At 72.7% G+C, this 55,137-nt stretch carries 54 protein-coding genes, 1 tRNA gene and 2 pseudogenes; 25 read left to right on the top strand and 32 right to left on the bottom strand.

The features are described from left to right. Positions 1-166: 166 nt before the first annotated feature. The 5 genes and pseudogenes from ACZ7MX_RS38595 (at position 167) to ACZ7MX_RS38575 (ending at position 2,813) form a co-directional block, all read left to right on the top strand. Positions 167-1,090: a TetR/AcrR family transcriptional regulator gene (locus tag ACZ7MX_RS38595; protein ID WP_472139243.1), complete on the top strand. Its 924-nt coding sequence runs from the start codon at positions 167-169 to the stop codon at positions 1,088-1,090. Beyond that, a pseudogene (locus ACZ7MX_RS38590) lies at positions 1,081-1,217 on the top strand (3-keto-5-aminohexanoate cleavage protein); the annotation flags it as partial. The gene ACZ7MX_RS38595 and the pseudogene ACZ7MX_RS38590, both read left to right, overlap by 10 nt. Positions 1,218-1,266: 49 nt before the next feature. Beyond that, entirely contained in the window at positions 1,267-1,734 is a 468-nt protein-coding gene (locus ACZ7MX_RS38585) for a thioesterase family protein (RefSeq protein WP_472139241.1), read from the top strand. Then, on the top strand, positions 1,731-2,063 hold the full coding sequence (locus ACZ7MX_RS38580; protein WP_472139239.1) for a DUF427 domain-containing protein: 333 nt from the start codon (positions 1,731-1,733) through the stop codon (positions 2,061-2,063). Before ACZ7MX_RS38585 ends, ACZ7MX_RS38580 begins: the two co-directional genes overlap by 4 nt. A 156-nt stretch (positions 2,064-2,219) precedes the next feature. Further along, positions 2,220-2,813, top strand: a complete 594-nt coding sequence (locus tag ACZ7MX_RS38575; protein WP_472139283.1) for a DUF309 domain-containing protein — start codon at positions 2,220-2,222, stop codon at positions 2,811-2,813. 11 nt (positions 2,814-2,824) lie between these two features. Here ACZ7MX_RS38575 and ACZ7MX_RS38570 read toward each other — a convergent pair whose 3' ends face one another. The 6 genes from ACZ7MX_RS38570 to ACZ7MX_RS38545 all read right to left on the bottom strand — a co-directional run bounded on the left by ACZ7MX_RS38570 (position 2,825) and on the right by ACZ7MX_RS38545 (position 8,380). After that, positions 2,825-4,006: a D-alanyl-D-alanine carboxypeptidase family protein gene (locus ACZ7MX_RS38570; RefSeq protein WP_472139238.1), complete on the bottom strand. Its 1,182-nt coding sequence runs from the start codon at positions 4,004-4,006 to the stop codon at positions 2,825-2,827. A gap of 214 nt (positions 4,007-4,220) precedes the next feature. Continuing rightward, a complete protein-coding gene (locus ACZ7MX_RS38565; RefSeq protein WP_472139236.1) occupies positions 4,221-5,450 on the bottom strand; it encodes a cytochrome P450 family protein in 1,230 nt (409 codons plus the stop codon). A 194-nt stretch (positions 5,451-5,644) separates the two neighbouring features. Then, the gene (locus ACZ7MX_RS38560) at positions 5,645-6,865 is read right to left on the bottom strand and encodes an MAB_1171c family putative transporter (RefSeq protein WP_472139234.1); all 1,221 of its coding nucleotides are present in this window, start codon (positions 6,863-6,865) and stop codon (positions 5,645-5,647) included. After that, positions 6,858-7,490 carry a hypothetical protein gene (locus tag ACZ7MX_RS38555; RefSeq protein ID WP_472139281.1) on the bottom strand — a complete coding sequence of 211 codons (633 nt, stop codon included), beginning with the start codon at positions 7,488-7,490 and terminating at the stop codon, positions 6,858-6,860. The genes ACZ7MX_RS38560 and ACZ7MX_RS38555 overlap by 8 nt, the downstream gene beginning before the upstream one ends. A gap of 79 nt (positions 7,491-7,569) precedes the next feature. After that, entirely contained in the window at positions 7,570-8,058 is a 489-nt protein-coding gene (locus ACZ7MX_RS38550) for a helix-turn-helix domain-containing protein (protein WP_472139232.1), read from the bottom strand. 245 nt (positions 8,059-8,303) lie between these two features. Beyond that, positions 8,304-8,380: transfer RNA gene (locus ACZ7MX_RS38545), tRNA-Pro, on the bottom strand. Positions 8,381-8,543: 163 nt separating this feature from the next. Between ACZ7MX_RS38545 and ACZ7MX_RS38540 the strand changes: the two genes are divergently transcribed. The 3 genes from ACZ7MX_RS38540 to ACZ7MX_RS38530 are packed head-to-tail and all read left to right on the top strand — an operon-like array spanning position 8,544 to position 10,568. Then, the gene (locus ACZ7MX_RS38540) at positions 8,544-8,837 is read left to right on the top strand and encodes a YiaA/YiaB family inner membrane protein (protein ID WP_467699057.1); all 294 of its coding nucleotides are present in this window, start codon (positions 8,544-8,546) and stop codon (positions 8,835-8,837) included. 44 nt (positions 8,838-8,881) lie between these two features. Further along, positions 8,882-9,607 (top strand): transketolase, encoded by a 726-nt coding sequence (locus tag ACZ7MX_RS38535; protein ID WP_472139230.1) that lies wholly within the window; start codon positions 8,882-8,884, stop codon positions 9,605-9,607. 52 nt (positions 9,608-9,659) lie between these two features. Beyond that, on the top strand, positions 9,660-10,568 hold the full coding sequence (locus ACZ7MX_RS38530) for a transketolase family protein (RefSeq protein ID WP_472139228.1): 909 nt from the start codon (positions 9,660-9,662) through the stop codon (positions 10,566-10,568). 9 nt (positions 10,569-10,577) lie between these two features. Here the strand turns inward: ACZ7MX_RS38530 and ACZ7MX_RS38525 are convergent, their stop codons facing one another. Beyond that, the gene (locus ACZ7MX_RS38525) at positions 10,578-11,492 is read right to left on the bottom strand and encodes an alpha/beta fold hydrolase (protein WP_472139226.1); all 915 of its coding nucleotides are present in this window, start codon (positions 11,490-11,492) and stop codon (positions 10,578-10,580) included. Positions 11,493-11,674: 182 nt separating this feature from the next. Here ACZ7MX_RS38525 and ACZ7MX_RS38520 point away from each other — a divergent pair, with 182 nt between their 5' ends. Both ACZ7MX_RS38520 and ACZ7MX_RS38515 read left to right on the top strand, forming a co-directional pair. Next, positions 11,675-14,902, top strand: coding sequence for an amidohydrolase family protein (locus tag ACZ7MX_RS38520; protein ID WP_472139224.1), 3,228 nt, complete (start codon positions 11,675-11,677; stop codon positions 14,900-14,902). Between the two features lie 299 nt (positions 14,903-15,201). Then, on the top strand, positions 15,202-16,533 hold the full coding sequence (locus ACZ7MX_RS38515) for an acyl-CoA dehydrogenase family protein (RefSeq protein ID WP_472139222.1): 1,332 nt from the start codon (positions 15,202-15,204) through the stop codon (positions 16,531-16,533). A gap of 202 nt (positions 16,534-16,735) precedes the next feature. On the opposite strand, the gene ACZ7MX_RS38510 is transcribed toward ACZ7MX_RS38515, so the two are convergent. From ACZ7MX_RS38510 to ACZ7MX_RS38490, 5 genes are read right to left on the bottom strand one after another with little or no spacing between them, the layout of a single operon-like run. Beyond that, on the bottom strand, positions 16,736-17,341 hold the full coding sequence (locus ACZ7MX_RS38510; protein WP_472139220.1) for a GAF domain-containing protein: 606 nt from the start codon (positions 17,339-17,341) through the stop codon (positions 16,736-16,738). Next, on the bottom strand, positions 17,338-17,958 hold the full coding sequence (locus ACZ7MX_RS38505) for a GTP-binding protein (RefSeq protein WP_472139219.1): 621 nt from the start codon (positions 17,956-17,958) through the stop codon (positions 17,338-17,340). Before ACZ7MX_RS38505 ends, ACZ7MX_RS38510 begins: the two co-directional genes overlap by 4 nt. Continuing rightward, positions 17,936-18,334, bottom strand: coding sequence for a DUF742 domain-containing protein (locus ACZ7MX_RS38500; RefSeq protein ID WP_472139217.1), 399 nt, complete (start codon positions 18,332-18,334; stop codon positions 17,936-17,938). The genes ACZ7MX_RS38505 and ACZ7MX_RS38500 overlap by 23 nt, the downstream gene beginning before the upstream one ends. Before the next feature lie 2 nt (positions 18,335-18,336). Then, the gene (locus ACZ7MX_RS38495; RefSeq protein ID WP_472139215.1) at positions 18,337-18,786 is read right to left on the bottom strand and encodes a roadblock/LC7 domain-containing protein; all 450 of its coding nucleotides are present in this window, start codon (positions 18,784-18,786) and stop codon (positions 18,337-18,339) included. After that, complete coding sequence (locus tag ACZ7MX_RS38490; RefSeq protein ID WP_472139213.1) at positions 18,776-20,785, bottom strand: sensor histidine kinase; 2,010 nt, start codon at positions 20,783-20,785, stop codon at positions 18,776-18,778. The genes ACZ7MX_RS38495 and ACZ7MX_RS38490 overlap by 11 nt, the downstream gene beginning before the upstream one ends. Positions 20,786-21,483: 698 nt before the next feature. On the opposite strand from ACZ7MX_RS38490, the gene ACZ7MX_RS38485 reads away from it, so the two are divergent. The 5 genes from ACZ7MX_RS38485 (at position 21,484) to ACZ7MX_RS38465 (ending at position 26,892) form a co-directional block, all read left to right on the top strand. Continuing rightward, on the top strand, positions 21,484-21,918 hold the full coding sequence (locus ACZ7MX_RS38485) for an Hsp20/alpha crystallin family protein (protein ID WP_472139212.1): 435 nt from the start codon (positions 21,484-21,486) through the stop codon (positions 21,916-21,918). A gap of 204 nt (positions 21,919-22,122) precedes the next feature. Further along, positions 22,123-22,524, top strand: a complete 402-nt coding sequence (locus ACZ7MX_RS38480) for a DUF2267 domain-containing protein (protein WP_472139210.1) — start codon at positions 22,123-22,125, stop codon at positions 22,522-22,524. A gap of 632 nt (positions 22,525-23,156) precedes the next feature. After that, positions 23,157-24,014, top strand: coding sequence for an RNA polymerase sigma factor SigF (locus tag ACZ7MX_RS38475; protein ID WP_472139208.1), 858 nt, complete (start codon positions 23,157-23,159; stop codon positions 24,012-24,014). A gap of 193 nt (positions 24,015-24,207) precedes the next feature. Beyond that, the gene (locus ACZ7MX_RS38470; RefSeq protein WP_472139206.1) at positions 24,208-24,684 is read left to right on the top strand and encodes an SRPBCC family protein; all 477 of its coding nucleotides are present in this window, start codon (positions 24,208-24,210) and stop codon (positions 24,682-24,684) included. Between the two features lie 270 nt (positions 24,685-24,954). Next, positions 24,955-26,892, top strand: a complete 1,938-nt coding sequence (locus ACZ7MX_RS38465) for a M28 family peptidase (RefSeq protein WP_472139279.1) — start codon at positions 24,955-24,957, stop codon at positions 26,890-26,892. A 90-nt stretch (positions 26,893-26,982) separates the two neighbouring features. Here ACZ7MX_RS38465 and ACZ7MX_RS38460 read toward each other — a convergent pair whose 3' ends face one another. Beyond that, entirely contained in the window at positions 26,983-27,987 is a 1,005-nt protein-coding gene (locus ACZ7MX_RS38460) for an Lrp/AsnC family transcriptional regulator (RefSeq protein WP_472139204.1), read from the bottom strand. An 85-nt stretch (positions 27,988-28,072) separates the two neighbouring features. On the opposite strand from ACZ7MX_RS38460, the gene ACZ7MX_RS38455 reads away from it, so the two are divergent. Beyond that, positions 28,073-28,588 carry a helix-turn-helix transcriptional regulator gene (locus tag ACZ7MX_RS38455; RefSeq protein ID WP_472139202.1) on the top strand — a complete coding sequence of 172 codons (516 nt, stop codon included), beginning with the start codon at positions 28,073-28,075 and terminating at the stop codon, positions 28,586-28,588. A gap of 199 nt (positions 28,589-28,787) precedes the next feature. After that, positions 28,788-29,162, top strand: a complete 375-nt coding sequence (locus ACZ7MX_RS38450) for an ArsR/SmtB family transcription factor (RefSeq protein WP_472139200.1) — start codon at positions 28,788-28,790, stop codon at positions 29,160-29,162. 339 nt (positions 29,163-29,501) lie between these two features. Here the strand turns inward: ACZ7MX_RS38450 and ACZ7MX_RS38445 are convergent, their stop codons facing one another. Continuing rightward, entirely contained in the window at positions 29,502-30,914 is a 1,413-nt protein-coding gene (locus ACZ7MX_RS38445) for an MFS transporter (protein WP_472139198.1), read from the bottom strand. A gap of 94 nt (positions 30,915-31,008) precedes the next feature. Between ACZ7MX_RS38445 and ACZ7MX_RS38440 the strand changes: the two genes are divergently transcribed. The 5 genes from ACZ7MX_RS38440 (at position 31,009) to ACZ7MX_RS38420 (ending at position 33,669) form a co-directional block, all read left to right on the top strand. Beyond that, positions 31,009-31,680, top strand: coding sequence for a TetR/AcrR family transcriptional regulator (locus ACZ7MX_RS38440; protein WP_472139197.1), 672 nt, complete (start codon positions 31,009-31,011; stop codon positions 31,678-31,680). 27 nt (positions 31,681-31,707) lie between these two features. Then, positions 31,708-31,851 carry a hypothetical protein gene (locus ACZ7MX_RS38435; RefSeq protein WP_472139195.1) on the top strand — a complete coding sequence of 48 codons (144 nt, stop codon included), beginning with the start codon at positions 31,708-31,710 and terminating at the stop codon, positions 31,849-31,851. An 80-nt stretch (positions 31,852-31,931) separates the two neighbouring features. After that, positions 31,932-32,273 (top strand): cupin domain-containing protein, encoded by a 342-nt coding sequence (locus ACZ7MX_RS38430; RefSeq protein ID WP_472139194.1) that lies wholly within the window; start codon positions 31,932-31,934, stop codon positions 32,271-32,273. A gap of 137 nt (positions 32,274-32,410) precedes the next feature. Further along, positions 32,411-32,950 carry a DUF4232 domain-containing protein gene (locus ACZ7MX_RS38425; RefSeq protein WP_472139192.1) on the top strand — a complete coding sequence of 180 codons (540 nt, stop codon included), beginning with the start codon at positions 32,411-32,413 and terminating at the stop codon, positions 32,948-32,950. Positions 32,951-33,024: 74 nt separating this feature from the next. Then, on the top strand, positions 33,025-33,669 hold the full coding sequence (locus tag ACZ7MX_RS38420; RefSeq protein WP_472139190.1) for a LysE family translocator: 645 nt from the start codon (positions 33,025-33,027) through the stop codon (positions 33,667-33,669). A 29-nt stretch (positions 33,670-33,698) separates the two neighbouring features. Here ACZ7MX_RS38420 and ACZ7MX_RS38415 read toward each other — a convergent pair whose 3' ends face one another. The 3 genes from ACZ7MX_RS38415 to ACZ7MX_RS38405 form a co-directional block, all read right to left on the bottom strand. Next, entirely contained in the window at positions 33,699-34,874 is a 1,176-nt protein-coding gene (locus ACZ7MX_RS38415) for an MBL fold metallo-hydrolase (protein WP_472139188.1), read from the bottom strand. Positions 34,875-34,982: 108 nt separating this feature from the next. Then, a complete protein-coding gene (locus ACZ7MX_RS38410; RefSeq protein ID WP_472139187.1) occupies positions 34,983-35,633 on the bottom strand; it encodes a GNAT family N-acetyltransferase in 651 nt (216 codons plus the stop codon). 63 nt (positions 35,634-35,696) lie between these two features. Next, on the bottom strand, positions 35,697-35,858 hold the full coding sequence (locus ACZ7MX_RS38405; RefSeq protein ID WP_472139185.1) for a hypothetical protein: 162 nt from the start codon (positions 35,856-35,858) through the stop codon (positions 35,697-35,699). 329 nt (positions 35,859-36,187) lie between these two features. On the opposite strand from ACZ7MX_RS38405, the gene ACZ7MX_RS38400 reads away from it, so the two are divergent. After that, complete coding sequence (locus ACZ7MX_RS38400; protein WP_472139183.1) at positions 36,188-37,165, top strand: carbohydrate kinase family protein; 978 nt, start codon at positions 36,188-36,190, stop codon at positions 37,163-37,165. Here the strand turns inward: ACZ7MX_RS38400 and ACZ7MX_RS38395 are convergent. The 3 genes from ACZ7MX_RS38395 to ACZ7MX_RS38385 are packed head-to-tail and all read right to left on the bottom strand — an operon-like array spanning position 37,138 to position 39,195. Continuing rightward, entirely contained in the window at positions 37,138-38,043 is a 906-nt protein-coding gene (locus ACZ7MX_RS38395) for an SAM-dependent methyltransferase (protein WP_472139181.1), read from the bottom strand. The genes ACZ7MX_RS38400 and ACZ7MX_RS38395 overlap by 28 nt on opposite strands. Further along, positions 38,040-38,321 carry a DUF397 domain-containing protein gene (locus ACZ7MX_RS38390; RefSeq protein ID WP_472139179.1) on the bottom strand — a complete coding sequence of 94 codons (282 nt, stop codon included), beginning with the start codon at positions 38,319-38,321 and terminating at the stop codon, positions 38,040-38,042. The genes ACZ7MX_RS38395 and ACZ7MX_RS38390 overlap by 4 nt, the downstream gene beginning before the upstream one ends. 7 nt (positions 38,322-38,328) lie before the next feature. Further along, on the bottom strand, positions 38,329-39,195 hold the full coding sequence (locus tag ACZ7MX_RS38385; RefSeq protein WP_030813598.1) for a helix-turn-helix domain-containing protein: 867 nt from the start codon (positions 39,193-39,195) through the stop codon (positions 38,329-38,331). Positions 39,196-39,331: 136 nt separating this feature from the next. Here ACZ7MX_RS38385 and ACZ7MX_RS38380 point away from each other — a divergent pair, with 136 nt between their 5' ends. Then, a complete protein-coding gene (locus tag ACZ7MX_RS38380; protein ID WP_472139177.1) occupies positions 39,332-39,796 on the top strand; it encodes an ATP-binding protein in 465 nt (154 codons plus the stop codon). Positions 39,797-39,835: 39 nt separating this feature from the next. Here the strand turns inward: ACZ7MX_RS38380 and ACZ7MX_RS38375 are convergent, their stop codons facing one another. Continuing rightward, complete coding sequence (locus tag ACZ7MX_RS38375) at positions 39,836-40,636, bottom strand: SGNH/GDSL hydrolase family protein (protein ID WP_472139175.1); 801 nt, start codon at positions 40,634-40,636, stop codon at positions 39,836-39,838. Between the two features lie 253 nt (positions 40,637-40,889). On the opposite strand from ACZ7MX_RS38375, the gene ACZ7MX_RS38370 reads away from it, so the two are divergent. Then, positions 40,890-41,699 (top strand): tyrosine-protein phosphatase, encoded by an 810-nt coding sequence (locus ACZ7MX_RS38370; RefSeq protein WP_472139174.1) that lies wholly within the window; start codon positions 40,890-40,892, stop codon positions 41,697-41,699. A 15-nt stretch (positions 41,700-41,714) separates the two neighbouring features. Here the strand turns inward: ACZ7MX_RS38370 and ACZ7MX_RS38365 are convergent, their stop codons facing one another. From ACZ7MX_RS38365 to ACZ7MX_RS38315, 11 genes and pseudogenes are all read right to left on the bottom strand, one after another. Further along, positions 41,715-42,881 carry a serpin family protein gene (locus tag ACZ7MX_RS38365; protein WP_472139172.1) on the bottom strand — a complete coding sequence of 389 codons (1,167 nt, stop codon included), beginning with the start codon at positions 42,879-42,881 and terminating at the stop codon, positions 41,715-41,717. An 18-nt stretch (positions 42,882-42,899) separates the two neighbouring features. Beyond that, on the bottom strand, positions 42,900-44,282 hold the full coding sequence (locus ACZ7MX_RS38360; protein ID WP_472139170.1) for an aspartate aminotransferase family protein: 1,383 nt from the start codon (positions 44,280-44,282) through the stop codon (positions 42,900-42,902). Continuing rightward, on the bottom strand, positions 44,279-46,159 hold the full coding sequence (gene dxs / locus ACZ7MX_RS38355; protein ID WP_472139168.1) for a 1-deoxy-D-xylulose-5-phosphate synthase: 1,881 nt from the start codon (positions 46,157-46,159) through the stop codon (positions 44,279-44,281). Before dxs ends, ACZ7MX_RS38360 begins: the two co-directional genes overlap by 4 nt. 77 nt (positions 46,160-46,236) lie before the next feature. Next, on the bottom strand, positions 46,237-47,262 hold the full coding sequence (gene hpnH, locus ACZ7MX_RS38350; protein ID WP_472139166.1) for an adenosyl-hopene transferase HpnH: 1,026 nt from the start codon (positions 47,260-47,262) through the stop codon (positions 46,237-46,239). Between the two features lie 5 nt (positions 47,263-47,267). Then, positions 47,268-47,936, bottom strand: a complete 669-nt coding sequence (locus ACZ7MX_RS38345; protein ID WP_472139164.1) for a phosphorylase family protein — start codon at positions 47,934-47,936, stop codon at positions 47,268-47,270. Next, entirely contained in the window at positions 47,936-49,957 is a 2,022-nt protein-coding gene (shc, locus tag ACZ7MX_RS38340; protein ID WP_472139162.1) for a squalene--hopene cyclase, read from the bottom strand. The genes ACZ7MX_RS38345 and shc overlap by 1 nt, the downstream gene beginning before the upstream one ends. Positions 49,958-50,125: 168 nt before the next feature. Continuing rightward, positions 50,126-51,190: a polyprenyl synthetase family protein gene (locus ACZ7MX_RS38335; RefSeq protein ID WP_472139160.1), complete on the bottom strand. Its 1,065-nt coding sequence runs from the start codon at positions 51,188-51,190 to the stop codon at positions 50,126-50,128. A 53-nt stretch (positions 51,191-51,243) separates the two neighbouring features. Further along, complete coding sequence (hpnE, locus tag ACZ7MX_RS38330) at positions 51,244-52,650, bottom strand: hydroxysqualene dehydroxylase HpnE (protein ID WP_472139158.1); 1,407 nt, start codon at positions 52,648-52,650, stop codon at positions 51,244-51,246. Between the two features lie 100 nt (positions 52,651-52,750). Then, positions 52,751-53,704: a presqualene diphosphate synthase HpnD gene (gene hpnD, locus ACZ7MX_RS38325; RefSeq protein ID WP_472139156.1), complete on the bottom strand. Its 954-nt coding sequence runs from the start codon at positions 53,702-53,704 to the stop codon at positions 52,751-52,753. Beyond that, on the bottom strand, positions 53,701-54,567 hold the full coding sequence (gene hpnC, locus ACZ7MX_RS38320; protein WP_472139154.1) for a squalene synthase HpnC: 867 nt from the start codon (positions 54,565-54,567) through the stop codon (positions 53,701-53,703). Before hpnC ends, hpnD begins: the two co-directional genes overlap by 4 nt. Before the next feature lie 450 nt (positions 54,568-55,017). After that, a pseudogene (locus tag ACZ7MX_RS38315) lies at positions 55,018-55,137 on the bottom strand (ABC transporter ATP-binding protein); the annotation flags it as partial.

Genomic DNA, 55,137 nt, shown 5'->3' with positions numbered 1-55,137 from the left:
AGCCCTTTTTCCCGTCCGCCGCCGGCACCCTCCGCCCCACCCTTGACTCCACCATCAGTTATCTCCTCACTCCCACCGCGACATGGGCTGCGGCCTGCGCATTTACGCTCCCCACCACCGCCTGGCCATTGAGATGTTCTCAACGCGCCTGTTACGGTCCCGGACCATGGATGACGCCCGTGGGGGCCCGGACCCCGAGGACGCCGCAGACCGGATCACCGACGCCGCCGGCCCGGTCACCGACCGTGTCCGGGAGGTGATCGGCCGGCTCGGTGTCAGCCACCGGGAATTCGCCCGCCGGATCGTGCTGGACCCGTCGAAGCTGTCCCGGTCGCTGGGCGGCACCCGGCGCTTCACGCTCGCCGAGATCGTGCGGATCGCCGACCTCGGCGGGGTCGACACCGGCTGGCTGCTCGGCGCGCCGGAGCGGCCCGCCCCGGCGGCGGAGCGGGCGCCGGCGGCCGTGCCCGAGGGCGGCCGGCCGCTGCAGATCGTCCGGGAGACCGTCCGGCTGATCGCCGAGCACGGCTTCCACGGCGTACGGGTCGCCGACATCGCCGCCGCCTGCGGCACCAGCCCGGCCGCCGTGCACTACCACTTCCCGGGCCGTGACGAACTGCTGGAGGCGGCCGTGCGGTGGTGCATGGACGAGGACACCGAGCGCCGGGCCGCGGGCCTGGCGGCGGCCCCGGACGCCCGCGCACAGCTGTTGCACCTGATCGCGCTGCAGACCCCGCGCACCGAGCAGCAGCGCCGCCAGTGGCTGGTCCGGCTCGACCTGTGGGCGCAGGCGGCCCGCTCCACCGCCGTGGGGCGGCTGCACGAGCACTCCTGCCGGCAGTGGCGCACCACCGTCGCCGACGTGCTGCGACGCGGTGTCACGCAGGGCGTCTTCCGTCCGGTCGATCCGGAGTTCACCGCGCTGCGGCTGACCGCGCTGATCGACGGCCTGGCCACCCAGGTGCTGGCCACCGCACCGGACCGCACCGGCCCGGACACCATGCACGCCGCTCTCCTGGCGTTCGTGGAGAGCGAACTGACCCTCCCGCAAGGCCCCGGCCGCCTTGGGCACCCGAAGGGATCCCCGTGACCCACGAGGTCGTCATCACTGTGCGCTGACCGGCACCGGTGACACCGTCCACCGCTCCCCGCACGTCCCCGTGACGCCCGAGCAGATCGCCGCCTCGGCCGTCGAGGCGGCCGCGGCGGGCGCCGCGGGGGAGGCGTACTACGTCCTGGTGCTCGGCTTCGCCACGGACGCCCCTGATGGACGCATCCGGTCTCGGCGCGGCCTGCCGGGAGCGCACCGGCTGCTCCCTGCACACGGTCGAGGCCCCTGTGCGCTACCTGCGGGAGGTCGCCCGCGGCAGTGAACTCACCGTCCGCCCGGCCGTGTTGGGCGTGGACGGCAGGAAACTGCGGCTGCTGCACGAGAGGTTCGCGGGCGGGCCGGCCGGTGCGCCGGTGGCGACGGAGGAGCTGTTCCTGCGGCACGTCGACAGGTCCGGCGGGCGGGCGGCACCGCTGCCCGGCGCGACCCGCGAGCGGCCGGCCGCACTCGTCGGGCCGGAGCCGGAGTGGGCGGGGCGCGGGATCCGGGAGGTGCAGCGGGCGCGCCCCCGGGGGCCGGCCGCGCGGCCCCGGTGCGATCCTGGACGGTACGGGAGCCCGCGCCCGTGCGGGCATGTCCGTACCACCTCCCGTGCAGGCCCTACGAAGGAGAGCCGGTCATGAGCGTTACCCGCGGCCACCGCATCGACGTCACCCAGGGCACCGACCACGTCCGCGTGGAGATCGCCGGCCGGCTGGTCGCCGAGAGCCACCGGCCCCTGCTGCTCTCCGAGACGGGCTGTCCGGTGCGGTACTACCTCCCGCCCGAGGACGTCCGGACGGACCTGCTCACCCCGTCCGCGACGCACACGGTCTGCCCCTTCAAGGGCACCGCCTCCTACTGGTCGCTGGCCGACGGCCCCGAGGACGTCGCCTGGGCCTACCCGGAGCCGCACGCCGAGGTGGCGCAGATCAAGGACCATCTGTGTTTCTACGCGGCCGAGGCGGTCTGAGGCCCGCGGGCCCCTACCCCGCCACGACGCGCCGGGCCCGCCCGGCGCACAATCTGAAGCATGAACCACACCCCTGACGAGGGCGGCGACCCGGCGTGCTGGCTGGACCGGGTGTGCGACGCCTGCGGCCGGATCCGCGAACGGCCCGGCAGTGACGTGTGCGAGCACTGCGGCGCCGTTGCCGACGGGCCCGAGGAGCACAGCCGGACGGATCCGCCTGCCGTCTCCGGGGCCGGTGCCCCGCGCCGGGACCGGGATGAGGAGGGCCGGGCCCGGAACGCCCGGCCGCGGGACGGTCTGGGCCGGCCGCTGCCGTACGGCGCGCCGGGCGTCGCGCGCCAGCCCGAGGGGGTCCCGCGGACGCCCGCGGAGACCCTGACCGAGGCGCAGCGGCTGCTGGACGCCGGGATGCCGTTCCACGCCCACGAGGTCCTGGAGGACGCGTGGAAGGCCGCGCCGGAGGCGGAACGCGAGCTGTGGCGCGGGCTCGCCCAGCTCGCGGTGGGCCTCACCCATGCGGCGCGCGGCAACGCCGTGGGCGGTACCGCCCTGCTCGACCGGGGAGCGGCCGCCCTCGCGCCGTACGCGGCGGCCGCCCCCTACGGGATCGACGTCGCGGGGCTGCTGGCCTGGGCGGCCGAGCTGACCGGCCGGCTGGCCGACGGGCCGGCCGCCGGGGACGGGGCGGCCGGTCCGGGGCCCGTGCCGGCGGCGGAGACCGCGCCCCGGCTGCGGGCCGGCGGAGGCTAGCCCGGGACCGGCTAGCCGGTCCCTCCGCCCGGCCGGCCGCGGCCGCCGCCGGGGACCGGCCTCCGCCGCCACCGGGCGAGCAGGGCGCCCGGTCCGGTCGTCGCGAGGCCGGCGGCGCCCGCCCCGAGGACGAGGGCGGCCGACGCGGGGGAAGCGTCGCGGCTTCCGGGGCCGGTGGCCCGGGCGGCCGCCGGGCGGAGCGGGACGGTGGTGTGGGAGGCGGCGCGGACGGCGTGCAGGGTGCCCACCGGGTGGCTGCCGTCCTCCGTGCGGAAGCCCCAGTCCAGCAGCGAACCGGCCTCCTTGTAGACGCCGTTGGCCACCTGGGCCTGCGGGTTGAGGACGGTGACCAGCAGGGTGCGGCCGTTCCGGCGGGCGGCGGCGATCAGGGTGTTGCCGGCCTTGCTGGTGTAGCCGTTCTTGACGCCGATGATGCCCGGGTAGCGGGCCACGCCGTGCGAGCCGGACAGCAGGCGGTTGGTGTTCTCGATCGGGATGGCACCGGCGGCGCCGGGGAACGTGGCGCGGGCGGTGCCGCAGTAGCGGGCGAAGTCGTCGTTGGCCAGTCCGGCGCGGGCGAAGACGGTCAGGTCGTACGCGGAGGACACCTGGCCGGGCGCGTCGTAGCCGTCGGGGGACTTGACGGTGGTGTCGTGCGCGCCGAGTTTCCGGGCGGTCTGCTGCATCTCGCGGGCGGTGGCCTGCCAGCCGCCGTTCATCGCGGCCAGGACGTGCACCGCGTCGTTGCCGGAGCGCAGGAAGACACCGCGCCACAGGTCGGCCACGGCGTAGCGGCGGCCCTGCTGGATGCCGACGACGCTGCTGCCGGCGCCGACGCCGGCGAGGTCGGCGGAGCTGACCCGGCGGACCGTGCTCGACCGGAACTTCGGCAGGACGGTGACCGCGAACAGCGTCTTGAGGGTGCTGGCCGGGGCGAGTTTGCGGTGCGGGTCCTTGGCGGCCAGTACGGCGCCGGTCTCCGCGTCGGCCACCATCCACGACAGCGCGGACAGCCCGTCGGGCAGCTGCGGTGTGCCGGGGTCGGTGACGGCCCGCACCCCGGTCGCGGCCCCGGCGGGCTGACGGTACGTCGGCCCCTTCGCCGTGGCCGGTATGCAGGTCAGCGCGACACCGGCGGCGGCGAGCAGGGCCAGTGCGGCTGCCTTCTTCGGTACATGTGCGTCACATGCCATGCCGTCACGCTACGGAGCGCGGCGGCGGTGCGCAGCGCAGTTGCGCCAGTCGGGCCATCGCGGCGTGGCGCGGGGAGGGGCGGGCCGGTCGCATCTGCAACAGCTGCAAAGGAAGGCCCGCCCGGTGCGACGGGGGATGCACACCGGGCGGGCTCAAGAACCTTTCTACCGCATCGGCGAATGGTTACGCCTCAAAAACGTGTTCGTTTCTCGATTACCAGGCGACGGGCAGCGAAATCAGGCCACGCGAACGCAGGGCCGGACGGTGCCGCAGATCCCCTCGCGGGACGGCGAGTCGCAGCTCGGGGAAGCGGGCGAGCAACGCCTCCAGTGCGGTGACGGTCTCCATCCGGGCGAGCGGCGCGCCGAGGCAGTAGTGGATGCCGTGGCCCAGCGCGAGGTGCCCGGAAAGCTCCCGGCCCCGGTCCAGCCGGTCCGGGTCGGGGAAGCGGGCCGGGTCGCGGTTCGCGGACGCGATCGCCAGCAGCACGCTCTGGCCCGCCGGGATCCGCACCCCGCCGATCTCCACGTCCTCCTTGGGGAACCGGCGGATCGCGAGCGGGGACGGTCCGTCGTACCGGAGGAACTCCTCCACGGCGGCCGGCAGTTCGGCCGGATTCCGCTGCAACTCCTGAAGCTGTTCGGGGTGGTCGAGGAGGGTGAGCACGGCGTTGCCGATGAGGTGGACGGTGTTCTCGTATCCGGCGAAGAGGATGAGGAAGGCGAGCGAGGTCAGCTCGTCCTCGGTGAGCCGGTCGCCGCCCCCGGCGCCGCCGTCCGTGTCGTCCCGGACCGCGACGAGGTCGGAGAGCAGATCGTCGCCCGGTTCGGCGCGCTTGGCGGCGATCAGCCCGGTGTAGAACTCCAGCATCGCGCCGATCGCCTGCCGCATCAGCTCCGGCCGGGTCGGGTCCGGGGTGATCAGCGCGTCGGACCAGGCCAGGAAGTCCCGGCGGTCCTGGTGGGGGACGCCGAGCAGATCGCAGATCACGGTGATGGGCAGCGGCCCCGCGTAGTCGGCGATCAGGTCCGCCGGGCCGCCGCGCCGCTCCATCGCGTCCAGCAGTTCCTCCGCGACCTGCCGTACGGGCGCCCGCAGCGCGTCCACCCGGCCGGGGGTGAACGCCTTGCCGACCAGGCGGCGGATGCGGGTGTGGTCCGGCGGGTCCATGTTGAGGAGGTTGGCGTCGAGGGCGGGCGGCAGGGCGAAGCCGCGGAAGCCGCCGGGCGCCGCGTGCCGCTTGTCCAGGGACAGCCGCGGGTCGGCGAGGGCCCGGCGGACGTCGTCGTAGCGGGTGACCAGCCAGGCGGGCTGCCCGTCGGCCCCGGTGATCCGGTGCACCGGTCCGGCCTCGCGCAGTGCGGCGTAGGCGGTGTGCGGGTCGTCGAGCAGGGGCGTGACGTCGATGGGCGCGTCGGGGGCGGTCTCGGCGGTGTTCTGCATGATCCGACTGTAGGGCGCTCGCGGCGGGCCACCTGCTGCTGTGCGCCATCGGGCGGCACCGGCGTGGGAAGGGACCTGCTACGCAGGCGAACGGGCAGCGGCACCGGTCCGCGCGGACCGGTGCCGCCTCCTTCGTGCCGGGCGGCCCGGACCCCCGTGCCGGGCCACCCCGTCTCTGTGCCGGCCGCGCCGCCTCAGCCGCGCGCCGCCGCGCTGCGCTGCCGGAGCTCGGTCAGCACGGTGTCGATCAGCGGTGAGTGGTAGACGTCCGCGACCAGCGCCAAGTGCTCGTATTCCGCGGTGAGTTCGGCCGGCTCGGTGCTGCTCGCGACCACCACGCTGTCGGCGCCGTGGACCGGGACGTGGCCCACCGCGCGGTTCTCCAGGCCCCGGCGGAGCGCGGCGGCCTCGGCGACGGCGGCCAGTTGCCGGTCGTCGAGGGCGACCGCGCGGGCGCGTTCCCGGGCGACGTCGACCGCGTCGGACTCCACATGGCGGCGGATCCCGCGCTGGACGTCCCGTATCTCCGCCATCTGCCGGTTGGCCCGCCACTCCAGATCGGCGAACGGCCAGCGTACGGACCACGTCGAGGTCTCCATCGTGACCTCGGGGGTCTGCGCGGTGACGGTCCGCCAGAGCGGGGACAGCCGGCGCAGCCGGCGCCAGGCGGCGACCCGGGGACCGGCGGCCGGCAGCGCGAACCCGGCCAGCACCAGGATCGCGGCGACCGAGGCGCTCAGCGGTGCCACCCCGTTGGAGAGCCAGAGCGCGGGGTGGCCCGCCCAGGACAGGACGAAGCCGACGACCTTGCAGGCGCAGTAGACCAGGCCGAGCCAGCAGCCGACGGCCAGTACCCGCAGGCCCCGGGCGAGATGCGTACCGCCGAGCCGGGCGGCGTAGCGGGGGCAGAGCGTCCCCAGGCCCGCCAGGCTCGATCCGAAGATGGCCAGATACAGCACCAGGAAGAGCATGACTCCGGGCGAGTCGGTGTAGGCGGTGCTGAAATCGCGGGGGTGCTCGACGGCGTCCGGCCGGCCGACCGCGAACCCGGCGATCGCCATCGCCCACAACACCGCGACTCCCCCGACCGCGATCCGCGCCCTGGCCCGGGCCCGCGCCCTGGCCGCCGCCCCCTCGCCGGCCGTCCAGCGCAGCAGCAGGACCAGCGCACCGGCCGCGAAGACCACCACGGAGGAGTAGAGGAAGACCATGGCGAGGTTGGCCACGCCGACCAGCCGGTCGAAGGCGCGGTAGAGGCTGGGCGCGGAGAACAGGAAGACCGTCGCCACCCCGCCGGTCATCAGACAGGCCAGCCCGAGGTCGGTGTTGCTGCGGTCGCGGAACCAGGCGACGGACTTGTAGCCGACGATCACCCAGGCGGCCAGCCCGAACGACAGGTAGATGACGTCAAACACGCGCGCCCCCGCCCTCGCCGCCGGCCCGCCCCGCACCGTCCCGGTCGTCGTCCCCGCCGGCCGCGCCGTCCTCGCCGGCCGCCCGGTCATGCGCCAGCCGTACGTGCTGCAGCGCGGGCCCGAGCGCCGCCGCGAGCTCGGCGGCCTGTCCCTCCAGCGGGAGTTCGCCGTCCGCGACAGAGGGCGCGACCCGTTCCATCAGCAGCGTGCCGAGCACCTCGGTCTCCCGCTCGGCGAGGTTGTCGTAGCCGTGGTGGCGGGCGAAGCCCATGGTCAGCCCCATCCGCCGCATGGCGGTGGCGACGTCGACCGAGGGGGTCCAGATCTTGAGCGCCTCCTCGGTGACGGCCGGGTCCTGACCGTGCCCCAGCAGGAGGTGACTCAGCTCGTGCAGCACGATGTGCGCCTGGTGCCAGGGCGAGGTGCGCAGCTCGTAGAAGACCCAGTAGCCGTCGTCGGTGACGGCCGTCATGCCCGAGACCACCCCGCCCAGGCTCATCGGCACCAGATGCACGGGCCGCTCGACCCGGGCCGCGACGACGTCGCACATCCCGCGCAGATCGGTGACGGCGGGCAGCGCGAGCTCCTTGATGAGCCGCTTGCACCGCCTGCGTATCTGCCCCACTCGCATGCTCGTCCCGTCCTCGTGTCCGGCCTGCCGCCAGGTGGCGAAGAGCTGGCCGCGTTCAACGGTGCCCACCGTGTCACTCACCGCGCCGATCACCGCCCTGCTCCGGCGGATCGGACGGCAGGTTCATCTGCTCCCGGAACTGCGAGATGATCGTGGTCAGGCTGTCCTGCACCTCCGGCGGCAGCCCGACGGAGCGCAGTGCGATGGCCCGCACCCGCTGGTCCCGCATCGCGGCGAGGAACCGGACCTCCTCCTCCACCCGCGCGACCTGCGGCTGGGAGAGGTCCCCGAGGAGGTAACCCACCGGCACCGCAAAGAACTTGGCCAGCGCGCGCAGCAGCTCCGGACTCGGATTCGTCCGCTTTCCGTTGCGCAGCATCGACAGGTACTGCTCGGTGACCCGGACCCCGCCGTACTCCTCCGCCCCCGCGCTGATCTCGTCGGCCACGTAGGCGTTGGTGTACGGGGCACCGGGCGGATGCATGTTGGCGAAGAGGTGGTTGAGCCGCTCCGCGAGCGTGGCGCCCGCCCCCTTGGACCGGCCTTCGCCCCCCATGGCCATGCCTACCGTCCCCCCATCGACAGCCCCGACGAACGTCCCAACGGTTGGTTAAGCCGCCGGGCTCGCAGTACTCATCCTGTCATGTGAAGAACGCGCCGCACCAGTCCCCTTACGGACAGTGAGGGCGCTCGGGCTTAACCGGGAGTTGAGTGACGACAGAACGACCCCCTTCGCGACCGCCTTCCGGGCAACGCAAAAGCCGCCTTCCCTTTCGAGAAGACGGCTTCCGACCTACGAGAAATCGCTGGTCGGGACGACAGGATTTGAACCTGCGACCCCTTGACCCCCAGTCAAGTGCGCTACCAAGCTGCGCCACGTCCCGGTGCCCGTTCCGGCCGGGAGGTCCCGGCTGGCCGTGCACGAGAACAATACCGCATGTCAGAGGGTCGGTGCTGCCACATTGCGGCGGAACGTCGCGGCGGCGGCCGGACCGGATGAGTACCCGTACTCATGCGCCGGCGTCACCGCGCCGCCACGCTACGCGCATGACTACTCCCTCGATTCAGCGGCCGACCACGACGGCCTTCTTCGTGCAGGCCGCGATCTCTTTCGGGCTGTCGCTGGCGGCGCTGGTGATCGGGATCCTCAAGCTGCCGGTGGGGCCCTGGGAGCGCGGGTTCCTCGCGCTGGGGCTGATCTTCGTGGTGTCCTCGGCGTTCACGCTGGCCAAGTGCGTGCGCGACCGGCAGGAGGTGGCCGAGGTGACGAACCGGGTGGACAAGGCCCGGATCGACAAGCTCCTCATCGAGCAGGACGTGTTCAAGCCGGGGCAGATCTGATCACACTTGACCTCAAGTGGGCTTGAGGTTGCACGCTCGGTGGCATGACGCAGACGACGCACACCGCCACCGCGGAGCCGAAGACGACACGGACCGAATTCGCCGAACTCCCCGGGCTGATGAGCCTGATGACGGGGGATGAGAAGCACGGTCCGGCCGCGACCTCGACGCTGGACGCCCTGTGGGTGCTCTACGACCGGGTGCTGCGGGTCTCCCCCGAGCGCGCCACCGACCCCGAGCGCGACCGCTTCCTGCTCTCCAAGGGTCACGGCCCGATGGCCTACTACGCGGTCCTGGCCGCCAAGGGCTTCTTCCCCGTCGACTGGCTGCCGGGCTTCGGCTCGTACGACTCGCCGCTGGGCCACCACCCGGACCGGTTGCTGGTGCCGGGTGCCGAGATCGGCAGCGGCTCGCTGGGGCACGGCCTGCCGCTGGCCGTCGGCACCGCGCTCGGGCTGCGGGCGCAGGGCCGCCCGGACCCCGCCGTATGGGTGCTGATCGGGGACGCCGAGCTGGACGAGGGCAGCAACCACGAGGCCCTGGCCTACGCGGGCGCCGCGGGGCTGGACCGGCTGCACACCCTGGTCATCGACAACTCCTCGGCCACGCACGGCTGGCGCGGCGGGATCGCCGCCCGGTTCGAGACCGCGGGCTGGTCCGTGGCCACCGTGGACGGCCGGGACCACCGGGCCCTGTACGAGGCGTTCACCGCACCGCACCCGGGCCGTCCGCATGCCGTGGTCGCCCGCGTCGAGCCCAAGAATGCCTGACCGCCCGGCCCGCACCTCACCACCCCCAAAGCTTCGAGAAAGGTCTTCCGTGATGGACACCATGCGTGAGCGCTTCGCCTCGGTCACCTCGCAACTGCTGGACGACGACCCCCGGCTGGCGGTCGTCCTCGCCGACATCGGTGTGGACGGTTTCGCCGCGGCGGCCGGGCGGCACCCGGACCGGGTGGTGAACGTCGGCATCCGGGAGCAGCTGCTGATCGGCGTGGGCAGCGGGCTGGCGCTCACCGGGCTGCGGCCGATCATGCACACCTTCGCCAGTTTCCTCGTGGAGCGCCCCTTCGAGCAGGTGAAGCTGGACTTCGGCCACCAGGGCGTGGGCGGGGTGCTGGTGAGTGCCGGCGGCTCGTACGACTGGCCGAGCGGGGGCTACACCCACATGTCGCCGGGTGACATCGCGCTGCTGGACACGCTCGACGGCTGGACCGTGCACGTCCCGGGGCACCCGGACGAGGCCGAGACGCTGCTGCGGCAGGCCGCGGCGGCCGGCGACGACAAGGTGTACGTACGGCTGTCGGTGCAGGTCAACCAGGCACCGCGGGTGGTGGACGGGGCCCGTTTCCAGCGGCTGCGGGAGGGCCGCCGGGGTGTGGTCGTGGCGGTCGGCCCGATGCTGGACAACGTGCTCGCCGCGACCGAGGGCCTGGACGTCGGCGTGCTCTACGCGACGACCGTGCGGCCCTTCGACGGCGCGGGGCTGCGGGCCGCGACCGGGGCCGCGGACGCCGCGGACGTGGTGATCGTGGAGCCGTATCTGGCGGGGACGTCGACCCGGTCCGCCAACGACGCGCTGGCCGACCGGCCGCACCGGGTGCTGGGGCTCGGCGTCGGCCGCCGGGAGCTGCGCCGGTACGGACAGCTCGACGAGCACCTGGCGGCGCACGGCCTGGACGCGCGGGGGCTGCGGGAGCGGATCGCCGGGTTCCTGCCGTCGGGCTCCTGATCCTCGCACTCAGACGTGCTTGTCGAGCCAGGCCAGCAGGTCGTCGTGGACCTCGTCGCGGTTGGTCTCGTTGAGGATCTCGTGCCGGGCGTCCGGGTAGGACTTCCAGGTCAGCTCGCGGGTACCGAGGTAGCGGAAGTCCTCCAGGAGTTCGTGCACCAGGGTCAGGCCCGCGTGGCAGGGGTCCTGGTCGCCGACGGCGAGGTGGACGGGCAGCCCGCGGGGGATCCGGGCCAGGTTCGCCGGGTCGTTGATCTTGCGGATGGCGCGCACCCAGTCGCGCGCGAGGCCGGCGCAGAACGGGAATCCGCAGTCCTCGTCGGCGACGTAGGCGTCCACCTCGGCCGGGTCGCGGGAGAGCCATTCGTAGCCGGTGCGGTGCGGGAAGGCGTCGTTGAACGAGCGGAAGGTGCGGGGGATGAAGGACGAGAGCGCGGTCCGGCCGTGCCGGGCGATCTCCTCGTCGAGTTCGGCGGTGGCGGCTTCGATGTCCAGGCCGGGGAGGGTGCGGAAGGTGCCGCTGAGGATGAGGCCGGCGAGGTCGGCGCCGTACTCCTGGGCGTAGTCGCGGGCCAGCATGGAGCCCAGGCTGTGGCCGAGCAGGACCAGCGGGATGCCGGGGTGGGCGGTGGCCGCGTGATCGCCGAGGGCCTTGAGGTCGGCGACGATCGCGCGCCAGGAGTCCTCGCCGACCACTCCGCGGCCGCCGGTGGACGGGGCGGTGGCGCCGTGGCCGCGGTGGTCGGAGGCGAGGACGCCGTAGCCGTGGCCGGCCAGGAAACGGGCGAAGCGGTCGTAGCGGCGGCCGTGTTCCGCGGCGCCGTGCGCGATCTGGACCAGGGCCCGGGGCCGGCCGGACTCCGGCAGCCAGGTGTAGGTGGCGATGCGGGCGCCGTCCGGGGCCTGGTGGAAGTCCTGCTGCATGGCGTCGTCTCCTGACTGCCGGGGCGGTGGCTGACGAGTCGTCGGCGTCCACTCTTGCGTCCCGGGCGGCGGAGCGCCACGGGGCGCGCGTGGCGGGGTTGGCCGGGCGGGTGCGGGCCGTGACACGATCAGCCGGTTCTTTCCCGGCGCCTGTGCCGCAACTCCCGTTCACAGGAGGATCGTTGGACACCACGGACGGTTTCGAGAACGCTTCCGACGCACCCGCCCCCTCGCCCCTTCGGGCCGCACCGCTCTCCCGCCGCAGGTTTCTGCAGGGCACGGCTTCGGCCGCGGCCACGGCGGGCCTGGCCCAGGTCGCCGCCGGCGCCCCGGCCGCCGCGGCCCAGGACGCCGGCGCGTCCGGCGGTGCGCTCTCCTTCACGGCCGCCACCAACGGCGCGGCCTCGCTCGCCCCCGCCGGCGACCGGCTGGTCGCCGAGGTGCAGAACGTCCTGTGGTCGCTGCCCCGGGCCGGCGGCGAGGCGGTGGCGCTGACCCCGCCCGACCTGGAGCCGACCCGTCCGGTGCACTCCCCCGACGGAAGCCGGATCGCGGTCTGCGCCTACCGGGGCGGCAACTTCCACCTGTGGACGCTGGCCCCCGACGGCTCGGACCTCCGGCAGCTCACCGACGGGCCCTGGGACGACCGCGGCCCCGCCTGGTCGCCGGACGGGACCCGGATCGCCTTCGCCTCGGAGCGCGGCGGCGACCCGGTGACCGGCAGTCCGTACCGGTTATGGGTGCTGGAGGTGCGGACCGGCCGGCTGACCCGGGTGACCGGGCTGCCCGGCCAGGACGGACCGCACCAGGACGGCGCCTGGGAGGACTTCGACCCCTGCTGGTCGCCGGACGGCGCGCGACTCTTCTTCGTCCGGGGCGCGGTGTCCGGCACCGCGCTGGTCTCGCGCACGGTGGCCTCGGTGGCGGCCGACGGCAGCGGCGCGGTGCGCACCGAGCACACCGAGACGGCGGCCGCCCAGGTGCTGGTGCCGGCGCTCTCGCCCTCGGGCCGGCTGGCGTATCTGCGGACCACGGACTACCCGGGGCCGACCTGTGCGCTGGTGGTCGACGGCCGGGTGGTCGCGGTGGACGGGGACGTGGAGCCGGTGCCGCCGCGCTGGATCTCCCGGGAGGAGCTGCTGCTGACGGTCGGCGGGCAGTTCCGGATCGTCCGGCCGGACGCTCCGCAGGACGCCGAGACCGTGCCCTTCACCGCGCGGCTGCCGCTTTCCCGCCCCCGCTACCGCGTCAAGGACTACGGTTTCGAGCGGACCACCGCCGGACCGCTGCGCGGGGTGCACCTCCCCGCGCTCTCCCCCGACGGCCGCACGGTGGCCTTCGCCGCCCTCAACTCCCTGTGGCTGGCGCCCACTTCGGGCGGTGGCGCACCGCGCCGGATCGTCCGTGCCGGGACCACCCGGTACGTGTCCGCGCCGAGCTGGTCGCGCGACGGCCGGGCGCTGCTCTACGCGGACGACCGGGACGGGCTGTTCGCGGTGCGCCGGCGGGAGGTCGCCACCGGCGAGGAGACCGTGCTGGCCACCGGCGGCCGGGTGCAGCCGGCGCTGTCCCCGGACGGCGGGCGGCTGGCCGCACTCGACATGTCGGGAAATCTCGTGGTACGGACGCTGGCCGACGGCAAGGAGACCGTGCTGGCCGCGCCGATGGGCGCCGGCGGGCTGCCGGGCCGTCCCAGCTGGTCGCCGGACGGCCGCCATCTGGCGTACTGCGACCGCAACCGCCTCAACCGCCGCTTCCGCGAGGGCTACAACGTCATCCGGGTCCTGGACGCCGAGACCGGCCGGGGCCGGGTGTTCGCGGTCGCCGAGCACGTCTCGATCGCCGACCGCTACGACTCGGGGCCGGTGTGGTCGCCCGACGGGCGCTGGATGGCGGTGATCGCCGAGTCCGCGCTCTGGGTGCTGCCGGTGCGGCCCGACGGCACGCCGGACGGTGCGCCGCGGCAGCTGACCGACGAGTGCGCCGACCATCCGTCGTGGTCCGGGGACTCCGGCACGCTCCTCTACCTCTCGGCGGGGCGGCTGCGGCTGATCCCGGTGTCCGGCGGCCCGGCGCGGACCGTTGCGCTGTCCCTCTCGCCCAGGCCGGCGCGCGCCCGGGACACCGTCGTGCACGCGGGGACGTTCTGGGACGGTACCGGCGGGACGGTGCGGGAGGACGTCGACGTGGTGGTGCGGGACGGGCGGATCACGGCGGTCCGCCCGCACCGCACCGCCCGGTCCGGTGCCGCGCGGCGGGTGGACGCCTCGGAGCGGACGGTGCTGCCGGGCCTGTGGGACGCGCACACCCATCCCTGGCAGATCACGTACGGCGGCCGGCAGACCGCGCTGCAGCTGGCGTACGGGATCACCACCGCGGTCTCCTGCGGCGGCTTCTCCTACGAACAGGCCCGGCTGCGCGAGGCGTCGGCGGCCGGGGTGCTGGCCGGCCCGCGACTGCTGACCTGCGGGGAGCTGCTGGACGGCGGCCGGGTGGCGTACAGCATGGGGCGGGCGCACCGCACCCCGGAGGGGCTGCGGCGCTCGCTGGACCGCGGCGCGGCCCTGGACTGGGATTTCGTCAAGACCTATGTGCGTGCGCCGGGTTGGGTGATGGCGGAGGCGGCGCGGTTCGCGCACCGGCGGCTCGGGGTGCGGGCCGGCAGCCATCTGCTCACCCCGGGCATCCACCTCGGACAGGACCTGACGACGCATCTGCAGGCCACCCAAAGGCTGGAGTTCGGGCACGCGGTGTCCGGCTCCGGGCACGCCTACCAGGACGTCGAGGGGGTCTACACGGGCAACGGCTTCCATCTGATCGCGACCCCGTTCTCCTCGTCGGCGCTGCTCGGCGAGGACCCGGCGCTGGCGGACGACGTACGGGTCACCCGGTTGATGCCGCCCTGGGACACCGCGGTGGTCCGGGAGAACGCCGGTCACCGGCCGACGCCGGCCCAGCTGTCCGACATCGCGACCGAGACCGGCGTCTACCGGCGGGTGCTGGACGGCGGCGGGCTGGTCGCGCTGGGCACCGACCAGCCGCTGGTGCCGGTGGGGCTCGGACTGCATCTGGCGCTGCGTGCGCTGCACCGCGGTGGCCTCGGGGTGGCCCGGACGCTGCGCACCGCGACCGCGCTGCCCGCCCGGGTGTTCGGCGCGGAACGGGACCTCGGCACGCTGGAGGTCGGCAAGCTCGGTGACATGACGGTGGTGGACGGCAATCCGTTCGAGGACTTCGACACCCTGGTGCGGACCTCGGCGGTGCTGCGCGGCGGACGGGTCGTCACCCAGCGGGAGTTGACCGAATCCTTCCCCGCACCGGCCGGACCGGCGCTCCGGTCGGCCGGGACGGACTGGCTGGAGGTGGGCCGGCAGCAGCGCCGGGAGTCCTGCTGCGCACCGGCGCACTGACCGTCACCGGCCGCCGCACGGTGGGGGGTGGGCCGGGGTGGCGCGGCCTTCCGGGAGCCCGGAAGGCCGCGCCACCCCCTTCGCCGTCCGGGGGTGGTGCGCCGGCGCTCCGCACTCCAACTCCTCCGGTCATTCCGGTCAGTTGATGTTTTGGGTGGGCCGGAGTAGGTATGCCAACGGGTATTGCACGCGGTAAGCGACGGATCACGTTCCGGAACGACCCGTGCAGACGGTGCCGCCGGTGCCGTCCCGAGGCGGGGTGCGACCAGCGCGGGGAAGATCTCGGAGGAGGGCTTGTCTTGCATCGCCACTTCACGGACCAGCGACACGAAGCACTCCGGCTCCGGGTACGGGACTTCGCCGAGAGGGAGGTCCGGCCCCGGATTGCGGAGATGGAGGCGAGCCGTACCGTCTGCCACGACCTTTCGCGCCGGATCGCCCAGCAGGGGTGGATCGGCGTGACCATACACCGGGCGTACGGCGGCATGGGCGCCGGGCACGTCGCCAAGACCCTCATCATCGAGGAGCTGTCGCGGGTCAGTGCGGCGATGGGCGCCATGGCGCAGGCGTCCCAGCTCGGCGTCGCCAAGATCGTGCACTTCGGCAACGAGGAGCAGAAGAAGACCTGGCTGCCGGCCATCGCGTCGGGCGACTGCCTGCCGACCATCGCCGTGACCGAACCGCACTCGGGCGGTCATGTGCTGGGCATGACGTCCACGGCGGTCCGGGACGGCGACGACTACGTCCTCAACGGCCGCAAGATCTACGTCGGCAACAGCCACGTCGGGGATCTGCACGGCGTCGTGGTCCGTACCGGCGAGGGCTCCAAGGGCCTGTCCGCGTTCCTCGTCGAGTCCGGCAGCCCCGGGTTCCGCCTCGGTCCGCAGCAGCAGGCGATGGGGTTGCACGGCTTCAGCTTCGGCGAGCTGTTCTTCGACAACTGCCGGGTCCCCGCGGCGAACCTGCTGGGCCGGGAGGGCGACGGGCTGTCCGTGGCGTACTCCTCCAGCGTGCTGTACGGGCGCCCCAACCTCACCGCCGTCTCCCTGGGCATCCACCAGGCGGTGCTGGACGAGACCACGAAGTTCTGCGCGGAACGGCAGCGGTACGGCAAACCGCTGGCCGAACTCGGCAACATCAAGCTCAAGCTCGGCCGCATCCAGTCGCGGCTGCTGCTGGCCCGGCTCGCCGCGTACCACGCCGTGCACCTGCTGGACCAGGGGCTGCCGTGCGATGCGGAGCTGATGAACGCCAAGCTGGTGAACGTGGAGTCGGCGCTGGAGTCGGCGCGGGACGCGATGGACATCCACGCCGGGTGCGGGCTGTTCACCGACCGGCCGATCGAGCGCTTCCTGCGGGACGCCCACCACATCTTCGCGCCGGCCGGCACCTCCGACATCCAGTTGCTGCGCCTGGGCGAATTCGCCCTGGGCCGGGCGAAGGGCGAGTGGTCCAGCCGGCTCGCCGAGCAGCTGCGGCTGGCGCCTTCGGAGTGGCCGGACGAAGAAGAACCCGCCGGGGCCGCCGGGACCGCCGACGCGGCCCGGACCGGCGAGGGCGGGCCGCCCACGGTGCCGGGTCAGCGCACCGGCTCGTCCCGTCAGCGCTCCTGGTTCGCCCGGCCGCGCTGAGCACGGGACGCCGAAGCCGGGTCGCCGACGCCGGGCCGTCGACGCCCGGCCGCTCGGCGCGGGTGCCCGGCGCGGGTGCTCGGCGCGGGCGCCGGACACGGCACCGCGGCCACCGGCAGGACGCCGGGGCCGCGGCACGGGAAAATCGGGGAAAGGTCGGGGCACGGATCGGGGAAAGGTCAGGGCAAGGATCAGGGAGCGGTCAGGGGCTCTCCTGCTGCCGCTGTTCCATCCGGTGGATCTGCTCGACGAGTTCGGCGGCCATCGACTTGATGGTTTCCAATCCCTCCCGCCCCCAGGGACGCGGTTCCAGATCCACCACACACACGGTGCCCAGCGCCATACCCGTACGGTCGATCAGCGGCGCGCCGAGGTAGGAGCGGATGCCGATCTCGTCGACGACGGGGTTGCCGGCGAACCGCGGGTAATCGCAGACGTCCTCCAGGACCAGGGCCTTGCGGCGGACGATGACGTGCGGGCAGTAGCCGTGGTCACGGTCCATCACCCGGCCCGGCTGGGCGCTGGCGGGCGCCGGGCCCAGTTCCACGGCCTGGTCCTGGGCCGGGGTGTAAAGACCGGCGAAGTACTGCCGGTGCTCGTCGATGAAGTTGACCATCGAATACGGCGCCCGCGTGGTGCGGGCGAGTTTGCGCGCGAAATCGTCGAACGCGGGCAGCGGGGAGTTCCCGATCCCGAGGGCACGCAGCCGGGCCACGCGCGCCGGGGCCTCGTCGTCCTGCGGGGTCAGCAGCAGATGGCGGGTCGGGTCGTAGGAGACGTACGGGGCGCGGGAGGCGGGGTGGTTCATGGCAGCTCCGGGGTCGCGGCGAGGACGGGGGTGAGCAGATGCTCGACGAGCGAAACCAGGACATGGGTGGCCGAGCTGCACTGTCGGGCGTCGCAGAGCACGACGGGGGTCTGTGGGGAAAGGTCCATGGCGGTGCGGACCTCGTCCGGCTCGTAGTGGAAGGAGCCGTCGAACTCGTTGACCGCGACGATGAACCGGACGCCCCGGCGCTCGAAGAAGTCGACGGCGGCGAAGCACTGGTCCAGGCGCCGGGTGTCGGCGAGGATGACCGCGCCGAGCGCACCGTTGGACAACTCGTCCCACATGAACCAGAACCGCTGCTGGCCCGGCGTCCCGAAGAGGTACAGCACGTGTTCGGGACCGAGCGTGATCCGCCCGAAGTCCATGGCCACGGTGGTGGTGTTCTTGTCCTCGACGCCCGCCAGGTCGTCGGTGCCGACGCTGATCTGGGTGAGCAGCTCTTCCGTGCTGAGCGGCTCGATCTCGCTCACCGCTCCGACGAAGGTGGTCTTGCCGACCCCGAAGCCTCCCGCGACCAGGATCTTGAGCGCGGTCGGGAAGAGGTCGGTCGCGTGGTCCCCCTGGGCACGGGGGTCACAGTCGTTTGCGAAGTCCATTCAGCACCGCCTCCAGCAGGGCTCGGTCGGTACGGGACGCGGGCCCGGCGGAAACGGCCGCGGGGGCCCGCGCGGTGAGCGCCCCGCAGTCGACGAGGTCGGCGAGGAGCACTTTGGTGACCACGGCGGGCAACCGTATGTGGGCGGCGATCTCGGCGACCGACACCGGCCCGCCGCACAGCCCGAGCACCTGGGCGTAGTCGGGGCCCTGGCACGCGACGGGCTTCCGGCCGGTGGCGATCACCATGGTCAGCAGGTCGAAGTGCGCCGTGGGACGGGTCCGGCCGTTGCTGACGGCGTACGGGCGGACCAGCCGGCCCGCCGCGTCGTCGTACCACGGGTCCCCGCCCTGCCGCTGCCGGCGACGCACGGTCATGGTCAACGACCGCCCGCGGACGCCTGATGGCGCGCGGGGGTGGCCAGGTACGGGCGGACGCTCTTGACCAGCATCGACATCTCGTAGCCGAGCACCGCCACATCGGCCTCGCGCCCGGCCAGCACCGCCAGGCAGGCGCCCGCTCCGGCGGTGGAGACGAACAGGAAGCTGGATTCGAGCTCGACGACGACCTGCAGGACGTTGTCGCCGTCGCCGAAGCGGACCCCGGCGCTGCGGGCGAGGGAGTAGAGGCCGGAGGCCAGGGCGGCCATGTGGTCGGCGCTGTCCGGTTCGAAGCCGTGGGCGGCCTTGACCAGGCCGTCCGAGGACAGCAGGAGCGCGCTGCGGGCGTGCGGTACGCGCTGTACCAGCCCGGTCAGCAGCCAGGACAGATCGGTCTGCTGGCCTGTCTGCCGCTGCAAATGCGCCTGCGTACGCACATCACTCACCATGGTTGTGGTCGTCTCCTCGGGGGCGCGCCATCGGGGCGTCGTGGTCACGGTCGTGGTGCAGGTCGTTGCCGCCCGGGTTGCCGGTGCCGTCGCGCAGGCCCGGGGTGGTGCCGTCGGTGTCGGCGTAGCTGTCGTCGGCGAGGCTGAAACCGCGCCGGAAGGCGGCCATCAGACCGGGATCGTGCTCGAGCTCGGGGCCGTCGCGGCGGGCGGCGGACGGCAGGATCGGGTCGCCGCGCAGCTCGGGGACGAGATGGGTCTGCTTGCGCCGGCGGGGCAGCCGGGGGCGGGCGCTGTTGTCGACGGGGGCGGGTGCGGGCGGGAGGACCACCGGGCCGGGGGCGGCGGGCCGTTCGGCGGGGCCGTCCTCGGCGGCGGGAGTGGCGGTGTGCCGTTCGGCGGCGCTCGCCTCGTGGCGGGAAAGGTCGGGGGCGGGGCCGTCCGCGGCACGCACCAGCCGGCGGCGGGCGGCGGGCGAGTCCGGGTCGGGCGTGGGGGCGGGGATGGTCACGGTCCGGGTGCCGGCATCGACGGGGGTCGGGCGGGCGTGGGGGGCGCGGGGGCCATGGGGAGCGTGGGGGGCGTGGGGGCCATGGGGAGCGTCGGGGACGTGGGGGGCATGGAGGGCGTGGGGGGTGTGGCGGTCGTATCCGAGGGCCCGGCCGCCGTCCGCCGCGTCCTCGTCGGGGCGGTAGCTGTCGTGGAGGTCGTAGCCCCCGTGGTCGCGGCCGGGGTCACTGTCCGGTGAGACGGCGGCGCGCGGGCCGGCGGCACCGTCCGCTTCCTCGGCGGATTCCGCGCCGAGCAGTGCCTGCGGGACGATCAGCACGGCCTGTACGCCGCCGTAGATGTTGCTCTGCAGCCGGACGACGATGCCGTGCCGCCGGGCCAGCGAGGAGACGACGAACAGCCCGATCCGGCCGTCGCTCAGCAGCTCGGCCACGTCGATGTGGTCGGGGTCGGCGAGGAGGGCGTTCATCCGGCTCTGCTCGTCCGCCGACATGCCCAGGCCGCGGTCCTCGACCTCGACCGCGAGGCCGGCGGTGACGAGTTGGGCGCGCAGCAGGACGGGGGTCTGCGGAGCGGAGTAGATGGTGGCGTTCTCGACGAGTTCGGCGAGCAGGTGGATGACGTCGGCGACGGCGTGACCGCGCAGGGTGCCCTCGATGGGCGGCACGAGCTTGATGCGGGGGTACTGCTCGACCTCGGCGATCGAGGAGCGGAGCACCTCGGTCATGGAGACCGGGCGGCTCCACTGACGGCGGGAGATCGCGCCGCCGAGGACGGCGAGGTTCTCGGCGTGCCGGCGGATGCGGGTGGCGAGGTGGTCGACGTGGAAGAGGCCCTTGAGCAGGTCGGGGTCCTCGACCTGGTTCTCCAGTTCGTCGAGCAGCTCGATCTCGCGGTGTACGAGGGACTGCAGCCGGCGGGCGAGGTTGACGAAGACCTCGACCTTCTGCTCGCTGCCGCTGGCGTTGCTGCGGGCGATGGCGACCGCGTCGATGACGGCGGACTCGGCGGCCCGGCCGGCGGCGGCGACCTCGTGGGCGAGCAGGTCGAGGGTGTCGCCGGTGGGCTCGGGGCCGTTCTCGGGTTCCCGGCGCGGGAGCCATTCGCCCTGGCGGACCCGGTCCAGCAGGTCGTAGAGGTCGGACTGGCTGCGGGCGCAGACCTGGCGCAGCCGGGCGTAGCGCGCAACGGCCGCGCGGGCCTCGGAGTTGGCGGCGGCGCCCGCGGTGAGCACGATGACGCAGACCACGACGAGGCCGCCGGAGAGGACGACCCATTCGCGTCCGGTGAGCCGCGCTCCGCCGGCCTGGACGACGAAGGCGGCGACGGCGGTGCAGATGACGGCGACGAGGAGGCAGGGTACGGCGGCGAGCCGGACCAGGCGGGACCGTATTGCCGAGTCGGCGGCCGACTCCGGGAAGGAGGCCCGGCCGTGCCGTCCGCCCTCGCGCTGGCGGCGACGGGCGGCGACGGGTGCCGGAGCGGCCACGGGGACGGGGGCGGGCCCTGAGGAGCCCTGGGTCCCTGGGGATCTTGGAGCCTCCTGGGACGTCTGGGTCCCCTGGGGGAATGCAGTAGGCACGGCGCCCTCCGGATCGGCCGTTGGCAGTTCGCGGAGCACGCACGCTAGTTGTTGCCGGGGTGGGGTTCGGACCTACTTCGAGGTTTCGCTACCCCGCGCCACCTCCTTGAGTGGAGGTCGCACGTACGCCAGTGCGAGCCAATCCGAACTCCCGTCCACAAACCGTGAGTTGACCCCTCTCAGGCGCCCCCATCGAGGCTCACGGCCGGCGCGCACCGACCTTCCGCGCGCCGGTGGCCGACCCGGCGTGTCGTCACCCGAAGACTCCGCCCCCCACTCCGCTCCTCAGCCTGCCCCCTTGCACGGGACGGCAGTTGCCGGGAGGCCGGCGGATTCGCTTCTCACCCTCGTGAGTGACGGCGGAGGGCGGTGGGGGGCGGTGGAGGGTGGCAGGGGGCGGCGGAGGGCGGCGGGGCGCCCGCAGGGAACTGCGGGTGACAACGGAGGCGGTGGGCGACAGGTAATTCGGGGATCGGGGTCCCCGCGCGACTGTCACCCTTTGGACGACATGCCACTTGTCAACGATTCGACGACATGCTACAACTGAGGGCAGGTGACGCGCATTGGCAGGCACTGCCGCCCGAAGCCACTGGAGGTGTTTCACGATGTTGATGCGCACCGACCCGTGCCACCCGCTCGACCGGTTCTCCCAGGCGCTGCTGGGCGTTTCCGGCACCTGGTCGAGGCCCTCCCCGATACCGATGGACGCCTACCGCGCGGGCGGGGAGTTCGTGATCGCGCTCGATCTGCCCGGCGTCTCCCCCGACGCGATCGACATCGACGTCCGGCGGAATGTGCTGACCGTCAAAGCCGAACGCCGGCCGACCGCCGAGGCGGACGACGTGCGGATGCACCTGAGCGAACGCCCGCTGGGCGTCTCCTCCCGGCAGATCGTCCTGGGCGACGCCCTCGACACCGAGCACATCACGGCCGCTTACGACGCCGGTGTGCTGACCCTGCGCATCCCGGTCACCGAGCGCACCGAGCCCCGCAAGATCACCATCGATGAGGGCACGGGACAGCGACAGCCCACCGACTGAGCAACTGGCCGAAGTCCCCGGCGCGCACGGCGCTGCACGGTCGCGCACGGCGCGATCCGCTCGCTCGGCCCTGCCACTGCGCCCGTGGCCGGCCTCCGCGGCCGGTCATGTGACCGACCAAGAATTCCCGTTGACGAGTTGACGAGAAAGGCGACCGCGTAACCGATGTACACCCAGCCTGAAACGGGTCGGCCCGCACCGGGCATGACGTTCGACCAGATGCTGGAACGCGTCCGGTACGAAGGGGCGTACCCCACCCGCGAGCGAGCGGAGGAAGTCGTACGCGCCGTGCTGGCGGCACTCGGTCGACAGCTCACCGGTGAGGAACGCGTCGAGCTCGCGGCCCGGTTGCCCGTCGAGGCGGCCCTGGCATTCACCGCCGAGATTCCCTGCACCGACGGCGAACGCCTGACCGGCTGGGGCTTCGTGAAGGACCTCGCCGCCCGCACCGGCGGCACCCCGGCCACCACCCGCTGGGACACCGGCGCGGTCCTCAACACCGTCGCCCAGCTCGCCGGCCCCGAGCTCCTCACCCGCGTACTCGCCCAGCTCCCCTCCGGATACGCACTCCTCTTCGGCCGCGCCGAGCTCACCCAGGCAGCTTGAACACCCGGGCAGTTGAACCTCGGCAGCCTGGAGCTGTGGTGTGCACGCCGTGAAGTGGTGGGGCGGCTCGGAGAGCGTAGGTCCGTAGGGCTGGGGGGAAACCCGTAGAGCCGGGAGGAAACCCGTAGGGGGTGGGCGAACAGATCCCGTAGGGGTCGGACGCGCCCCTTGCAGGCCACAACGCGGGGGCGGGGGACGGCATTCCCGCGCAGGGCCGGAGACATCCGAGTAATCCAACCGCCCCCCGCCCGAAGCCACCCGTGCCCCGCACCGACGGCTTCCTCGCCCGATCCGGGCCCCACACCGACGGCTCCCCCGCCCGACCCGGGCCCCACACCGACGGCTCCCCCGCCCGACCCGGGGCCCGCGCCGACGCCCCCCGGCCCCGGCCCGCACCGACGGGCTTCTCTCCCAACCCGGGCGCCGCACCGACGGCCTCCCGTCCGGCCCGGGCCCCGCACCCTCGACTTCCCCCGACCGGGCCCCGCGCCGTTTCGGTGTCTTGGCCGGGCCGGGGCTTCCTGTTGTTGGCGCGTGACGTGGCGCCAGATCGGAAAGGATGCATGACTCTTGTTCCTCCGGGTAGGCGGCCGCTGCGGCGCCCGAGCCTGTCGGGTGCGCAGGAGGGCGTGATGACCACCGTCGTGAATGACACCGCAACCGAGCAGCACACCGAACTGACCGCGGATCTGCCGGAGGTGCCGTGCCCGAGTGCGGTGGCTCCCAGTGACGCGCGCGAATTCTCCAAGCTGTTCTTCGCGCGACTCCAGGAATACGAAGAGGGCACGCACGAGTACCAATACGTGCGCAACACGCTCATCGAGATGAACATGTCGATGGTGCGCTATGTGGCCCGCCGTTACCGCAGCCGTGGTGACGACATGGAAGACATCATCCAGGTCGGCACCATCGGGCTGATCAAGGCGATCGACCGTTTCGACCTCGCCCGTGGAGTCGAATTCTCCACCTTCGCCGTCCCCTACATCCTCGGGGAGATCAAGCGTTTCTTCCGCGACACCGGTTGGGCCGTGCACGTCCCCCGCCGTCTCCAGGAGCTGCGCAGCGAACTGGCCAAGGCGAAGGAACAATTGCACAACGAGCTCGACCGGGAGCCCACCGTCCGTGAACTCGCCGGTCATCTGGGCCTGTCGGAGGAGGAGATCATCGAGGGTCTGGTGGCCGCCAACGGCTACACCGCGGGCTCGCTCGACACCCCCACCGACCCCGACCCCGCCGACCAGCGCCGTCCGCTGGCCGATGTCCTCGGGGAGGAGGACCCGGGCCTGGAGACGGTCGAGGACCTCCACACCCTGGCACCGCTGCTGCAGACGCTCGACGACCGCGAACGCCGACTGATCGAGCTCCGGTTCGGACAGGAATTGACCCAGTCGGAGATCGGCGCGGAACTCGGCGTCTCCCAGATGCACGTGTCGCGGCTGCTGTCCCGCATTCTTTCCCGGCTACGCACCGGCATGCTCACCGATCGCTGACGCCGGACGCCAATTTCCTCCTCCCGGCTCCTACGGAAGCTCGGACCCACCGGGAACCCTCCAATCCCTTGAAATCCTTCACTGCCATGGGTAAGGGCGGTGGAGGCGGGTACCCGGTGGAGCGCCGGCCCGCTGCGGACCACGCACGCCGGGTCGCCGAATGGGAATATGCCACCACTGAGGAGGAGTGGACATGAGCACGGTGAAGGAGACGGTAGACGTCGAGGTCCCGGTCCGCACCGTCTACAACCAGTGGACGCAGTTCGAGGAGTTCCCGCAATTCATGGAGGGCGTCGAGGAGATCAGGCAACTCGACGACCGCCATAACCACTGGACCACCAAGATCGGTGGCATCCGGCGGGAATTCGACACCGAGATCATCGACCAGCTCCCGGACGAGCGGATCGCCTGGCGGACCACCGGCGGCGACACTCAGCAGAGGGGTGTGGTCAGCTTCCAGCGCCTGGACGACAGCCACACGCGGGTGCAGCTCGTGATGGAGGTCGAGCCGACCGGCACTGCGGAGAAGACCGCGGACATGGTCGGGCTGATCGACCGTCGCACCAAGGGTGATCTGCAGCGCTTCAAGAAGTACATCGAGCAGCGTGAGAGGGAGACCGGTGCCTGGCGCGGCCGAATCCGGCCGGGCGGCTCGGGACCCGTCGGCTGACGCGGCACAAAACGAACATTCCCGGAGGGGCGGCAGCGACCGCCCCTCCGGCGTTTCGGGGTTCCGGATTCCTGGTTCCGGATTCCGGGGTTCCGGCCTTTCTGCGTTCCGGCCTTTCTACGTTCCGGATTCCGGCGCTCCGGAGCTCCGCCGCTCCGATCCCCCCGCCGCTCCCCGAAAAGTGCCCGGATATCGGGCATCGCCTGCTGTTTTCCGACAAACACTGCTCCACCGCGGGACATCCGTTGACGTCAGGGCGTCGACGGTGTGATGGTACGGCCGCCATGCAGGGCATGGACATGCCCATCCCCCACTGGGCAACCCGCCGCCCGAACGGGCCCGGCGCATCCCCCATGCCTCCGGCCAACCCCTCACCCACCCCCTCAAGGAGCCCTGGTGTTACGAAGATTCGCGGTGACCGGCGCCTCCCTCGCCGTCACCCTCGCAGCCGCGCTGCTCACCGCAGCCCCCGTCTCCGCCGCACCCGTCGCACCCGTCGCATCCGCCGCACCCACCCCGACAGCACGCGCCACCACCGCCACCCTCACCTCCCCCGCCCTTGGCGCTCTCGTCGCCGATGACGCCCCCGATATCGACGTCGCCAAGGTCCAGGCGCACCTGAGCGAGCTCAACGCCATCGCGAACCGCAACGGCGGCACCCGTAAATCCAGCGGTCAGGGCTACCGGGACTCCGTCGCCTACGTCAAGGGCCGTCTGCAGGCGGCCGGTTACACCGTCACCGAGCAGCCCTGCACCTCCGGCTGCGCCAGTGGGGCCGGGCCCAACCTGATCGCCGAGTGGCCGCAGGGGGACACCTCGTCGGTGTACATGTTCGGCTCGCACCTCGACAGCGTCGGGGCCGGGCCCGGCATCAATGACAACGGCTCCGGTTCGGCGGCCCTCCTGGAGACCGCCCTCACCCTCGCGGAGCACCACCCGGCGATGGCGGCCCGGGCCCGGTTCGCCTGGTGGACGGACGAGGAGCAGGGCCTCAACGGCTCGGACTTCTACGTCGGTTCGCTCTCCTCCGCCGAGCGGTCCCGGATCAAGGCGTACTACAACTTCGACATGATCGCCTCGCCCAACGGCGGCTACTTCATCAACCACCTCACCTCCGCCGCCGCCCAGCCGATGAAGACGTACTGGGACTCGCTCGGTCTCCAGCCCGAGGAGAACACCGAAGGCGCCGGCCGGTCCGACGACTACTCCTTCGAGCAGGCCGGCATCCCGACCTCCGGGTACGCGATGGGCGCCGGCGCCCGGAAGACCTCCGCGCAGGCGGCGAAGTGGGGCGGCACCGCCAACCGCGCCTATGACTCCTGCTACCACCAGGCGTGTGACACCACCGCCAACATCAACGCCACCGGACTCGACCGCAGTGTCGACGGCATCGCGTCCACGCTGTGGAAGCTCGCCGTCGCCCGCTCCACCCCCGCGAACGACTTCTCGCTGACCGCCACCCCCGCCTCCGGCAGCGTCGCCCCGGGTGAGTCCCTCACCGCGACGATCGCCACCCAGACCACCAGCGGCGCCGCCCAGACGGTGGCGCTCTCGGCGTCCGGCGCTCCGGCGGGCGTGACCGTCTCGTTCAGCCCCGGCTCGGTGACCAGCGGTGCGAGCTCCACGATGACCGTGGCCGCCGCGGCATCCACCGCCCCCGGCACCTATCCCCTGACGGTCACCGGCACCGGCTCCGGCGCCGGGGCGGTCACCCACACCACCTCCTTCTCCCTGACGGTCAAGGGCGCCGGAGGATGCACCGCCGGGCAGCTGCTCGCCAACGGCGGCTTCGAGAACGGCACTTCACCCTGGACCGGTGACACCGGCACGATCGGCGCCCACACGGGGCAGTCCGCCCACGGCGGCAGCCGGTTCGCCTGGCTCGGCGGCTACGGCTACACCGCGACCGACACCCTCAGCCAGTCGCTGACCGTGCCCGCAGGATGCAGCAGGGCGACGCTGACGTACTGGCTGCACATCGACACCGCGGAGTCCGGCAACACCGCCTATGACACCTTCCGGGTCAAGGTCGGTGACAAGGTCCTGACGAGCTCGTCCAACACCGACGCGGCCCCCGGCTACGCCCAGCACACCGTGGACCTCAGCCCCTACGTCGGGCAGCGGATCACGCTCACCTTCACCGCCACCGAGGACGCCGGCCTCCAGACCAGCTTCGTCCTCGACGACACGTCCCTCCAGGTCTCCTGAAGTCCGCAGGTGCCCTGAAGGCCGCAGGTCTCCTGACGGCCACCGGGCCTCCGGGAAGCACCACCCACCCACACCCGCCCGCTGCGCAGGTCAGCGGGCGGGACGGGGAAGCAGGGTGCCGGCCCGCTTCACCGTGCGGATGACCGGCGCCGTCTCGATCGAGCGGATCGCGTCCAGTGCGGCGATCCGCTCGGTCAGATACCGCGCGAGGTCCACGGAGTCCCGGCAGTTCACGGCCGCGAGCAGATTCGTCGGCCCGGTGGTCAGCGCCACCAGGGACACCTCGGGGTGCTCGGCCATCGCCGAGGCCACCGCGGTGAGCCGGGACGGCCGTACGGACATCCACAGGCGCGCCTCGGCGCGGAAGCCGAGGGCGGCGGGCGGCACGTCGACGAGGAAGGTGAGCACGCCGGCCCGGCGCAGCGCGGCCACCCGCCGGCGCACGGTCGACTCGGACCGGCCCGTGGCGGCCGCGAGTTCGGGGTAGCCGGCCCGTCCGTCCCGCGCCAGCACGTCGAACAGCGGCCGGTCGGCCGGCCCGACCAGGCCCCCGGCCTCCCCGGCCGCGTCTTCGGCGCCGTCCTCGAGCGGTCCGGGCGGGGCCAGCAGCGCCGTCTGCTCGCGGGTGAGGCGCGCGGGGCCGGCCCAGTCGTTGGGCAACGCGTAGTGGTCCAGCAGGAGATGGGCGGAAACGGAGGTGACCCGGGCGGTCCTGGGCAGCTTGTGCAGGAGGAGGGCCTCGCTCTCGTCGGTGGTGGGCGTCTGGGCGCTGCACGAGATCTCGGTACCGCCGGAGAGCAGGTGGACGTACGAGGTGTCGGTGCGGGCGGCGAGCGCCGCGGCGATGGGCCCCGCCGCGTCCGGTGTGCACTGCAGCCGGATCGTCCAGGCGTGGTGGCCGAGCCGGGCGCCGTTGAGCGTGCCGGCCACGCGGAGGGTCCCGGCGGAGCGCAGTCGGCGGTAGCGGCGGGCGACGGTGCTCTCGGACACCCCGAGCGCCTCCCCGATGAGCCGGAACGGCGCCCGCCCGTCGATCTGCAGCGCATGCACCAGCCCGTGGTCCACGTCGTCCAGGGTGCTGGTTCCCGTCTTCATGAGGGACGAGTGTGCCAGCTTCCGGCGGCTGGACGGCCGCGGTGACCAGCCTCGCCCTCCCGTTCCGACCCGGTACGGTCGCGGCATGGATGTCGCCCGGTTGACCACGCCCTCGTTCCTCGTGCTCGGCATCGTCGACACGCTGGGCGAGGCCAGTCCGTACGACGTGAAGGTCGAGGCCGCGCGCACGGTGGCGCCGTTCTGGTCGATGCCGCATGCGCAGGTGTACGCGCAGTGCGACCGGCTGGTGGCGGCGGGACTGCTGTCGGAGGTGCGGCAATCGGGCGGGCGGAACCGGCGCCTGATGCGGCTGACCGACGCGGGCCACGAGGCGCTGGCGGACTGGCTCGCCGACCCGGCCTTCGTGCCCGTCGAGGCGCGGGAGCGCGGCATTCTGAAGCTGTGGTTCGGGGCGCGGCCGGAGGTGCTCGCGCCGGTGCAGCTCACCGCGCACCACCGCACGCTCGCGGACTACGAGGAACTGGCCGAGGACGTGGGCGAGTTGCTGACCCGCGGGCAGCGCGAGGCGCTGGAGTTCGGTATCCGCTACGAACGGATGATGGTGGATTTCTGGCAGTGGGTGGAGCAGCGCGGGGAGTGAGGCCGCCGCGCGCCCGTTGACCGGGTTGCTGAGAGGGGCACCATCGGCCACCGTCTGCCGACCCGCGACCCGGCCCCCGGCCCTGAGCGGGACCGCGGGTGGGGCGTACCTGGTCGCCGTGGCCCCCTGACCGGCGGCACCTACACTGACCCGGTCGGGACGGGAACGGCGTCCCACCAGGGGGACGGAGACGGCAGTGGTGGGACGCGGCAAGGGGGACGGCGGCGCGGTGGACGACCCGGCCGCCGAGGTGCTGGGCGAGGCGGCCGCGGTGTTCGGACTGCTGGCCGCTCCCCCGCGGCTGCACATCGTGTGGGCGCTGACGCAGGGCGAACGCGATGTGAGCGGGCTCGCGGAGCGGATCGGCGGGGCGCTGCCGGCGGTCAGCCAGCATCTGACGAAGCTGAAGCTCGCCGGTCTGGTGCGCTCGCGCCGGGAGGGTCGCCGGGTCGTGTACGTCGTCGACGACCCCGATGTCGTGGCGGTGGTGCGCCTGTTGTTCGACCGGCTGGACGCCCGGCGCGGCGGCCGGCCCGCGGTCGCCCCGGCGGACCTGCGGTCCTTCGGCGCCTGAGACCACGGGCCCGGGACCACCGCGACACCGGGCGGCGGCCCCCTCCCGTGCGGGCGGCCGGCCGTACGCGCCCGCACGGCGCGCGGGTGCAAGTGGTCCGTCCGCCCTCGCGCAGCGCGCGGCCCGGCCGCCGGCCGGCCCGGTCCACCTCGCCGTCACCGCCCTCGCCGTCATCGGCCTCCTGCTCCCCCTGCCCCCCGTGGCCGCCACCCTGGACATGTCCGCCCCGCCACCGCTGTACTCCGCACTCCTCGCCGCGGTCCTCACCCTCTACGCCGTCACCCTCCCCGCGGCGGGACGGCGCTACGTGTGAGCCCCTCCGCGAGCACCCGGACCGGCTCAGCCGGCGGCGCGGGACGGGCTCGGCCGGGGGATGCAGAAGAGGGCGAGGGTGGCGGCCGTCAGATAGGCGGTGGCACCGATGGCCATGCTGATCCGCAGGCCGGTGGTGAAGCCGGCGGTGCCGGCCAGCAGGGAGCCTCCCAGCGCGACGCCGGCGGCGCTGCCGACCTGGCGGGTGGTGTTGAACAGAGCCGAGGCGGTGCCGGCGTAGGTGTCGGGGGCGGCCGCCATCACGGTGGCCGTTGATCCGGTGAGGGCGAAGGACGTGCCGAAGCCCGCCGCCATCATCGGCGCCACCAGCAGGACGTAGTCCGGGTTCTGTCCCGCGGCGGCCCAGCCGGCCAGCCCCGCCGATCCCAGGAGCATGCCGGTCACCACGAGGGGCCGGTGTCCGGTGCGGCGTGCCAGTCGTCCGGACAGGACGGAGGCGAACATCGTCATGGCCACGGCCGGGAAGAGGGCGAGCCCGGTGCGCAGTGCGGTCAGACCGCGGTGGTGCTGGAAGGAGAGGCTGGCGGTGAAGATCATGCCGTAGAAGGCGAAGTTGAACAGCAGGCCGATGGCCGCCGCCCCGCTCATCGGGCGGGAGCGCAGCAGTCGCAGGGGCAGCACGGGGGTGCGGGCGAGGTGTTCGCGCAGCACGAATCCGGCGGCTGTCAGGAGGCACAGGCCGGCTCCGGTGAGGATCAGGGGGTCCGTCCAGCCGCGCCGTCCCGCCTCGTTGAGGACGGCGGTCAGCAGGGCCACCGTCGCGATCAGCGCGCACTGCGCCGGCCAGTCGAGGGGGCGGTCCGCACGCCGCGCAGAAACGGCCACATGACGGAGCGTCAGCAGCAAGCAGAGGCATCCGACGGGCAGGTTGAGGAAGAACACCCAGCGCCAGCCCACGGTGGTCACCAGCAGACCGCCGAGGAGCGGACCGGCGGAGGCGGCGATGCCGGCCATGGAGCCCCAGAGGCCGAAGGCCCGGGAGCGCTCGGCGGGTGAGGGATACGCCTGCTGGAGGAGCGCGAGGGAACCGGGCACGATCAGTGCCGCGCCGAGTCCTTCGCACAGCCGGGCGGCGACCAGAAACCCGGCGCTCCGGGCCAGCCCGCAGCCGGCCGAGGCGACGGTGAACACCACCACCCCGGTGCAGAAGATCCGGCGGTTGCCCAGCCGGTCCCCCAGCGCGCCGCCGGTGAGCAGCAGGCCGGCGAAGACCAGGGTGTAGCCGTCCGTGATCCACTGGATGCCGGTGAGCGAGGCCGACAGCTCCCGCCCCACCACCGGTACGGCGACGTTGATCACGGTCACGTCCAGGATGACCATGAAGTAGCCCGCACAGACCGCGAGAAGCGGGGCCAGCGACCGGCTCGGAACCGCGGGCCGGTCCGGTCGATCGGCCTGAGGCCCACCGGCACGCACCATGGCGACACGGTATTCCCGGGACGCCCACCCCCTGGCTTGAACGGTCCGGCGGCGCGCCGAAACACCGACCGGTGCAACTCCTCCACTCACTCCCATGTCCCTCCCCACCCCCGCCCGTCGCGGCGGGCTGCCCGACAAGCGACGGGCCATTGCGCAGGCCGCGCGCCTGGTGTTCGGCCGTGAGGGGTACGCCCGGGCCGGGGTCGATGTGATCGCCGCCGAGGCGGGCGTCTCCAAGCGCACCCTCTACAACCACTTCGCGGACAAGGAGCAGTTGTTCCTCTCCGTGGCCCTCGAAGGCGCCGACGCGGTCACCGACGCCGTGCGCGTCCTGATGGAGCGGCATCTGCGGAAGATCGTGGATCTGGAGGAGGACCTGACCGCCTTCTGCCTGGCGCGGGCGCAGGCGGTGACCGAGTTCCCCGAGCACTTCGCGCTGGTCCGCTCGATCCACGCGGAGGTGACCCGGCTGCCCGCCGCCGTGCTGGAGAAGTGGAGGGCGCACGGCCCGCCCTCCGCCCACCAGCGTCTCGCGCCCTATCTGCAGAGGATCGCCGACCGCGGGCTGCTCGTCCTCGACGACGCGGAGCGGGCGGCGAACCGGCTCAACACGCTCACCATGAACGACGTGCTGATCCGCTCGTTCTACGGCGCCCTCCCCCTCCCGGAGCCGACCCTCCGGGACATCGTCACCGACGGCGTACGCGACTTCCTGTGCCTCTACGCCCCGCCGAAGACTCCCCCGCTGTCCCGAGAACCGTCCTGACCTCGCATCCCTTTCCGACGAGCACCCATGACGTTCTTGTCGCCCGACTATCCCGAGATCCGCTACCCGCACGACGAGGGTGAGATCAGCGCGACCTTCCGGCCGGCCGGCACACCGCCGGACTACACCGCGCCCGGCGGCAACACCTACCACTACCTGTCGACCGGCTGACGACGGACGGGCTCTTCGGGCTCTACCAGAACCGCATGGGGCCGGCGGTGGGCGGCACCAGTCCGCATTTCCACAAAACGATGTCCGAGTCGTTCTACGTGCTGTCGGGGGAGATACACGTCTTCGACGGCGAGCGCTGGTTCGACGCGTCGCGGGGCGATTACCTCTCCATCCCTCCGGGCGGGGTGCACTCGTTCGGGAACATTTCCGGTGAACCGGCCGAATTCCTGATGCTGTTCGCTCCCGGCGCGGCGCGCGAGGGGTATTTCGAGGGCCTCGCCGAGGTGGCGGGCATGACCGGCGAGGAACGCGCCGACTTCTTCCTCCGGCACGACAGCTTCTTCACCGACATGACCAAGGGGCCGGCGGCGGACTCCTGGGAGGACCGGGCCGCCCTCCGCACATCGTTCAAGACCCGCTGAAAGTCCCACCCTGACGGGACGGAGTGCACCGCCGCCGGAGAGATCTTCCTCACGAGCACCGCGGTCCCGGGCAACCGACCGCGCGTCAAACCCCTCCTTACACGGCAGGGAAAGAATTCGTGAGGAATGGGGGAGCCGTGCGGCGGCGTTCACTTCTCGCGGCGACATCGGCCGCGCTCGTACTGACCGTCTCCGCCGGTCTCGGCCTGACCGGCTGCGGTTCGCCGCGCATGGCGGCGTTGCACGCCAACTGCACCACCAAGGGCCTGCGGTGGAAGCTCACCGTGCTCAAGAAGCCGGCACACAGCACGCACCGTAACGCCCGGCTGACGATCGTCAACAAAACGTCCCGGCCGTGCGTCTTCGGCGGCTACCCGTTCTTCGAGGTGCACGTCGGCAAGGGGCCCCTGGCCGACGGCAAGGGCCGCGGCTCGGTCCCGCCGCCCATCGACCTGCGCGCCGGCGGCACGGTGACGACGGGCCTGCGCTACCAGGATTCCGAGCCCGGCGACCCGTCCGGCGAGTGTCTGGTCAGCAATGTGGAGGCGACGGTGGCCGCACCGCACGACCCCGCCCAGCGGTCCATAACCGCCCGGGACGAGTCCGGCCGGCGCTCTCTGCTGAACGTCTGCGACACCACGGTGTGGATGAGCCCGCCCAAGGAAACGGCCGAGTAGCGCGGGATCTTCCAGGCCCCCGGCCTCGTGCGGGGCCGGTCGCGGCTGGTTCAATGGCCGCCGAGGTGAGGAATATGGTGTCGGCCGACCGGCTGTTGGCGTTCGCGGTGATGTCGCTGTTGGTGATCGTGATTCCGGGTCCGAGCGTGCTCTTCGTGATCGGGCGGGCCTTGGCGCACGGCCGCCGGACCGCGCTGGCCACGGTCCTGGGCAATGTGCTCGGTTCGTACCTGCTGGTGGCCGCGGTGGCGTTCGGTCTCGGGGCGCTGGTCGAGCGGTCCGCCGCGGTTTTCCTGGCCGTGAAGCTGGCCGGTGCGGCCTACCTCGTCTTCCTCGGCGTGCAGGCGTTCCGGCACCGCAAGGACATGAAGATCGCCGCCGTGCAGCCGGCCGGGCCGCGGGCCCGCGGCGATCTGCGGACGGTCGCCGACGGCGTGCTCGTCGGCTGCACCAACCCCAAGGGGATCGTCTTCTTCGCGGCCGTACTCCCCCAGTTCGTGGACCAGGCGGCGGGCGGGCTGCCCGCCCAGATGCTCGTACTGGGCCTGGTGCCGATCGGCATCGGCCTGATCACGGACACGGTGTGGGGGCTCACCGCCTCGGCGGCCCGCAGCTGGTTCGCCCGGTCCGAGCGCCGGCTGTCGCTGATCGGCGGCGCGGGCGGCTTCGCGATGATCGGCCTCGGGGTGACGGTGGCGGCGACCGGACGCGCGGACTGACCGGCGCCCGGTGCCGCAGACCGCCCCGCTCAGCGGTCCGCCGCGAGATCGGCCTCCACGGCCGGGGGCGCCACCGGCGGCCAGGCCGGCCAGCCGTGGACCGGCGGCACCGCGATCGCCCGCCACCAGGGATAGCCGGCCGGCGGCCCGGCCGGCTCGAACGGCTCACCCGGTCTGGGGTGGACGGTGGTCACCCCGGCCTTCCGGCCGGCGCTCAGCGTCCATTCGGCCGGCTCGGCCCACGGGTGCGGGGCGAGGTTGAAGGTGCCCCAGTGGATCGGCAGCATGACGCCGGTCGGTGCGCCGCCCTGGAGGTCCAGATGGGACCGGACGCCCTCGGCCGGGTCCATGTGGATGTCCGGCCAGAACTCGCTGTAGGCGCCGATCTGGATCATCGTCGCGTCGAACGGGCCGTGCGCCGCGCCGATCTCCGCGAAGCCGGGGAAGTAGCCGGTGTCGCCGCTGTGGAAGATGCGGTGTCCGGGACCGGCGACGACCCAGGAGGCCCAGAGGGTGTGCTGCGGACCGCGCAGGCCGCGGCCGCAGAAGTGCTGGGCCGGGGTGGCGGTGAGGGTGAGGTCGCCGACACGGGTGGACTCGTGCCAGTCCAGCTCGGTGATCCGCTCCGCGGGCACGCCCCAGAATTCCAGGTCGGCGCCGACGCCCAGCGGGACGACGAAGACCGCGCCGGTGCGGATCAGCCCCTGGATCGTGGGCATGTCGAGGTGGTCGTAGTGGTCGTGGGAGATCACCACGGCGTCGACCGGGTCCAGCTCGGCCAGCTCGACGGGCATCGGGTGCATCCGCTTCGGGCCCGCCCAGGTGAACGGCGAGCAGCGCTCCCCCCACACCGGGTCGAAGAGCACCCGCCGCCCGTCGATCTCCGCCAGTACGGTCGAATGCCCCATCCACGTCAGCCGTAGTCCGGACGCGGGCGGAACGGCGAGCTCCGCCGTCGGGCGGAGCACCGGGATCCGGCCGACCGGGGCCCGGCGCAGCCGCCCCTCGCGGTTCAGCTGGGTGCGCGCCATCGGCAGCGCGGAGCCGTCGAGCAGCTGCCGGGTCTGCACCGGGTTGCGGAACTGGCCGTCCACGAACTGCGGCGACCTGCGTATCCGGGCCAGCCGCTCGCCCGTGGGCCGGGCGCCGAAGCTCGCGGGACGCAGCGCGGACAGTCGGGTACGGCGGGATCGGGAACCGGGCACGGCACCTCCATGGTCGGGGCGGTCGCGAAGTGAACGGGCCACGGGACCGGTGGGTTCCGCCGGCGCCCCGCCCACTTCGGGCCTCCACCTCAACGCCGTGGCCGCATCTCACATTCCGTGACCGGCCCCTTCCCTGGAGTCGAATACCAGTACGACATGATCCTCCACCGCCCGGTACCCCACCCTTCGGTAGAGCGCATTACTGGTGGCATTGGCGAGGTCCGCGAACAGCACCACCTCCTGGGCACCGAAGGACCGCGCGGCCGCCGACACCGCCGCGGTGACCGCCCCGCCGAAGCCGCGCCCGCGCAGCTCGGGCGGGGTGTGGACGGGGGCGACCCGGGCCATGCCGGCCAGCGTCCGGGTGACGCAGGCCATCGAGACCGGGCGGCCTCGGTACTCCCACAGCAGACAGCGGCCGCCCGCGATCCGCTCGTCGAGCGCACGGGCGTCACGCGGCGGCGGATCCCCGATCTCGGCGGCGAATGCCGCGAACCGGTCGATGAGCAGGTCCCGGTCCGCGGGGGTGGCGGGGCGGGCGGCGCCGGGTGGTGCGGGGCGCGGAGGAGTCAGTTCCGCGAGCCGGTGGAGGCGGTGCCGGGCGGCGGTACGGACCGTGCCGCCGTGCCGTTGCTGCCAGGCGGCGGCGAACGCCTCGGCGGCGGGCCGAGCGCCGTTCACCCCGGCAGGCCGGGGCCGCTCGCGCGCCAGTACGTCGGCCAGCGCGGCAGCCGCGTCGTCCGGTATCGGTGAGAGCACGACCGGCCGTGGTGGGGTCCAGAGGAACGCGGCCGCGGCCTCCCGCCGTCCGGCCGGCCGCCACTATCCGTACACCGGGGCCTCGTCCCCGTACGCGTCGGGGCCGATCGTCCGCAGGGCCGAGGCCGCCGAGAGCAGCACCGTGTGTGCGGCCGGCCGGCCGCGCAGGAACTCCCCCGTGGCCGCCTCGAACGCGTCAGGGTTCCGGGTCGTGGTCCACGTCATGCCTCAGCGTGGCGCGCGGGCGCCCGGTGGTGCAGCCGGTTTTCGCAACCGGGCGGGCGGGGCCGCAAGGCAGACGCCCCAAGGGTGCCGGAGCGGCGCGGCGCCGTACGGGAGTCCTCCGCCGAGCCCCCGCCCGCACCCGCTCCGCACCGGTCACGGTGCACCGGCGGGCGTCTTGCACGTCGTTTCCCCCCTCGTGCCACCGCTGTCCCTGACATCCCGATTTCGGGCGGGGCTGCGTCTAGACTCCCGGCAGCGGACACAACTGGTCCGCAAACGGTCTCACCAGCAAGGGATTCGTCTCACCAGCAAGGGATGCAGGGACGCTTGTGACATTCCAGCAGGTATCCGAGCCGTATGACGCATATGACGTACTCGTGGTGGGCGGGTCGGGGGTGGACACCATCGTGCCGGTCGGCGCGCTGCCCGTACCGCCCGCCGACTCCCACCCGGTCGCGCCCATCAGGGAATGGGCCGGCCATACCGGAACCGGTGTCGCGCTGGGCTGCGCGGCGCTCGGACTGACCACCGGATTCGTGGACTTCATCGGCGACGACCCGCCCGGGGCCCTGGTCCGCGAGCGGCTGGCCGGCACCGGTGTGGACTTCCGTCCGCTGGTCTCACCGCACGGCACCCGGCGCGCGGTCAACCTCGTCGCCCCCGACGGCCGCCGGATGTCCTTCTACGACGGGCGCGACCCGCTCGACCTGCGGATGCCGCCGGAGCACTACCTGCCGGTGCTGCGCCGGGCCCGGCACGTGCATCTGTCGATCACCCACTTCGCCCGCTTCCTCTACGACGACATCGAGGCGCTCGGCCTTCCGGTCTCCACCGATCTGCACGACTGGGACGGTCTGACGGACCACCACCGGGAGTTCGCCTTCCGGTCGGACCTGGTGTTCCTGAGCACGGCGGGGGCGGGCGAGCGGATCGGGCAGGTGATGCGGGAGATCCTGCGGCAGGGCCGGGCGCAGGCGGTCGTGGCGACGGCCGGCGCGGGCGGCGCGTATCTGCTCACGCCCGACGACCGGACCCCGCGGCCGGTGCCGGCCGCGGTGCCGCCGGGCCCCGTCGTGGACAGCAACGGCGCCGGCGACGCCTTCGTCTGCGGCTTCCTGTACGGCCGGCGGGCGGGCCGGCAGCTGGAGGAGTGCGCGCGCCTGGGTGCGGTCGCGGGGGCGTACGCGTGCACCGCGCCGGGCACCCACACCGCCCTCGTCGGGCCGGAGGGCCTGCGCGGTGTCGTGCCCGGGCCTGCGACGGCGGCCGAGCCGGCCGGTCAGTCCTTGCGGCCGACCCCGCCGTAGAAGACGGTGTTGTTCAGTTCCTCGGCACCGGGTACCGGTCCGTCCGGCCGCCACAGCGGGACGCGGACCACGCCCGGGTCGAGGAGGGTGAACGGCCCGAAGAGCGGCTCGATGCCGGCCTTGGAGCGCAGGTTGAGGCTGGCGGTGGCGCTCTTGTAGACGTCCTCCACGCCCGCCCGGGCGACCTCGTCGGTACGGCCGCCCGGGTAGCCCTCGTAGGGTTCGCCGGTGGCGTGCGACAGGACGAGGTGGCTGCCGGCGGGGAGCGCCTCGGCGAGGGTGGCGATCACGCCGGCCGGGTCCTCGGCGTCCCGGAGGAAGTGCAGGACGGCGACGAGCAGCAGCGCCACGGGTTGGTCGAAGTCGATCAGCTCACGGACGACGGGATGGTCCAGGATCGCCTTGGGGTCGCGGACGTCGCCGAGCACGAAGCCGGTCTGCGCCGCGTTGGTGAGCCGGGCCCCGGCGTGGGTGGCGACGATCGGGTCGTTGTCGACGTAGACGACCCGGCAGTCGGGGGCGGCCTCGCGGGCCACCTGGTGGGTGTTGGGCGAGGTCGGGATGCCGGTGCCGAGGTCGATGAGCTGGCGGACGCCGGCGCCGACGACGGTACGCACCGCGCGTCGCAGGAAGGCGCGGTTGGCGCGGGCGCTGAGCCGTACCTGGGGGTGCACCTCGATGACGCGGTCGGCGGCCACCCGGTCGACCTCGTAGTTGTCCCAGCCGCCGAGGTAGTAGTCGTACATCCGGGCCGGGTGCGGCCGGCCGGTGTCGATCTCCTCGGCGGTGAAGCCGGTGTGCTCGGGGCCGGGGGCGTAGGGCCCGAAGTCCGGGACCTCGAAGTCCGGGCCGTCCGGCGGGAGTTGCTGCCCGCTCATGCCGTCCTCCGCTCGCCGCACCGGCCGGCCGGTGCCGCGGTGAGCAGGAAGTCGGCGTGGCCGGCCTTGGCGCCCTCGATGAAGCTGACCATCTCGCGGTGGGTGTAGATCAGCGCCGGGCCGTCCGGGTCGGTGGACTGGCGCAGGGCGATCCGGCCGTCCCCCAGCCGCATGGCCTCGACGCACTCGCCACCGTTTCCGCCGCTCCACGGTTTGTGCCAGCCCTCTGTGCCCAGTTCTTTGGCGGGCATGCCGTTGTAGATGCGTATGCGATCCATGGGGGGTTCAGATCTCCTTGCGAAAGCCACCCAGAATGGCCTCGGTGGTGTGTGCCGGCGCGGCCTGCGCACACATCCGGTCCAGGGCCTCCAGGTACTGCGAAACGTCGTTGCGCTGGTCGAAGTACACGGCTCCGACGAGGCTCTCCGTGTAGGCGATGTCCGGGAGTTCCGGGATCGGGAAACGGAAGATGTGGAAGGGTCCGTACATGGCGGGGTGCGGGCCGGCGGCGAAGGGCATCACCTGCAGCCGGACGTTCGGCAGCGCGGTGGCCTCCATCAGCCGGGTGATCTGGTCGCGCATCACCTTGGGCCCGCCGATCGGGCGCCGCAGGACGGTCTCGTCCATGACCACCCAGAGCATCGGCGCGTTGTCGCGGGTCAGCAGGGACTGCCGTTCCCTGCGCAGGGCGACGATGCGGTCGATCTCCGCGCCGGAGGCGTGCGGCATCCCGGCGCGGAGCACGGCGGTGGCGTAGTCCTCGGTCTGCAGCAGTCCGGGGACGTAGTGCGGCTGGTAGGCGCGGATGAGGTTGGCCTCGCCCTCCAGGCTGACGAAGGCACTGAACCACTCGGGGAGGACGTCCCGGAAGCGGTGCCACCAGCCGGGCTTGTTGGCCTCCCGGGCCAGGCTGAGGAAGCCCTCGATCTCCTCCTCGTCGGTGACGCCGTAGGTCGCCAACAGCTTCTCGACGTAGGGGAGTTTGAGCCCGACCTCGGCCTTCTCCATCCGCCGGACCGTGGCGTGGGTCACGTCGAGCGCCGCCGCGGCCTGCTCGTAGGAGAGTCCCGCCTTCTCGCGCAGGTCCTGCAGTCGCTTGCCGAGCACCACCCGCAGGACGGTCGGTGCGCCTGCCGACCGTGGGTCCGCCACGTCCGATCGCCTCCAACTGACTTCAGTGTTCAGCAGTGTGTCATGCCGTCAGCAGGACGAACAGACTGCACTGACGATTCTGCAAATTGCAGAGTGATCCTTGCCATCGGTGACCGACATCGCACATAGTTACGGCGTGGCTTCCTCCAACAACGCTCCCTCGTTAGGGCGCTGCGGCGGCTTCGTCGCCCAGCACCCGCAGGACGCGTTCCACTTGCCGGCGCGACGCACGTCCGTCCCCGAGGCGCGCAGACGCGTCCAGACGCTGCTCGCCGAGTGGGGCGCGGCTCAACAAGTCCGCGACGACGTGGAGTTGGTGGTCTCCGAGCTGTTCACCAATGCCGTGCGGCACACCGGCAGCGAGAAGGTCGGCTGTGAAATGGCCCTCATCGGCGCGCACATACGCATAGAGATCACGGACGAGGGCGACCCCGGCGGTTCGGCGCCGCAGGTCCAGCCGGGCAGTCCGGACCAGGAGTGCGGCCGGGGGCTGTTCCTGGTCGGCGCGCTCTCCGACAGCTGGGGCTCGCGCCCGGACGACAGCGGGCAGGGCCGTGTGGTCTGGGCGGACCTGCCGTATTCCAGCGCTCCGACGCACTGAGGCCCCGTTCCGCCGTCGGCGGACGGGGCCTTCAATGGTTCAGAGCGGCAGCAGGTCGGGCCGCTTGGGCTCGACGTGGTCGCCGGAGGACACGCCACGCAGCCGGCGCCCGATCCACGGCACCAGGTGTTCCCGCGCCCAGTGGATGTTGTTGCGCCGCGCCTCGGCGGCCGACCGCTCCGCCTCCGGCGGCCAGGGCTGGTCCGGGTCGGCCGGCACCGGCAGGCCGAGCACCTGGGCGGCGCGCAGCGCCACCCGCGTGTGGCCGTCGGCCGACAGGTGCAGCCGGTCCTCGCTCCAGGCCCGCCGGTCCTGTACGGACTTCAGCGACCACAGGTCGAGCACCGGGCAGCCGTGCCGGTCCGCGATGGCCCGGACGTGCGCCGTGTAGGTGGCGATCTTCCCGCGCAGGAGACCGAGCACCGGGACCCCGCGGGTGTCGAAGCCGGTGCAGAGCAGGACCGTGCCGACCGAGGCGCGCAGATCGGCCACCGCCGCCTCGTAGCGCTCGGCGACCGCGTCCGGGTCGGAGCCCGGCCGCAGGATGTCGTTGCCGCCGGCACAGAACGTCACCAGGTCGGGGGCCAGCTCCTTGGCCCGCGGCACCTGTTCCTCGATGATCTGGTCCAGCAGCCGCCCCCTGATGGCGAGGTTGGCGTAGCGGAAGGCACCCTCCGCCTGCTGGTCCGAGAGCAGGACCGCGAGCCGGTCCGCCCAACCGATGTACACCCCGTCAGGGCCGGGATCCCCGACCCCCTCTGTGAAGCTGTCCCCGACGGCTGCGTACGACCCGATGGCACCCATGGCGCCACTGCTGATGTTCTTCGAATCGTCTGCCACGTCAGGACATACTTCACCTTGAGAAGTGACCTACGCCACCGTAACCAGGGGTTGACGAGGCGTGATTAATGCCACCAGGTCAAATTCTGCTCAAGTTGGAATAAGAATCGGTCATGGGTTGCTTCTTGAGCGCTTCCCCGCGCCCTGCGGCGCTCCGATTGCGGCCTGATTTCCTATTGCATCAATGTCGTATCGTCGGGACTGCCCCGCCTCGTCGACGAGCAGCGTCGGCGACCGACCCAGAGGAGCGCCCGTGACGCAGCAGACGCCGCAGGTCCCGCAGGCCCAGCCGGAGCTCGCGGAGGTCCGCAACTTCCGCGACGTGGGCGGGCTGCCGACCGTGGACGGGCGTCGCGTACGGGAGGGCAGACTGTTCCGCAGCGGACACCTCGCCCACGCCACGGCGGAGGACACGGCGTTCCTGGCCGGCCTCGGGCTGCACACGGTCTTCGACTTCCGCAACGCCTCGGACATCAAGCTGGAGGGCCCCGACGTCACGCTGCCCGGCGTGCGCAACGTGAACATCCCGCTGACCGACCCGGCCGACGGCGCCGAGTTCTGGACGATGGTCCGCGACGGCGAGCTGGAGCAGCTGCGCACCGCGCTCGGCGACGGCAAGGCCGCGGCCCGGATGGCCGCCACCTACCGGCACATCATCACCACCCGCACCGAGGACCACAGCCGGGTGCTGCACGCGCTCGCCGAGGACAGCGTCCCCGCGCTGATGCACTGCGCGGCGGGCAAGGACCGGGCCGGCCTGTCCGTGGCCGTGACCCTGCTGGCGGTCGGGGTGGAGCGGGACGCCATCGAGGCCGACTACCTCAAGTCCAACGACCCGCACCGCCGCTACAAGATCCGCCGCTCCGACAACTCCGCGGTCGGGATGTCGCAGGAGGTCATGGAGCTGCTCTCGCCGCTGTTCGGCGCGCACACCGACTATCTCGCGGCCGCCTACGACGCGATCGAGCGGACCTGGGGCTCGACGGAGAAGTACCTGACCGAGGGCCTGAAGCTGGCCCCCGAGACCCGCGAGCGGCTGCGCGAGGCACTGCTCACCGACTGACCGGACCGCGCGCCCCTAGGGTTCGGCGACCCAGCCCGCCGTCAGCACCAGCCCCGACGCCCGGTGCACCGCGAGGAACCCGAAGGGCCGGTCGAAGCGGGCCGTGATCCGCAGCGCCTGGTACGGCGGGGGCGGCGGCACGGCTCCCGCGGCGACCGGCATGACCGTGACGGCCGCCGCCCGGAAACCGCGCGCGCCGAAGGTCGCGGTGGCCTGCTGCCGGGCGGCCGACACCGCGAGCGGCTGGTCGCTGATGCCCGGGAAGTGCCCGCGGGAGGTGTCCGCCGCGGCGGTCAGCCCGAACAGCTCCGGCCGCTTGAGCAGATCATGTGCGGCATCGACGGTGAACCGCACGGTCATGAGGTCCAGCCGCGGCACCCCGTCGTAGCTCGGCACCGTCGTCACCCCAAGGCCCGGCCCGGCGCCGTCGGTGAGCGCGGCACCGGACACCGCCGGGTACCGCCCGGCCAGCGCCTCGACTCCGTACCCGAGCACCTCGCCGCCCGGCACCCCGGGCCCGCCGAGCAGCAGATGGACGTCCAGCCCGTTGTCGCCCTCGACGCGTACGGCGGTCAGCGGGCCGGCCGGGGTGCCGTGCACCCTGACCTGCGCGGCCTCCGCCCCGGAGCGGCTCAGCGCGGTCACCTCGCGCCCCGCCCAGGGGCCTTCGGTGAGCCGCAGCGGGAACTCCCCGAAGGGTTCCGTCCAGGTCGTCCGCACCAGCAGCGCACTGGCCAGGACGAGCAGCAGGTCGGGGGTGATCTCGACCGGCATCCGCTCGATCAGCCCGTCGGTGTGGCGCCGCGCCCAGGCGTCCAGCGCCTCCTGGTCCGCCGCCGCGGTGCCGGTCAGCTCGCCGAGCGTGCCCGGCGCCAGACCGTCCCGCCACTCGGGGCGCAGCGCCAGCGTGCGCCGGGCCCACAGCGCGGCCGCGGCACCGACGCCGTCGGCCGCGTCCAGCGCCGCGAGCAGCGACCGGCCCTCGGCCGGCGCCGTCTCCGGGTCGGTGCCGAGCGCCTCGGCCAGCTCCGTACGGGCCGGGCCCGCCGAGGGGCCCGCGAGCAGCGCGAGCAGCGGCCAGACACCGGCCGCGGTGAGGACCGTGCCGGCCTGTCCCACCGCCTCCCGCGCCCAGCGCGCCGTCATGCCGTTCACCGAGCGCACCGTCGTCGCGGCCACCATCGCGTCCCCCCAGGGCTGTCAGCGGTGGGCGACCGCCTGTTTGACCAGCGTCCGCCCGAAGTCCCACATCAGGCCGCCGCCACCGTGGGCGTCGTCCATGACGGCCGTGAAGGCGTCGACGAACCGGTCCACCTCCCGCTCGCCGATGATCAGCGGCGGGATCAGCTTAATGACCTCCAGGTGGTCGCCGGAGACCTGGGTGAGGATGCGGTGCCGCTGCAGCAGCGGCACCACGACCATCTGCGCGAACAGCCCCTTGCGGGCCGCCTGCAGCATCGTCCAGCGGCTGCGCAGCCCGAGCGAGGTGGGCCGGCCGAACTCGATGCCGATCATCAGGCCGCGGCCCCGTACGTCGTGCAGCAGCTCGTACTTCGGGATCAGCTCGGCGAGCCGGCCGCGGAGCAGATCGCCGGTGTGCCGGGCGTGCGCGACGATCTGCTCGTCCTCCATCACCGCGAGGACCGCCAGGCCGGCCGCCATCGCCTGCACGTTGGAGCCGAAGCTGGCGGAGTGCACCAGTACGCGGTCCATGGACGAGTAGACCTTTTTGAAGATCCAGTCCTTGCCGAGGGTCGCGCCGACCGGGACGTAGCCGCCGGACAGCGCCTTGGCCACGCACACCAGGTCCGGTGCGACGCCGTCCTCGTGCTGGTAGGCGAAGAAGTCGCCGGTGCGGCCGAGGCCGGTCTGCACCTCGTCGGCGATCAGCAGGGCCTTGTGCCGGTGCAGGAGGTCCTGTGCGGCCCGCAGATATCCGGGCGGTGCCTCGTGCACGCCCTTGCCCTGGAGGGGTTCGACGATCAGCGCGGCGACGTCGCCCTTCGTCAACTCCCGTGCCAGCGCGTCGAGATCACCGAGCGGCACGGCGGTGTCGGGCAGCAGCGGCGCGAAACCGTCGCGGAAGCCGTCCTCGCCGTTGACGGAGAGGGAGCCGGTCGTCAGGCCGTGGAAGGCGTGGGTGCAGTACAGGATCCGCGGCTTCCCGGTGGCGTACCGCGCGAACTTCAGCGCGGTCTCCACGGCCTCGGTGCCGCTGTTGCCGAAGAAGACCCGGTCGAGGTGGGGGGCGTGGCCGAGCAGCTTCTCGGCGAGCAGGCCGGGCAGCGGCTGGCAGTCGAAGCGGGTGAGGTCGGGCAGCTGGGCGTCGAGGACGTCGTGCAGCGCCTTCCGTACGACGGGGTGGTGCCGGCCCAGGCCCATCACCCCGAAGCCGGCGAGCATGTCGAGGTAGTCCTGGCCCTCGCTGTCCCAGAAGTACGCGCCCTCGGCCCGCTCGTAGACCTTGTCGAAGCCGATGGTGTGCAGCATCCGCGGCAGCTGGTGGTTCAGATGGCGGGTGTGCAGGTCGTACCGCTCGCCGCCGCGCTCCGCGAGCAGGCGCGTCAGGTCGAATCCGGTCATGAGACGCTCTCCTTACGGGCCAGCGCGGCGCTGATCCGGCCGGCGATCTCGGCCGGCGTCAGGCCCAGGTCGGCCAGCAGCTCGGCCCGCTTGGCGTGCGGCAGGAACTGCTCGGGGATGCCGAAGGTGCGCAGCGGTACGTCGACTCCTGCGTCCCGCAGTGCCTGGCCGACCGCCCAGCCGACGCCGCCGGTGCGGCTGTTGTCCTCGACCACGGCCACCAGCGCGTGGCCGGCGGCGAGTTCGGGGACGGCCGGGTCGACCGGCTTGACCCAGCGCGGGTCGACGACCGTCGCGTCCACGCCGCGCGCCGCGAGCAGCTCGGCGACCCGCAGGCAGACCGGTGCCATCACGCCCACCGCGACCAGGAGGACGTCCGGGTGCGGTGCCCGGTGCAGGACGTCCACCCCGCCGATCCGGTCCACTGCCGGGATCGGGTCGTCCACCGATTCCTTGGGGAAGCGCAGCACGGTCGGCGCGTCGTCCACGTCGAGGGCCTCGCGCAGCTGGGCGCGGAGCTGGTCGGCGTCGCGCGGGGCGGCGATCCGCAGGCCGGGGACGACGCCGAGCACCGACATGTCCCACATGCCGTTGTGCGAGGCGCCGTCGGTGCCGGTGACGCCGGCCCGGTCCAGGACGAAGGTGACACCGCACTTGTGCAGCGCGACGTCCATCAGGATCTGGTCGAAGGCGCGGTTGAGGAAGGTGGCGTAGACCGCGAAGACCGGGTGCAGGCCGCCGGTGGCCAGGCCCGCCGCGGAGACGGCCGCGTGCTGTTCGGCGATGCCCACGTCCCACACCCGGTCCGGGAACGCCTCGGCGAACTTGCCCAGGCCCACCGGCTGCAGCATCGCCGCCGTCAGGGCGACCACGTCCTCGCGTTCCTCGCCGATGCGGACCATTTCGTCGCCGAAGACGGACGTCCAGGACGGCGCGCCGGGCGGGGCGACCGGCGCGCAGGTCAGCGGGTCCATCACGCCGACGGTGTGGAAGTGGTCGGCCTCGTCCTCCAGGGCGGGCCGGTAGCCGCGGCCCTTCTCGGTCAGGCAGTGCACCAGGACCGGGCCGTGGAATCCGGCCGCGCGGCGCAGTGCCGATTCGACGGCGGTGATGTCGTGTCCGTCGATCGGGCCGAGGTACTTCAGGCCCAGGTCCTCGAACATGCCCTGCGGCGCGATGAAGTCCTTCAGGCCCTTCTTGGCGCCGTGCAGCGTGCCGTAGAGCGGTTTGCCGACGACCGGGGTGCGCTCCAGCAGGTCCTTGCCGCGGGCCAGGAAGCGCTCGTAGCCGTCGGTGGTGCGCAGGGTGGCGAGGTGATTGGCCAGCCCGCCGATGGTCGGCGCGTAGGAGCGCTCGTTGTCGTTGACGACGATGACCAGCGGGCGGTCCTTGGCGGCGGCGATGTTGTTCAGCGCCTCCCAGGCCATACCGCCGGTCAGCGCGCCGTCACCGATGACGGCGACGACATGGTCCTTCTTCCCGCGCACCTGGTTGGCCTTGGCCAGACCGTCCGCCCAGCCCAGCACCGTCGAGGCGTGGCTGTTCTCGATGACGTCGTGCGCCGACTCCGCCCGCGAGGGGTAGCCCGACAGGCCGCCCTTGGCCCGCAGCTTGGAGAAGTCCTGACGGCCGGTGAGCAGCTTGTGGACGTAGGACTGGTGGCCGGTGTCCCACAGGATGCGGTCGGCGGGCGAGTCGAAGACCCGGTGCAGGGCGAGGGTCAGCTCGACCACGCCCAGGTTGGGGCCCAGGTGGCCGCCGGTGCGGGACACCGCGTGAACGAGGAAGTGCCGGATCTCCTCGGCGAGTTGGGGCAGGCGGTCGGCGGGGAGCGCCTTGAGGTCGCGCGGTCCGGTGATGTGTTCCAGCATCGTCATGTTCGGTCCCCCTCGGGTCGTTCGGCGGCCGTGGCGGGGGGAGCCCGCCGCGGCGGGCTCCCCCGGACTACGAACGGTCAGCCGCGGTTTCCGGCGACGGTCTCCTTGGCCGCTCGGAGGGATTCCTTGAGGGAGCCCATGGTGGCGAGGACGGCGGTGGGTTCGTAGCCGCAGTGCGCCATGCAGTTGGCGCAGCGCGGGTCCTTGCCGCGGCCGTATTTGTCCCAGTCCGTCTCCTCGATGAGTTCCCGGTACGTCGGCACGTATCCGTCACTCATCAGGTAGCAGGGGCGCTGCCAGCCGAACAGCGAGTAGTTGGGGATCGCCCAGGCCGTGCACGGGAAGTCCGCCTTGCCCTCCAGGAAGTCCAGGAAGAGCGGGCTGTGGTTGAGCCGCCAGCGGCGCCGGTTGCCGCCGGCGAACGCCTTGCGGAACAGTTCGCGGGTCTGCTCGACGCCGAGGAAGTGTTCCTGGTCGGGGGCCTTCTCGTAGGCGTAGGCGGGCGACAGCATCATCTCGTCGACCTGGAGGTCGTCGTTGAGGAAGTTGAGGACCTCGATGATGGTCTGCGGGGTGTCGGTGTTGAAGAAGGTGGAGTTGGTGGTGACCCGGAATCCGCGCCGCTTGGCTTCCTTGATCGCCGCGACCGCCTCGTCGAAGACGCCTTCCTTGGCGACGGATTCGTCGTGCCGTTCGCGCATTCCGTCGATGTGCACCGCGAACGCGAAATAGGGCGAGGGGGTGAACTCGTCGATCTTCTTGCGCAGCAGCATGGCGTTGGTGCACAGGAACACGTATTTCCGCTTGGCGACCAACTGCCGTACGATCTCGTCGATCTGCGGGTGCATCAGGGGTTCTCCGCCGGCGATGGAGACCATCGGGGCGCCGGACTCCAGGACCGCGCCGACCGCCTGTGCCACCGGCATCCGCTGCTTGAGCACCCCGGCCGGATGCTGGATCTTTCCGCAGCCCTCACACTTCAGATTGCATGCGAAGAGCGGTTCCAGCTCGACGATGAGGGGGAACTTCTCGCGCCGCCGGATCATCTTCTGTTCAAAGAGATAGGTCCCGACCCGGATGGACTGACGGAGCGGCATGGCCATCTGGCTCACCTCCTGGGGAGCAGCAAAGAACGGTGCCATTCGTAGAAAACAGGAAGCACACTGCGCAGCACGCGGAAGGCCGATATTCCCCCGCGCACCGTGCCGATGCGGACGAGTTCATGTTCTGGAGCGTCCACGACCACCCGGACGGCCGCAACCGGGCGGGCGCCGGACCGCCGGGCCGTGCGGAGCGTGGCGGCGGACTCCATGTCCACCGCGATCGCGCCGGAGGCGTGCAGCTCGGCCCGTTCCGCGCCGCGTACGACGTGGTCGGAGCCGCGCAGCAGCCCGCGGTGCACGGTCAGGCCGCGCTGCCGCAGGGCGCCGACCAGCGGCCCGTTGTCGCGGCAGGGCACGTCCGGCAGGCCCGGGCGGTGGTCCCGGGTGGCCTCGGCGACGACCACGTCCCCCGGACGCATACCGGGCGCGAGGCCGGCACAGAAGCCGCTGGCGACGACGGGCGAACGGGCGGTGTCGGCGCCGTCACGGAGCGCGTCGGCGAGGGCGCGTTCGGCCGCCTGGGGGCCCATGCCGGTGCGCAGCACGACCAGCCCGGGCCGGCTCTCGCCGGGCGACGTCGCCCGGTCTCCCCCGCGCAGCGCGAACCGTTCGATGCCGAGCGCACAGGCGATCAGCAGCGGGGGTTCCCGATGCGCGGGGGACCGTCTCGGCATCAGGCCCCCACCGGCGCTCCGGCCGGTCCGCCGTTGACGTAGCGGCCCAGGGCGGTCAGCGGGAAGACCTGGCGGTAGAGGTGGTAGTTGATGGAGAAGTCCCAGGGGAAGCCGGTACCGGTGAAGTACGGCTCGTCCCAGGAACCGTCCTCGCGCTGGGTCGCGGCCAGGTACCGCACCCCGCGCCGCACCGCCTCACTGTCCCGCTCACCGGCCGCGAGCAGCGCCATCAGCGCCCACGCGGTCTGCGAGGCGGTCGAGGCGCCGCGCCCGGCCCAGGTGTCCGGTTCCGCGTACGACCGCTGGTCCTCGCCCCAGCCGCCGTCGTCGTTCTGCACCCGCTCCAGCCAGCCGACGGCGCGGCGCACGGCCGGGTGGGAGGCGGGGATGCCGGCCGCGGCGAGCGCGGGCAGCACCGAGCCGGTGCCGTAGAGGTAGTTGGTGCCCCATCGTCCGAACCAGGCGCCGCTGGGCTCCTGTTCGGCGAGCAGCCAGGCGAGGCCGCGGCGGGTGCGCGGGTCGTGGGTGCGGCCGACCTCGGCGAGCATCTCCACGACGTGGGCGGTGACGTCGGCCGACGGCGGGTCGATGACCTCGCCGAAGTCGCAGAACGGCAGGCGGTTGGGGAACGGGCTGGTGTTGTCGACGTCGAAGGCGCCCCAGCCGCCGCCCCGGGACTGCATCCCGAAGTTCCAGCGCACCGCGCGGTCCACCGCCGCGGCCACCCGCTGCGGGTCGGGGTGCTTGACCCGGCGCAGCGCGAGCACCACCTCGGCGGTGTCGTCGATGTCCGGGTAGTTGTCGTTGTGGAACTCGAACCCCCAGCCTCCGGGCGGGAGTTGGGGACGTTTGACGCTCCAGTCGCCGGGCCGGTCGATCTGCTCGGCGAGCATCCAGTCGGCGGCCTTGACCAGCTGCGGGTGGTCGGCGGGCAGTCCGGCGTCGGCGAGCGCGATGGTGGCGAGGCAGGTGTCCCAGACCGGGGACTGGCAGGCCTCGATCATCCGCGAACCGTCCTCGCGCCAGACCGCGAACCGGTCGAGGGAGGCCAGTCCCTCGCGCAGCACGGGGTGGTCGAGGTCGTAGCCGAGGAGGTGCAGGGCGATGACGGAGTACACGGCGGGCGGCTGGATGCCGCCCCAGCAGCCGTCGTTCTCCTGCCGTTCGATGATCCAGCGGGCCGCCGAGCGCATCGCGGTGCGGCGCAGCTTGCGCAGCGCGACCTTGTGGTAGACCCGCAGCGCCTTGTCGAGGCGCTGGAAGACGCCGTCCCAGCTGGTGGCCGGGGCGAGCGGGCGGGGCGGGTCGGGGTGGCGCGGATCGGTGTGCAGCTCGTCGAGGGCGAACGGCGCCGGGCGGACCGGGCGTTTGGCGGAGACGATGGTCAGCGGCACGATGGTCTGCCGCGCCCAGCACCCGAAGTCGTAGATGTTGAGCGGGAACCACTTCGGGAAGAAGATGAGCTCCGGTGGGAGCTGGGGCAGGTCCTCCCACTTCCACCAGCCGAAGAGGGCCAGCCAGATGCGGGTGAAGACCCGGGAGGCGGCGACGCCGCCCTGCTCGCGGATCCAGGCGGACGCGGCGGCCATGTGCGGGGCGTCGGTTGCGTCCCCGGCGAGCCGCAGGGCGACGTAGGCCTCGATGGTGGTGGAGAGTTCACCGGGCCCGCCGTGGAAGGTGGCCCAGGTGCCGTCGGTGCGCTGCTCGCGGCGGATGTGGCGGGCGGCGGCCTCGGTGGTCCGGGGGTCCGAGATGCCCAGGAACTGACGGAGCAGCAGGTCCTCGGCGTCCATCGTGACGTTGGTTTCGAGGTCGCCCTTCCACCATCCTGCCGGGTCCTGGACGGAGAGCAGGTGTTCGGTGGCGCGGGCGGTCGCGCGGCGGGCGGCCTCGGCCGTGTCCTCGGCGGCGGCGGTGGCGGTCCTGCGGCGTGGTGCGGTCGTTTTCTCAGCGGTGGCATCGCTGGCCGAAGGGGCCCGGGGCGGCAGCGCCCCGGTGCTTCCGTCGGTCGTCGCTGTCATGGCTTCCCCTTCTGCAGTGAACTGTCAAAGCGTGCTCAGGGATTCCGTCGGCCGGCGCCCGTCCCCCACTGCCCTAAAGGCGTGGGTGGGGGCACCTCCCAGCGTTAGCTGGGGGAGTACCCCCAGGCACCGGCCGGCGACTGCGATCTATTCGGTCTCGATAGGGACTCATCTTTCTCGTACGACGACGAAGTCCGCGAGCGCGACGAGCTGGGCCCGGACCTTCTCCGGCATGTCGATCTCGTCGAGCGCGGCGATGGCGGTGGCGTGTTGGCGGCGGGCCTCCTGGGAGGTCCACTCGCGGCCGCCGGCCTCCTCGATGAGGGCCGCCCGGGAGGCGAACTCCTCCTCGGTGAAGTCGGCGATCTCGGTCTCGCTCTTCTTGGCGTCGGCGGCCAGGATCTCGGCCAGTTGCTCGGAGGCCGGGCCGCCGGCGGCCAGCGCGGCGACGACCGGCAGCGACTTCTTCCGCTGCCGCAGATCGCTCCAGGTCTGCTTGCCGGTGGCGTCCGGGTCGCCCCAGATGCCCAGCAGGTCGTCGACGGCCTGGAAGGCGAGGCCGAGGTGGTAGCCGTACCTCTCCAGGGTGTCGGCGGTCCGGTCGTCGGCGCCGCCCAGGACCGCGCCGATGGAGACCGCGCAGGCCAGCAGCGCGCCGGTCTTGTTGCCCTCCATCTCCAGGCACTCCTCGACGGTGACCCGCTCGCGGTGCTCGTAGGAGATGTCCTGCGCCTGGCCGTCGATCAGCTTGCGGGTGGCCAGGGTCAGCCGGCGGGTGGCGCGGCCGGCGTCGACCGTGCCGAGCTCCAGCAGTATTTCGTTGGCGAGGGCGAACAGGGCGTCGCCGACGAGGATGGCCTGGGCCGGGCCGTGCACCTTCCAGACCGTGTCGCGGTGCCGGCGCTGTTCGTCGCCGTCCATCAGGTCGTCGTGCAGCAGCGAGAAGTTGTGCACCAGCTCGACGGCGACCGCGCCGGGGATGCCGACCTCGGGGGCCCGGCCCGCGACCTCGGCGGACAGCAGGGCCAGCGCGGGGCGGACGGCCTTGCCGCCGTCGCCCGAGGCAGGGTTGCCGGCGGCGTCGATCCAGCCGAAGTGGTAGGCGGCGACGGTGTCCATGGGAGGGGCGAGCCGGCCCACGGCAGCACGCAGCACGGGAGTGGCGAGTGTCCGTCCGCGCTCCAGCAGCGCGGTGACGCTCTCGGTGTCGATAGCTGGGGAAGCCGGATTCACGGTTTCTCCTCTGTTTCCGGTGCTCGTGCTCGTGCGAGCGCTGGTACTCGTAGTCATGCCGCCTCCTGAGGCAACTGGCCCTGGGGGAAGCCGAGTTCGTCGAGTGCCTCGCGAGCGGCGGCGGTGCCGCTGCGCACAGCGCTCTCCATGGTCGCGGGCCACCCGGTGGCGGTCCACGCGCCGGCCAGCAACAGGCCGGGGGCTTGGGTGCGGGCGGCGGGGCGGAGCCTGCCGACGCCCGGGGCGGGCGCGAAGGTCGCGGTGCGCTCGCGGGTGACGAAGAAGTCGATGATCCGGGCGCCCCGGGCGGCCGGCAGCAGCCGTTCCAGCTCGGGGAGGTAGCGGGCGCGGAGTTTGGCGACCGGCTGGTCGATCTCCTCCTGCGCGGCGGACTGCGACACGGCCAGGTACTGGCAGCGTTCGTTCCCCGGCGTCCGGGTCAGTCCGGAGGCGTCGGTGCGGTCGAAGACCCACTGGACGGGCGAGCCGACCGCGGCGAAGAAGGGGCGGCGCAGGACCTTGCGGTCGTAGACGACGTGGAGGTTGAGGATCGGGGCGGTGCCGATGTCCAGCAGCCGGTCCCGGTCGGCCAGCGCCCCGGCGGGCAGCAGGGCGTGCGTCTCGCGCTGCGGTACGGCGAGGACGACGGTGTCCGCGGTGAGCTGCTCGCCGCCGTGCGGGCCGTTCTCCACCGCGACCTGCCAGCGGCCGTCGGTCCGGTCGACGGAGGCGGCGCGGGTGCGCAGCGCGATCCGCACCCCGGCCTTCTCCAGTGCCGTACGGGCGAGGACGTCGTGCACGTCGCCGAGCGGGACCCGGGACCAGCCGATGTCGGCGGCGCCGGGGGCGGACAGCAGCCCGGTCTTGAAGACCTTGGCGGCCAGGCCCAGCGAGGCGTCGCCGGCCCGGGCGTTGAGGGTGGCGATGCCGACCAGGTCCCACAGCGCCTCGACGGCCCGGGACGACTGGCCGTGGCGGCGCAGCCAGCTGCCGAAGTCGACGCCGTCCAGGACCGGGTCGGCCGGGTCGAGGCCCTTGAGCGCGAGGGTGGCGCGCACCACGCCGGCCCGCTCGGCCGGGGGCAGGTGCGGATAGCGCGCGAGGCTGGCGGCGAGGTGCAGCGGGACGGGCAGGGCGGCGCGCCGCAGCCGGCCGAGCCGCATGCGGTCGGGGTCCAGGACCGGGACGTCCATCCGGTCCTGGAGGGGCACCAGGTGGGCCGCGCCGAGCCGGTCCAGCATCCGGCCGTACGCGGTGCAGCAGCGCAGGTAGACGTGCTGGCCGTTGTCGACGCTCAGCTCACCGGCGGCGGAGTCGCGGCGGAAGGAGAAGACCAGTCCGCCCAGCCGGGGGCGGCCCTCGACGAGGGTGACCCGCAGCCCGGCGTCGGCCAGCGCGAGAGCGGCGGTGGTGCCCGCCAGCCCGCCGCCGACGACCACCGCGGTGGCTGTGGATGTCATGTGTGCTCCCCCCGTACACGGATCATGGACGCAGCCGCCCGGGGGAGGGTTGCCCGCGGTGCTGACGCGGGGTCACCGCTGTCGTGCGTGGCCCGGCCGGTCATCCGCGCCTCCGTACGGCCTGCCGGCGGCCGATCGCCCGCGCGTCGAGCCCGGACAGTCCGCGCACCGCGACGAACGCCTTCTCCCAGCCGGGCAGCGAGACCCGGCCGCGCAGCACCGCCTCGGGCTCGGCGGCGATCCGGGTGAGCAGGCGGTGGTAGATGCCGGCCATCGCGGCCACGCAGGCGCCGCTGCGCCGGTCGAGCATCGGCAGCAGCCGGAAGCCCTCGGCGAACAGCGCGCGGGCGCGTTGCACCTCGTGGTGGACCAAGCCGGTGAAGTCGGAGCCGGGCGGCGGGACGGGGTGGTCGAACCCGGCCGAGCAGCCGAACTTGGCGAGGTCCTCGGCGGGGAGGTAGGTCCGGCCGTTGCCGGCGTCCTCGCGAACGTCCCTGAGGATGTTGGTGAGTTGGAGGGCGAGACCGAGGGTGTCGGCGTACTCGGCGGCACGCTCGGCGTCCTGTGCGCCGGGCACGGTGCCGAACACGCCGAGCGAGAGCCGGCCGATGCCGCCGGCGACGCAGCGGCAGTAGACCTTCAGCTCGTCCCAGGTCTCGTAGGTCTCGCCGCGCACGTCGGCCAGCACGCCGTCGATCAGCTCGTCCAGCGCGTCGAGCGGAATGGGGAAGCGGCGGGCGGCGTCGGCGAGGGCGACGGCCACCGGGTCGGTGTCGTCCTCGTCGAGCCGGCCGTCCTTGATGCGGGCCAGCAGCGCCCGGGTGTCCTCCAGGCGCTGCTGCTTGGCGGCGGCCTCCAGAGTGCCGTCGCCGATGTCGTCGACCCGGCGGGAGAAGGCGTAGAGCGCCGACATCGCATGGCGCTTGTCGGTCGGCAGCAGCCGGATGCCGTAGGCGAAGTTGCGCGCCTGCTGCCCGGTGATGGCTTCGCAGTAGCGGTATGCAGCGAGCACCGGCGCGGACGCGTGTGCGGTTGCCTCCACGGTCCGACTCACCCCTCTCTTCGCAATGTCGCCCCCACCTCGCGCAGCAGGCTGAGCTTGGTCGGTTTGGGCGGTCCAGGGAGTACGTCGTGTTCGGCGGCCGCGACCGCCTGGAGTGCGGCACGTCCGCCGGCGACGAAACCGGCCAGCAGCAGCTTGAGTCTGCCGTGGACGCTACCCACCAGCGCGGTGCCTTCATCCAGCAGGTCACGGGTGCGTTCCGCCTCGTAGGCGATCAGTGCGCGCACCGATGCGCCCCCGCTCGGCGCGGCCAGATCGGCTTCCGAGACGCCGAAGCGTTTCAGGTCCTCGGCGGGGAGGTAGATGCGGTCGCGCCCGAGGTCCTCGGCCACGTCCTGGATGTGCTCGACGATTTGCAGGGCGGTGCAGACGGCGTCCGAGCGGCGGATGCGCTCGGGGCTGGCGGTGCCGGTGATGCCGAGGACGAGCCGGCCGACGGGGTTGGCGGACAGCGCGCAGTAGGCGACCAGGTCGTCGTAGGTGGCGTAGCGGCTCACCCGCTGGTCCTGGCGGTTGGCCTCGATCAGGCCGAGGAACGGTTCGGGGGTCAGCTCGCAGCGGCGGACGGTCGGGCCGAGGCGGCGCATCAGCGGGTGCTTGGGGCCGGGCGCGCGGTCGCTGAAGACGCGCTCCAGGTCCGCCTCCAGGGCGTCGAGCAGCGCGGGCCGGTCGTCGAACTGTGCCCGGTCGAGTCCGAGGAGTACGGCGTCGGCGCCGCCGGGCGCGAGGTCGCCGTCACCGATGTCGTCGACGAGCCGGGCGAAGCCGTACACGGCCATCAGGTCGGCCCGCCAGGCGCGGGGCAGGAAGAACGGCGCGACCGGGAAGTTCTCGTGTGCGGCCTGATCGAGCACGGTGCGCGTGTGGTCCCGCCGGTCACCCGCCGCCACCCTTCGGAGGAAGGCGCGACGCGCCCGCTCGTTGTCTCGGCTCACCGGGGGCTGCCCGGCGCATTTCGGTGCCGGAGCGAACCAGTAGCCATTGCCGTCACGTCTCCCGTTCTACACCGCCAAGCTAAAACATCCTATTTCGGACACGCCGCAGCCGGCGACGCGCCCGGATCGAGCCCTCATCGCCCTCATGGGTGAGTATTGCCCGACTTGTGCCACTTGTGCTGTTCAGCACCCGTACAGCTTACGCCGTACATCTCCCTTGCGTCCGAGTGGGTACCGAAGCCCGGGGCAACAATCCGGTCAACATCCTTTCCGGACGAACTGTTCCCGTTGTCCGCGGAGTTGACCACCTCTCCACCGTCGAAGGCCCCCGCGGGGCGGACCGCGGGGGCCTTCCAGGTGTCAAGAGGACTACTTGCCCGTCTCCTTCTCGTAAGCCTTGATGACCTCGTCGGTGGGGCCGTCCATCAGCAGTTCGCCGCGTTCCAGCCACAGCACGCGGTCGCAGGTGTCGCGGATGGACTTGTTGTT

Source organism: Streptomyces sp. NPDC107765 (genome assembly GCF_055657085.1).
This window is presented reverse-complemented; position numbering and strand designations above follow the sequence as displayed.

What these genes read in the sequence shown, in the direction of transcription:
- ACZ7MX_RS38595 (WP_472139243.1), top strand. Translation starts at nt 167, where the DNA reads ATGGATGACGCCCGTGGGGGCCCGGACCCCGAGGACGCCGCAGACCGG.
- ACZ7MX_RS38585 (WP_472139241.1), top strand. Translation starts at nt 1,267, where the DNA reads ATGGACGCATCCGGTCTCGGCGCGGCCTGCCGGGAGCGCACCGGCTGC.
- ACZ7MX_RS38580 (WP_472139239.1), top strand. Translation starts at nt 1,731, where the DNA reads ATGAGCGTTACCCGCGGCCACCGCATCGACGTCACCCAGGGCACCGAC.
- ACZ7MX_RS38570 (WP_472139238.1), bottom strand. Translation starts at nt 4,006, where the DNA reads ATGGCATGTGACGCACATGTACCGAAGAAGGCAGCCGCACTGGCCCTG.
- ACZ7MX_RS38565 (WP_472139236.1), bottom strand. Translation starts at nt 5,450, where the DNA reads ATGCAGAACACCGCCGAGACCGCCCCCGACGCGCCCATCGACGTCACG.
- ACZ7MX_RS38550 (WP_472139232.1), bottom strand. Translation starts at nt 8,058, where the DNA reads ATGGCCATGGGGGGCGAAGGCCGGTCCAAGGGGGCGGGCGCCACGCTC.
- ACZ7MX_RS38540 (WP_467699057.1), top strand. Translation starts at nt 8,544, where the DNA reads ATGACTACTCCCTCGATTCAGCGGCCGACCACGACGGCCTTCTTCGTG.
- ACZ7MX_RS38535 (WP_472139230.1), top strand. Translation starts at nt 8,882, where the DNA reads ATGACGCAGACGACGCACACCGCCACCGCGGAGCCGAAGACGACACGG.
- ACZ7MX_RS38530 (WP_472139228.1), top strand. Translation starts at nt 9,660, where the DNA reads ATGGACACCATGCGTGAGCGCTTCGCCTCGGTCACCTCGCAACTGCTG.
- ACZ7MX_RS38525 (WP_472139226.1), bottom strand. Translation starts at nt 11,492, where the DNA reads ATGCAGCAGGACTTCCACCAGGCCCCGGACGGCGCCCGCATCGCCACC.
- ACZ7MX_RS38510 (WP_472139220.1), bottom strand. Translation starts at nt 17,341, where the DNA reads ATGAACCACCCCGCCTCCCGCGCCCCGTACGTCTCCTACGACCCGACC.
- ACZ7MX_RS38505 (WP_472139219.1), bottom strand. Translation starts at nt 17,958, where the DNA reads ATGGACTTCGCAAACGACTGTGACCCCCGTGCCCAGGGGGACCACGCG.
- ACZ7MX_RS38500 (WP_472139217.1), bottom strand. Translation starts at nt 18,334, where the DNA reads ATGACCGTGCGTCGCCGGCAGCGGCAGGGCGGGGACCCGTGGTACGAC.
- ACZ7MX_RS38495 (WP_472139215.1), bottom strand. Translation starts at nt 18,786, where the DNA reads ATGGTGAGTGATGTGCGTACGCAGGCGCATTTGCAGCGGCAGACAGGC.
- ACZ7MX_RS38485 (WP_472139212.1), top strand. Translation starts at nt 21,484, where the DNA reads ATGTTGATGCGCACCGACCCGTGCCACCCGCTCGACCGGTTCTCCCAG.
- ACZ7MX_RS38480 (WP_472139210.1), top strand. Translation starts at nt 22,123, where the DNA reads ATGACGTTCGACCAGATGCTGGAACGCGTCCGGTACGAAGGGGCGTAC.
- ACZ7MX_RS38475 (WP_472139208.1), top strand. Translation starts at nt 23,157, where the DNA reads ATGACCACCGTCGTGAATGACACCGCAACCGAGCAGCACACCGAACTG.
- ACZ7MX_RS38470 (WP_472139206.1), top strand. Translation starts at nt 24,208, where the DNA reads ATGAGCACGGTGAAGGAGACGGTAGACGTCGAGGTCCCGGTCCGCACC.
- ACZ7MX_RS38465 (WP_472139279.1), top strand. Translation starts at nt 24,955, where the DNA reads ATGGTACGGCCGCCATGCAGGGCATGGACATGCCCATCCCCCACTGGG.
- ACZ7MX_RS38460 (WP_472139204.1), bottom strand. Translation starts at nt 27,987, where the DNA reads ATGAAGACGGGAACCAGCACCCTGGACGACGTGGACCACGGGCTGGTG.
- ACZ7MX_RS38455 (WP_472139202.1), top strand. Translation starts at nt 28,073, where the DNA reads ATGGATGTCGCCCGGTTGACCACGCCCTCGTTCCTCGTGCTCGGCATC.
- ACZ7MX_RS38445 (WP_472139198.1), bottom strand. Translation starts at nt 30,914, where the DNA reads ATGGTGCGTGCCGGTGGGCCTCAGGCCGATCGACCGGACCGGCCCGCG.
- ACZ7MX_RS38440 (WP_472139197.1), top strand. Translation starts at nt 31,009, where the DNA reads ATGTCCCTCCCCACCCCCGCCCGTCGCGGCGGGCTGCCCGACAAGCGA.
- ACZ7MX_RS38435 (WP_472139195.1), top strand. Translation starts at nt 31,708, where the DNA reads ATGACGTTCTTGTCGCCCGACTATCCCGAGATCCGCTACCCGCACGAC.
- ACZ7MX_RS38430 (WP_472139194.1), top strand. Translation starts at nt 31,932, where the DNA reads ATGTCCGAGTCGTTCTACGTGCTGTCGGGGGAGATACACGTCTTCGAC.
- ACZ7MX_RS38420 (WP_472139190.1), top strand. Translation starts at nt 33,025, where the DNA reads ATGGTGTCGGCCGACCGGCTGTTGGCGTTCGCGGTGATGTCGCTGTTG.
- ACZ7MX_RS38405 (WP_472139185.1), bottom strand. Translation starts at nt 35,858, where the DNA reads ATGACGTGGACCACGACCCGGAACCCTGACGCGTTCGAGGCGGCCACG.
- ACZ7MX_RS38395 (WP_472139181.1), bottom strand. Translation starts at nt 38,043, where the DNA reads ATGAGCGGGCAGCAACTCCCGCCGGACGGCCCGGACTTCGAGGTCCCG.
- ACZ7MX_RS38390 (WP_472139179.1), bottom strand. Translation starts at nt 38,321, where the DNA reads ATGGATCGCATACGCATCTACAACGGCATGCCCGCCAAAGAACTGGGC.
- ACZ7MX_RS38365 (WP_472139172.1), bottom strand. Translation starts at nt 42,881, where the DNA reads ATGGTGGCCGCGACGACGGTGCGCTCGGTGAACGGCATGACGGCGCGC.
- ACZ7MX_RS38360 (WP_472139170.1), bottom strand. Translation starts at nt 44,282, where the DNA reads ATGACCGGATTCGACCTGACGCGCCTGCTCGCGGAGCGCGGCGGCGAG.
- dxs (WP_472139168.1), bottom strand. Translation starts at nt 46,159, where the DNA reads ATGACGATGCTGGAACACATCACCGGACCGCGCGACCTCAAGGCGCTC.
- hpnH (WP_472139166.1), bottom strand. Translation starts at nt 47,262, where the DNA reads ATGGCCATGCCGCTCCGTCAGTCCATCCGGGTCGGGACCTATCTCTTT.
- ACZ7MX_RS38345 (WP_472139164.1), bottom strand. Translation starts at nt 47,936, where the DNA reads ATGCCGAGACGGTCCCCCGCGCATCGGGAACCCCCGCTGCTGATCGCC.
- shc (WP_472139162.1), bottom strand. Translation starts at nt 49,957, where the DNA reads ATGACAGCGACGACCGACGGAAGCACCGGGGCGCTGCCGCCCCGGGCC.
- hpnE (WP_472139158.1), bottom strand. Translation starts at nt 52,650, where the DNA reads ATGACATCCACAGCCACCGCGGTGGTCGTCGGCGGCGGGCTGGCGGGC.